This window comes from Spirosoma gilvum (assembly GCF_054776815.1).
The window spans coordinates 230686-288356 of record NZ_BAAHBH010000011.1 but is presented as its reverse complement, the minus strand read 5'-3'; the positions used below and the strand labels follow the sequence as shown (position 1 = coordinate 288356).

The window sequence follows — 57671 nt, the reverse complement described above, 5'->3', positions numbered from 1 at the left end:
CTACGCGAACAAATTGCCAACCTGCCTTTTTACCGGAATCTGGTTAGTGATAGCACCGGACGGGCGCATTTGATGGCTATCACCTTCGATCAAAAAGTCGTCAATACAAAGAACCGGATTGGGCTTGTTCGAAAAGTTGAAGCAGTAGCCGATTCGTTTGGTCGACGGCACACACTACTTGGTCCTGATGCTGCCGTACATATGTCGGGTATGCCGTACATTCGTACCGAGTTTACGGCTAAGATCAGTCATGAGTTATCCCTGTTTATGGGATTGGCTTTTCTGGTAACGGGATTGATTCTATTCTACTTTTTCCGATCAATAATCGTTACGTTGGTAGCGCTGATTGTCGTAGGAATTGGCGTAATCTGGGTAACGGGCTACATCGTTGTTTTTGGTTATGACATTACGCTGCTAACGGGTCTACTCCCCCCGCTTATCATCGTTATTGGGGTTCCGAACGCCATTTTTCTGCTCAACCGGTATCATGAAGAACTGAACCGACATCGCAGCAAACAGGAGGCTTTACAAATAGCCACTGAGAAAGTGGGAGAAACGACGTTTTTCGCCAACATCACTACCAGTATCGGCTTTTTTGTTTTCTACTTCACAGGGAGCCCATTGCTGCTTCAATTCGGATTGGTAGCCGCTTTTGGCATCATGACCACCTACGCGGTGTCGCTTATCCTGATTCCAATTCTATTCAGTTACCTGCCGGTTCCTTCCCAAAAGCAGCGCGGTCATCTGGACCGTCGGCAGGTGAGCAGCTTCCTGACCTGGGTGAATCATATTGTGCACCACCGACGAGCCGCTATTTATACGTTCATTGGCGTCGTGACAGTTGTTGCCGTTGTAGGTGCTTTACAGATCAACCCAATCGGCTATGTTGTCGATGACCTACCGAAAAATGATCCAATTTATACTGACCTGAAGTTTATCGAAAGTCGATTTAAAGGAGTTATGCCTTTCGAGGTTAGCATCGACACCAAACGACCAGGTCGAGTATTGACTCCGCAAACCTTGACGAAAATCAGGGTTTTGGAGAAGGAGTTCAGTAAGCACAATGAGTTTACACGCCCTCTTTCGCTGGTAGAAGCCGTCAAGTTCTTCTACCAGTCGTATCGGGGTGGCGATCCGAAATATTTTGCGATGCCTGGTGCTTTGGAACTAAGCAAGTTGGCCAGCTATGCACCCCAGTTGAAAGGCGCTAAAGGAGCGAGCGGTGGTGCTACCTTTAAGGCGTATATGGACACTACGTTCCGGTATACACGCATTAGTTTCCAGATGCCCGATGTCGGAACGGTTCGCATCACCCAACTGCTGAATGAATTACAACCCAAAGCCGATTCCATTTTCAACGTCGACCGTTCAACCGGTAAACGGGTAGCTGCGGATGAACAGTACGACGTGAATATTACTGGCAACAGTGTGGTGTTTACGCGCGGGAATGACTATCTGTTGAGAAACCTGGCCGAAAGCACCGTACTGGCAATCGTGCTGGTATCGTTAATTCTGATTATTCTGCTCCGCGATATCCGACTGAGCCTGATTGCTATTCTGCCCAGCGTAGTTCCTCTGATCGTTACGGCTGGCATCATGGGCTTCTTCGGCATTCACCTCAAACCTTCGACTATCCTTATTTTCAGCATTGCCTTTGGCATTTCGTCCGACGGCACCATTTATTTCATCACCAAATACCGGGATGAGCTTCGAAATCAGAAGCTGTCGTTAGAGCGTGCCGTTGCCGAAACAATCCGTTACACAGGTATCAGCATGTTTTACACGGCCATGATCCTGTTTGCGGGCTTTGCCATTTTTGCAGCTTCGACCTTTCAGGGCACTATTGCGCTTGGCATTCTGGTATCTATTACGTTGCTGATGGGCATGGCCTCTAACCTGATCCTTCTACCCGCCTTCCTACTAACCGTCGATAAGCGGAGAAAGCGAACAGCCGAGAAAAGTATTAGTCATTAAGTAGTCAAGGATAGTCAGGTATAGTCAAATTTTGTCAGTAGTAATCTACCGACCTTGACCACTTCTGACCACACTTGACCATTTTAATTACTCCTCCTGTAGAAGCGTATCGAATGACACAAACTGGCTACCAAATCGATGATGGATGCGCTGGCGCAGTGTATCGGCATGTTGTTCCAGATAGGTTTCATAATCCTCACGTGAGGAAAAATCAAGCTGGACTGAAAAAGTAGTCCCGCCGTTATCGAGTTCAGTCAACAAACGGAGAATTTTATGACCTACAGGTAATTCAGTGGCGATGGCGGCTGGCAAATAGAATCGCTTCATCCAGCGTACCCAATCGTCTGCTATTTCGCTAGCAACGCTGTAGGTAGTATTGTATAGAATCATAGGACAGAAACACCAATTGGTCGGTGTAAGTTGGTCTTTTGGTTGTTTATTTGCTCTCTGAAATCAATTTCTTCGCTAAACTGACACTTTATGTATTCTGGATTAGTACACGCTCACTCGGGGCTTCGCTGGATAGCCCTTGTTTTATTGGTTGCTGCCGTTGGGACCGGCATTAGCAAATGGCAGGGCCGCAGCACTTATACCGATGGCAATCGAAAGCTTTACCTGTTTACGCTCATTTCTATACATACTCAATTTATTATCGGCCTGCTCCTGTTATTTATCAGCCCAAAAGTCAATTTTGGTATGTTAAGCGAGAAACTGTACCGTTTTTATAGTGTTGAACATACTACAGGGATGATTATTGCTATTGCTCTGATTACGATTGGCTATTCCCGCTCTAAGCGAGCTACTGACGCAACGACCAAACATCGCCTGATCGGTATTTTCTATGGTTTGGGACTACTCCTGATTCTGGCTTCTATTCCCTGGCCATTCCGAATTGTCGGTGCAGGTTGGTTTTAACTAGCTATCAATAACAAGGCTCGTAAACTTCCAGAAACGTTGAAAGTTTCTGGAAGTTTTTTTTTCAACCATAACCATTCGCTAAAAACCCACAAGATTCCAACACTCAATTAGTTTACGGTCAGTTACTTAATAAATCTGGCACAAAAAATTTCAGTAAAACCGTAGAAAATATTCCTCATAGAATAGGTAGTTAGACCACAATGCCATACTTTTATATACGTAACCTGGCTTTAACCTATTTCTATGATGAAAAAAGTGCTCCTGGCAGTATTTTGTACTGTCTCGTTTAGCATCGTTCAAGCACAGAACGTACCCACTGTAACTACCGAATTACCCGCCGTAACTGACGTACCCACCGTATCTTCTGAAAAGGCAAGCTTTTACGAGCAAATCCCGCTCGTAAATGAGGTACTTAGCTTTGCCAAACGGCATCTCTCTATCCGGTATCGGTCGGGGGGCTCAAGCACGCATGGTTTCGACTGCTCAGGTTTTACTCGTTTTTGCTTCAATAAATTTGGGATTTCCCTCCCCCACTCCAGCTCAGCGCAGGGGTCTGTAGGAACGGCTGTCGATAAAGAAGCGGCTCAGCCGGGCGATCTGATTCTCTTTAAAGGTCACAGCTCCGGTGGCAATCGGATTGGGCATGTCGGCCTGATTACCGAAGTTATTGGCGATCAGATCAAATTCATTCACTCCGCCTGGAATGGTGGGGTTCGTTATGATTACCTGAACGCCAGCTATTACCAGCGCCGGTTTATGGGCGTTCGACGTGTCGCTCATTTATTGGCGGAGAAGTAGTTGGTTGATTAGTGAATTGGTTAACTAGCCACCAACGTAGTTCCCGCTCCCTGCTTCACAGCCGAAGCTAGCTCGTCGGCATGGCAGATAATCACTTTTGAAACGCCATTTTGCAACGCTTTAAAGGCATTGTCCAGCTTCGGAATCATTCCTTTGTTGATTGCGCCAGCACCTTTATACTCAGCGTATAGACTGGGCGTGAGTTTACTGATCACACTGGTATCGTCGTTAGGGTCTTTCAACACGCCTTTCTTTTCAAAGCAATAAATCAACGTTACCTGATTGTGTCGGACCATATCGACAGCAATGGCCGACGCCATCGTATCGGCATTCGTATTCAGCAAATCTCCAGCGGTGTTGTACGTAATCGGAGCAAAAACCGGCGTTAAATCCTGACGAAGGAAAAACTGAATCTGACCCGAATCAACTTCCTCAATATCACCGACCATGCCGTAATCGATATCTTTAACTGGTCGTTTTTTGGCCAGAACAGTCCCTCCATCGGCTCCCGTCAGACCAATGGCATTAACATCCAGTGCCTGAAGCTTTGCCACGACCTGCTTATTAACAAGACCACCATACACCATCGTTACCACATCGAGCATGGGCTGATCAGTAATGCGCCGACCCTCGACCATTGTGGTTTGAATGCCAAGTTTCTCGGCCACCTGAGTAGCCACTTTCCCCCCGCCGTGAATGAGTACCTTAGCACCCGATAAACCGGCAAATGATTTTAAAAAACGATGTAAAGCGGCAGAGTCATCAATAACATTCCCACCGATTTTAATTACAGTAAGTGTATTCATTTTTCATATCAACACAGAGTCGCAGAGAGCACAGAGAAATTTAATCAGAACCTATTTCTCTGTGCTCTCTGCGACTCTGTGTTTCAACTATTTTTTAAAATTTCTTTCAATACTGCCTGCGCCGACCACTCCCGGTTGGCGGCCTGCTCAATCACCAGCGAATGCGGACTATCCAGCACCGCATCGGCCACTTTCAGATTCCGTCGAACCGGCAGGCAGTGCATAAACTTACCATTGTTGGTCAGGCGAATGTCGTCCATTGTTACAGCCCACGATGGGTCCTGGTTAAGCACTTGCCCGTAGTGTGTATACGACGACCAGTTTTTACCATAGATAAAATCGGCTCCTTCGAATGCTTCATCCTGGTTGTAAATCACTCGAGCATTCCCTACAAACTCAGGCGCCAACTCATAGCCTTCAGGATGCGTTACAACAAACTCGACATCGCCTGATTTAGCTCGGGCGTTCATCCACTCGCAGAACGAATTGCCAACGGCCTGAGGCAGTGGTTTGAAATGGGGTAACCAGGTCAGAACAACCTTTGGTTTGGCCGGAAAAATGGGAGACTGACGCTTAACTTCTTCAATGGTGATACAGTCGGCCAGGGATTGTAAGGGGTGCCGGGTAGCCGATTCCAGGTTTACAATAGGAACGCCCGCATATTTGGCAAACTGGTGCATTACCTGTTCCTGATAGTCTTTGGCGCGGTCTTTCAGTTCGGCAAATGCACGAATACCGATAATGTTACAGTAACGACCAATTACAGCAGCAGCTTCCCGGACGTGTTCAGCCTTGTCGCTATTCATAATCACGCCCTCTTCCATTTCGAGACCCCAACTATCCTGCCCAACATTCATCGTTATAACGTTCATCCCCAGATTTTGAGCCGCTTTCTGCGTACTAATCCGGGTACGCAGGCTGGAGTTAAAGAAGATAAGGCCGATGGTTTTGTTTTTACCCAGGTGCTGATCGGCAAATGGATTCGCTTTGGCATCAATACCGGACTGGATGAGGGCATCGAGATCGGTAACGTCAGCCAGAGAAAGAAAATTGGTCATTCGTATTTAATTAGTGAAAGAGGTTAGTGAAGAATCCGCTTAGTGAATCCGACGTTGACGTATTTTATCATTTTCGACCACAGTGTGCATCGCTTCTAGCGGATACGCTTCCTTCAGCAGATTCATAACAATATAGGCGGGTTCATCGGGTGTAATAGTTGGTAATCGAAAATAAATAACTCCTGGAGGACGATAGCCAAACTTAAAGATTAGCGTACCATAGTCTCCATCGAACGTAAGAATAATTCGATTTTCGGAAATAGCCAAATTCGTCACATCAGTATCGGCTATACCAGATCTCTCTAGTGCAATATGCTTTATATCATACCCTGATTCAAGTAATATCCGAAAAGCTGTAAATGGGAAGTTTTCATCCGCCAAAAACTTCATGATGCCTGCCGAAAATTAGTCCCAGGAAAAATGACCAAATTATCTTTCATGGTCGCATGCACATAAGCGAAAACAGCTTGAAGAGCTTCTTTAGTCAATCGAGGATAATTAGCCAGTAGATCCTGCTCAGTCCAGCCATCAGCAAGACGCTCTAATAGAAATTCAACTGAAAGCCGCGTCCCTTTTACAACAGGCTTACCCAGTAAGATCTTTTCATCCGAATGAATATATTCCTGCCAGTTCATAATGGTATTTATTAAAATTGATTGCCTATCAATTTCCCGACAGGTTTAAACCTGTCGGGAAATCCCAGTGTTAAGCGCCAACTTTTTCCGTCTTCAAACACACCTGCAACGCTTCCAGAAATTGATCCGCTTCATCGACACCAATGGCCAATGAAGGCAACAGGCGAATGGTATTCTTTCCAGCTACTCCTGTAAATTGTTTATGATCAAATAACAGCGCTTTGCGTAGCGAATCGACCGGAAAATCATATTCGATACCAATCATTAAGCCACGTCCACGGAGGTCTTTGTAGCCGCCAATCTGTCGGATGCCGTCCATGAGGTAATTGCCCATGCGAATAGCATTTTCCATCAAGCCCTCCTCCTTCATAATATCCAGAACAGCAATAGCGGCTGCACAGGCCAGGTGATTTCCGCCGAAGGTAGTTCCCAGCATTCCATGACTGGCTTTGAATTTGGGCGAAATCAGAATCCCACCAATCGGGAAGCCGTTGCCCATACCTTTTGCCATGGAAATAATATCCGCTTCAATGCCGCTATGTTGGTGCGAAAAGAACTTACCAGAGCGTCCGTACCCGCATTGTACACCATCCAGAATCAGGATTGCGCCGGTTTCATCACAACGCTGACGGAGCGTTTGCAAAAACTCATCGGTAGCCACCTGAATACCGCCAACACCCTGAATTCCTTCCACAATAACAGCACACGTCTCTGAGGTAATACCCGCCCGAGCAGCTTCTGCATTGTTATACGGTAAGAAGGTAACATGTTCCTTATAATTGACAGGGGCCACAATGGATGGATTGTCCGTTACGGCCACAGCGCCTGCCGTACGTCCGTGAAAGGATTTGGTAAAGGCAACAACCTTAGTCCGGCCGTTATGAAACGACGCCAGTTTTAATGCATTTTCGTTGGCTTCAGCACCCGAATTGCACAAAAACAGCGCGTAATCCGAATGTCCCGAAAGGGCGCCTAACTTGTCGGCCAGTTCCTGCTGTTGAGGGATTTTAACCGAGTTGGAGTAGAATGCGATCTTATTTAACTGATCGGTCAGCGCTTTTACGTACCGTGGGTGCGTATGCCCTACCGAAATCACGGCATGACCACCATAAAGGTCCAGATATTTGGTGCCATTGACATCCCAAAGATAGCTACCCTGAGCGCGAACCGGCTCAATGTCATACAACGGGTAAACATTAAAAAGCTCAGCCATTCCTGTAAATAATAAGCTGACCGCCCCAGTCCGGGACTAGTTAGCAGGTTATCGAAAAAAAGAGGTGCAAGTTTACGGATAATCCGTTGAAAATGGGCTTAAAACAAAAAAGGAAGCCGCTCAGCTCCCCAATTTATTTTCACCATTCGGCTTATCCTAGCATAAAGACCCGAATGCCTTAATGATTTGAAACGACTCGCCGGGTTGCTCAACCATACTGAGGTGACCGGCATCTTCAATCGTTTCAATCCGAATGTAGTCGGACAGATTGGCTAATTCTGCTGCTTTGTCGTAGGCAATGATCTGGTCTTTCCGGCCCAGAACCAGCAAAACCGGGAATTGGGCATCCCGCAACACATGCGTCCGGTCAGGGCGAGCGGCCATCGCTGCCATACCGGCGATTAGTGCATCGGCTGGCAAATCGACAAACCGATCAATGAGCTGCTGCGTTTTTTCGGTGGGGTAATCGGGTGCCACCATTTTCGGCAATTGTTTCTGAATAAACGGAGCTGATCCGTTCGCTTTCAGCTCGTCAATGGCCTGTCTGCGTACCTCCCGTCGGCTTTCATCATCCGCCAGTGCCGTCGAATGATAGAGCGCCAATCCATGTACCATATCAGGATGTTGCTCAGCAAAAGCCAGTGCGATATAACCACCCATCGAATGACCTACCAAAACAACTTGCTCAACCTGCGCGGTCTGCAACTGGGCGTATAGATCTTCGGCATACGCTTCAATGGTAGGGTGATTCGTCTGATAGGCGAAATCAGGTTTCAATACGGAGGTCTCTATTGCCAAATCGGCGTAGATGCTATCCCAGATGGAAGCATCTACGCCGTGGCCGTGGATGAGACAAAGAACAGGTGACTGGCTCATGCCAACGTTGGGTTAGCCATTAGCCGTTAATAACACCGATCAGTACTAGTACTAAGCCGACAACAAACATGATCAGACCAATTACGGCCAGCACACTAGCTCCGCCCAGCAACCAAAGCAGCAAACCGATTAGACCGATGATCAGGCCAAGCCGGACATTACGATCCATTGCGTTCGTTTTGTCGGGTGCTACATGGTTTTTGATTTTCTTATCCAGCTTCTTCAGCATCGTCCGCTCCATGAACGTCATTTTTTTAGCAGAAGCAGTAGTTGTCGTTACGGCAGCTTTTTCGGTAGCCGTCGTCATCATTTCATTCAGCCGGGCCATACGTTTGGCCAGTTTCTTATTCGACGCCAGCTTGCTATCGTTACGAACGTAGGCTTCTACCTGGCTAACGGCTGCTTTAGCCTGAGTTAGCTGTTCGGCAGGTGCTGGAGTAGCTTCAGGAGTGGGGATGTTTGTTTCTACAGGAGCCGTAGCTTCTACAGGAACTGTGGCTTCGACGGGAGTAGCAGCTGCAGTCGATTTAGGTTGGATTGAGGTATAGTGCTCACGGGCGCTGGGTTGAAAATAGGCAACTGGACGACTGCAGGAAGCCAGAACTACAAGGCCAAAAAGCAGAAAAAACACAGACTTGGATAGTGCTTTCATAAATAGAGATTTAAAGTGAACGATTTAGTATAAACGATTGCAATATTATCCTCAAAACTACAACTCCATTGGTTTGTTGGGCTTAGGCAAAAAAAAATTTAGTACAGGTTCGGAAATAGCCTGAAAAACAATACAAAATGCTGTGAACGTCGACTAAAATTCAATTTTGCGGGCCATCGTCGTAAAGCCCCGATCGCCTACAACAATCCAACCAAAAGACAGACTAAACCCGCTGCCAATGCAATAACTCCTATAGCAAAGCCCGTTCCGGAGGTTAACAGGACCAACAGGACACCGCCTAGCAACAAAACCGCACCCAGCACCAGTATGCCTTCAACTAAGGCTGTTTTTACGGGTCTATCGGGAGTCAGCCGACGGCTGAGCCGTTTACTTATCTTTTTCAGCAAGAACCGCTGAATCCCTGTTTTCCGTTGGGGATTATTGGTTTTGGAAGGTTCTAATGATATATTATCCAAGGGCGTCACTAACAGCGTTCGACTATGGTGAAAACGTTGCTGAACGACTTTATCCCCGATTGGCTTGCTATCATTTCGTGCCAACGCGTCCATAGTATTCAGTGATTTAGTCGATGGAAAACGTAATCCCTCAGCCCAATTAGTTGACCCATCTGCTGGGCTATGGTTTACGCCTGGCGTAGGTTGTTTCTCGAAAAAACGCTCATGTTGATCAGATTGAAACGTAGCGACTAGGCGACTACACGACATCAGGCTGAGCAACCCGAGCGACAGAGCGAATGTTTTTTTGACGAGTACAGACATAGGTGGGAGCAACTTTACGATGTAGAGATTTCATCTCTGGCTGCAACTTAACTCATTTATACTCATCACAACTAAATTTTCAATTAAATCCAGAACGTTTACGTAGCCGCTTCAAAGCAAATCGCCATCAGCCAGCTTTTTACACGGACTAATGGCGATTATGATTGCCTTTTTTAATAGGCACTTATTTATTGATTAAGGCAGCATTTATAGTAATCCAACCAACAATAGTACTGCACCAACAATCAGGGCTATAACACCTACGGTTGCCCCTGTACCAGTTGTTAACAAAAGCAATAACAGACCAATAAGCACCAATACAGCACCTGTGGCCAATGTCCCCGAACTCATCATTGTTTTGTCGGGATTAGCAGGTGCTAATTGTTTACTAATCTTTTTATTCATTTTTTTCAACATCATCCGCTCCATCAGATTCATCTTTTTAGGAGCAGCGACGGCGGTGGTAGTCTGCCGATCCGTCGGTTGTGCAGCCAATACTGTCCGAATACGACTGAGTCGTTTCTGTACGGATTTATTGTCAGCTAATTTACTATCGTTGCGAACGAGGGCATCCACTTTGTCGAGGGCAGCGTTTGTTTGGGCCAGTTGTTCAGCGGGAGCCGTTGCAAGCTGTTGAGCGGGCGTTTCTGTCGATACGGGCGTCGTGATGGGGGCCGTTGTTTCAGTTGCCTTCGCTGTAACATGTTCCCGTTGGCTAGGCTGGAAATAAGCAACCGGGCGGCTACAGGCGGCAATGACAACAATCATTAATAAACTACTGAGCAGTGAATTAGATGTGTTTTTCATAACAAATACAGAGATTGTTAGTGTAACGAATACATTATCAAAGCGATAAACTAGACAAACGCACATTTGTTACTAACCAGTTACACAAATTTGATTTGAATAAAAAAATCCCCGACTATTTATGAACAGTCGGGGACGCTGGCCAAGTGTTTACAGGCCATAATGTATATCAGCGTACAAGGTTTAAACCGTACAATTCAGCATGGAATCATTAGGCTACAGAACGCATTTGAAATGTGCTTGATTTACCAAATTTCTCACGTGCATATTCCAGGCTGACCGTCAACTCGTTGATACCTGTTTGTGAGGGTAGCTCAAACATAGCATCCATGATAATGGATTCACAGATTGACCGTAGTCCCCGTGCGCCCAGGCTGTATTGAAGCGCCTGATCGACAATATAATTCAATGCGCTATCGTCCCAATGCAGGGTAATGCCTTCCATCCTGAAAAGCTTATCATACTGCTTCGTGATGGCATTTTTCGGCTCGGTCAGAATCTGCATGAGCGCTTTTCGATCCAGTGGCTCAAGGTGAGTCAGTACTGGCAAACGACCAATCAGTTCAGGAATCAGGCCGAACGACTTGAGATCGAGTGCTGAGATATAGCGCATCAGGTGCCCTTTTTCCAGCGTCTCATTTAAGCGTCTATCGCCAGAGAAGCCAATAGGGCGTGTGTTGATCCGCTTGGTAATGTGTCGTTCGATACCATCAAACGCTCCTCCGCAGATAAACAGAATATTTTCGGTATTCAGGGCGATGAGTCGCTGGTCAGGATGTTTTCGTCCGCCCTGAGGAGGTACATTCACCACTGACCCTTCCAGTAGTTTCAATAATGCCTGTTGAACGCCTTCACCACTTACATCGCGGGTAATGCTCGGGTTATCCGATTTACGGGCAATTTTATCGATCTCATCGATGTACACAATACCTCGCTCAGCCGTTTCTACATTATAATCAGCAGCCTGTAACAAACGCGTCAGAATCGTTTCGACATCCTCCCCTACATACCCAGCTTCGGTAATAACGGTCGCATCAGCAATGCAAAAAGGCACTTCCAGAATTTTAGCAATCGAGCGAGCCAGGTAGGTTTTGCCGGTTCCGGTTTCGCCTACCATGATGATATTCGACTTTTCGATCGTTACATCATCGTCGGTCTTAGGCTGCATTAATCGTTTATAATGATTGTAAACGGCTACCGTAATGGCTTTTTTGGCCTCATCCTGACCAATAACATACTGGTCGAGGTGCTTTTTCATCTCAACGGGTTTGATGAGATTGATATGCACTTCGGTTGGTTCGCTCCGGCGTGGACGCATCTCTTCCAGCACTACCTGATGGCCTTGTTCGATGCAATAGTTACAGATGTGTGCGTCGATGCCCGACAGCAGCACCATCACTTCATTTTTGCGCCGTCCACAGAACGAGCAGCTAATTTGTGGCATGAATGTTTGCAGGGTAAAAGAGCTGGGGTTTAGCGGATTGCAGATGGTTTCTCTTTCATCCGAATGCTTATAAACAGACTCATTATTGACCTAAATTTCGCTAAAAAAAAGACTCAGGCCGAACCTGAGTCTTTTTAGAATCAACAAAATTATTAAAAGGATTACCGAATTACGAATGATCGGGCATGATTTTATTCGTTATCGAACAACCATCGCCCTAATCATTTTAGAATCAGCTTACTTTTCCCGACGTAATACTTCATCGATTAGGCCGTATTCTTTGGCCTCTTCGGCCCGCATCCATTTGTCGCGATCCGAATCTTTCTCGATTTGCTCTACGCTCTTGCCGGAGTGGTTTGCCAGAATCTGATACAGCTCTTCGCGAAGTTTAACGATTTCGCGGGCCGTAATCTCGATATCGACCGACTGTCCCTGTGCACCACCCGAGGGCTGGTGAATCATGATGCGAGCATGTGGCAATGCCGACCGTTTGCCAGCAGCTCCACCGGCCAGCAACACAGCGCCCATCGAAGCCGCCAAGCTGGTACAAACCGTTGCCACATCAGGGCGAACGTATTGCATGGTATCGTAAATACCCAGACCGGCATACACCGAGCCACCGGGGCTATTCAGGTACATCAGAATATCTTTCTTAGGATCGGCCGACTCCAGGAACAGCAACTGAGCCACGATGATATTGGCAATGTTGTCGTCGACAGGTAAGCCCATAAAAATAATCCGGTCGGCCATCAGCCGCGAGAATACATCTACTTCGCGGAAATTCATCGGCCGTTCTTCAATAACCGAGCGGGTCATGTTTTCAACCGTAAGGTTATTGACGGTATGATTCATGTAGCCATCAACCGTCAGGCCATTGAGACCCATGTGGTGTACGGCGAATTTGCGGAACTCTTGTTCGTAATTCATACTGGGGTTTCTATTCGTTAATTTGAAAACCAAGAATACTTGGTGTAAGTTCGAGAATCGTTTCGTCACAAAATTGCGTTATCATCTCGAAAATCCCTGTCAGTTTAGGTTTAGATTTTATCGTCGTTACTTGATATGAAAGCCAATATAGCCGAAAAAATACGTTTACAACGGCTCCAGCGCGGTTTATCGCAGGAAAACATGGCCGACCTGCTCAATCTTTCCACTACTGCTTATGGCGACATTGAACGCGGCAAAACCGATCTGACCCTTTCTCGATTGACCCAGATTGCAACGGTTCTGGACATATCTCCCGTTAGCCTACTTTCCGACGAAGCCATTACTGCACAGGTTGTCGACGAAAAACCGGTGATTAACCACGAACTCGAAACCCTCCGGCTAATGGTCGAAAAGCAGCAGGTAGAAATCGATAAGCTTCGCCTGGAAGCCGATTACTGGAAGCGCAAATACGATGAGCGCATCGCCTTTGAACTCCTGCGCTCTATGGGCGTATCGCAGGAACGGGAACGCATTGGCTTCTGATTTCCATCAACTAGTTTCTAGTAACGTAGACAATTACTCTTCTAAAATAGAGGTTAGTTGTATGCTTGGACCAGGCAGCAGTCTGCACAATTCGCATCAACGAATTATATTGGAATAACGCTAATTTGCTCATCAAAATCAGCGTTATTCGCGCATTACAAGGACAATTATACGTTTGCTTACATGAACGAACAGAGTAAAGAATTCCTGTACAAATACCTCAACAATGCCTCTCCTACCGGCTTCGAGTCGTCGGGGCAGCAGATTTGGTTGGACTACCTCAAACCCTACACCGACGAATACATCGTTGATACCTATGGTACGGCCGTAGGTGTAATCGGGCCGGGCAAAGACTACAAAGTGGTAATTGAAGCGCACTCCGATGAGATTTCGTGGTTCGTCAATTACATCTCCGACGATGGCTACATTTTCGTCCGGCGAAATGGCGGTTCCGACGCGCTGATTGCCCCTTCGATGCGAGTCAATCTGCATACGAAGAAAGGCGTTGTCGAGGGCGTTTTCGGTTGGCCTGCCATCCATGTTCGCGATCTGGCTAAAGACACTGCTCCCAAAGTAACCGACCTGTTCATCGACGTGGGAGCTGCCACCAAACAGGAAGTACTGGATATGGGTATTCATGTTGGCACGGTCTGCACGTTTGTGGATGGACTAACGGAGATGAACAATCGGTATTACGTCGGTCGGGCGCTCGACAACCGTATGGGCGGGTTTATGATTGCTGAAGTAGCCCGATTACTCAAAGAAAACAATGTTACGCTGCCGTTTACGCTGTATGTGGTCAATGCCGTACAGGAAGAAATTGGCTTACGCGGTGCCGAGATGATCGCCCGCCGACTTCGGCCCGACCTCGCCATTTGTACTGACGTTACGCACGACACCCAATCGCCGAAGTATGACAAAAAAGAGCAGGGTGATCTTAAATGCGGGGCCGGTCCGGTGCTTTGTTATGGTCCGGCCGTTCAGAATAACGTACTCGATTTTATGATCGACGTTGCGGAACGGGCTGAGATTGCTTTCCAACGCCAGGCCGTTAGCCGCTCAACGGGCACCGATACCGATGCGTTTGCCTATGCTACCGAAGGCATTGCGTCTGCCCTGATTTCGCTGCCACTTAAGTACATGCACACCACCGTCGAAACGGTGCATATGGACGATGTCCAGAACGTAATCAAGCTTATGTACGAAACCTTACTGGCGTTGAAAGGCAACGAGGATTTTCGATATATCAAATAATACAGATAACGTCAAAAATCAAACGAGCGACACCAGAAGGTGTCGCTCGTTTGATTTTTGACAAATTAAGCCTACTGATTCCGACGGAAACCACCGCCACCGTTGCCTTGTCCGCGCTGGAAATTGCCCTGACCACGGGTGCGCTGCTGGAATGGATCGTTTGGAACTGAAGCCCCTGAATTGAAACGGCGTATGTTATATACGAAGCTGATCATGAAATAGCGATTCAACACCCGGCTCCGTACTTCTTCGGTGTACGTGTCGGTTACGTTCCGAACGATGCTCTGATTCTGATTCAGCAGGTCAAAGGCCTGAAACCGTAGCTCACCCTGATTTTGCTTGAACAATTGCCGCGACAACGTTGCATTCCAGAGGGTGTACGATTGATTGTAGCTGGCCGAACTACCTCCGTAATGGTTGTAATACACATCCGTTGAGAAGGTGAATCGGAGCGGTAGTTGATAGAATACATCCAGCGTTGCCGTCTGATTCAGATAGGTCGTATTTTGCTGGGGTTGCAACGAATATTTGGCTGATTGCAGGTTAATATTCCCTGCTATGTTCAGATCCAGTTTCTCCGAAAAGTTAGAACTCAACCGTACACCCTGTCCAACCAGGAAGTTTTTGGCTTCGTTGGGTTGGTTATTCACAAAACTCTGTCCTTTGTTATAGGTCAGGTTGGTCGTTAAGTTCAGGTTCGTTTTTTGCGTCCCAAATCGAACCGGCTGCCCCCACACCAGCGACCCATTGACCGTATAGTAGCCATCCGTATTGACTGGCCGGGTCGTTTGGGCACCGTTTGGCGCAAAGGTCGTTGAATTCACAATCTTATTATCCGTTCGGCTTCCACTGATAAACACGAATAAATTACGGAAGGTAGCAGCGTCGAAGCGATTGAAATTCAGGGTCAGATTATGGCTATATTCAGGTTGCAAACCAGCATTACCCAGTTGAATATTTAAGGGGTTTGTATTAATCGGCACCTCCTGTAACTGGCTCACCGAAGGGGCATTCATCCGGGTACGGTAATTAAATCGTAATGTTCGCTGCTTGCCGAAATTATAGGTAAATAAGGCGTTCGGCAGAAAATTCGAAAATGTCCGGTTTACACTTCTGTCCCGATTACTGAGGTTATCTGAATTCAGGCTGGCCTGCTGGGCATCAACCCCCAGGGCATAGGTGTATTTCAGGCGTTTGGTTTGCCAGGTTAGTCCACCCCGGTTCGTTACATAGTCGTTGATAAAATTATTGCTTAACAGGCTATTAGGCAGATCATACTGATTCGTCGTTCCGTTAAAATCATTGACGGCCCGATTTGAGGTGTTGTGATTATCCGATAGATTGTAGTGAAACTCCAGCGTTTGGCGAAGCGAAAGCGGCTCCGTATAACTCACATTGACAGTATTGGTCATCGAGCGGGTCTGCTGATTGTTACGCTGGTTAATAGTCTGAGTCGTAATTCCCGTTACGGAATCTTTTGTGATAATGCCCGTCGTCAGGCTCGTCGAGGCACCGTTAAACGCGCCGTTATACTGGTTCAGCGAGTTGTTGAAACCTTCATTTTCCTGATTGTTGGCCGATATGGTCCAGTTTACGGAAAATGTGCGGCCTTTTTTCTGGAATTTACGCATGAACAATACCTGATTACTCCCTGTAAGCCCACTACCTGTCGAGTTGTAATTGGTCCGGCTGGTGTTCGCCATCACCCCTTCGCTGGTCGTTGTCATCGCTTCGCTGTGGTTGTTGTATGAAGAACTCAGCCACGACAGGCTCGGAATTACGCGGATGGTCGTCAGCGTATCGAGTCGGTAATCGAACCGGAGATTGAACCGGTTGTTGGTGTTGGTATTGTCCGACCCATTGGTCTGATCGCGGATAAAACCGGCATCTGAGCGTGTAGGTGTCGTGCTGCCTGTACTGGGAATGACGTTGACCCGGTGACTGTTCTGATCAGTGATGGTGTTGGTATTACTAATGTTGTAGCTGCTGACCACGTCTATTTTCTTCCCCCAACCATCCCGGTAGTTTATACCGCCTGACCACGACGAGGTAATAGCACTGCTCCCTACCTGATTGCCTCCGCCAAAGCTGCCACCACCGGCACCACCCCGAACCACGTTGCTGCCACCCCCACCGCCCTGGCCCTGACCAGCGCCACCAAAGCTATTGCCAAGCCCCAGGTCCTGCGCGGTAAAACCCTGCTGGTTAATGTTGTTGGCCATACCTACCAGCGAAATCTGGCGACCATTGTTGAACTGGTTTAGATTGACACGTGCCGAATACCGCGCATCGTCGCCCGGCTTTGGTCCGGCGGCAATGGACTGCTGGCCGAAAGTCCCCTTGCGTTTGTCGCGCTTGGTCGTAATGTTGATTGTTTTTTCCCGGTCGCCATCATCTACCCCCGAAAAAGATGACTGTTCGGATGACTGGTCAAACAATTGCACCTTGTCGATAATGTCGGCCGGGAGGTTCCGGGTTGCCATTTTGGGGTCGTTCCCAAAAAACGGCTTTCCATCGACCAGTACTTTAGTTACCGTCTGCCCCTGCGCCTTAATGGCTCCATCGCGATCTACCTCAACACCGGGCAGTTTCTTCAGCAACTCTTCCACCTGTGCGTTCGGACGGGTTTTAAACGAACCGGCGTTGAACTCCAGCGTATCGCCCTTAACGGCAATGGGTGCCTTTTCGCCCTGTACAGACACCTCCATCAGGGTTTGCGATTGTGCGACAATGTCAATCGTACCGACATCAACCGTATGGTCATTAGGCGTAATGGCCACTCGTTTGGCACGACTGCGATAGCCCACATACGTAACCAGCACCCGATATTGGCCTTCGGCAATTTTAGAAAATATAAACTTCCCGTCACCGTCTGTAATTCCGAATGATACCAGCGACGAATCCTTAGCTGACAACAAGGATATGGAGGCCTCCATTAGTGGCTTACGGGTAACCGAATCAACAACAGCGCCACTAATGGTTCCGGTCGACTGGGCAAAGGCAGTGGTAATGAAAAATGTACAATGAAAAATGAATATGAAAGCAACCAGAAATCGCTTCAGCGGACGTTGAGAAGTGTTCATTTTACAGTCCAGGCCGCTAATACAGCCTATTATACATTGATCATTATCCATTATTCATTCTACCACTAGTTGTTATTCCGTTGAAACGGCATATTCTGCATCATCCGCTGACGGAAATCAGCCATTCCTTTCCGGCGAATCTGCTCCATCTCCTCCGCCGAAACCACTTTTGCATCTTTAGGTGGCTGGACCGATGCTTCTGGTACACTTTCCATGGCTACGCCAGTCGCTTTGTACGACTCCGTATCCGACTCGATCAACAAGACCACGCCTTGTGGAGGGGTAAGATCAGCTACGGGCGAGTAGGTAAACGGCAAATCGGTGGTGTACCAGATGGTATAGGGCATTTTGCGGTGAGTAGCCGTTGCTTTGTGGCAGACGTAGCCCGCTATTTTCTTTGTTTTGTCGCTGGCCTGCCAATCTGTTACCGCTGGCAGCGGTTTATCAGTTCGATAAGTGGTCGTAACCGAATCTTTCTTGACAGTCAGCACATCGATCCGCTGCTTGTTTGCCAGATCCATATAGGTCTGCTGTTCGAACGGGAAGTTCATCCGCATATCCCCACGCGGACGATTTGGCCGTTCACCACCAGCCCCTCCAGCTCCATCCGGAGCCCCATCGCCCATCTGTCGGCGAAACATCATGCCCCCCTGGTTCCGGTCGCGTTCTTCTTTAGCCATCGTACCCGAAAAAACCAGTTTCTGTGTAAACGATATGGTTTCGGGTAATCCTTCTGGTGCATCGGCACTGCCCGGACGAACCTCCTGTCCATTAATCACCATCCGCATTTGCGAACGATCGATCTGTCGCATGCCTTCGTAGGTAATTTTGCCCGACGTGGGGGCGGTAGTCTGCGACAACGCTGTTGTTGCGGTCAGACCAGTGACTAATAGGGTGAAAATGCCTTGTTTCATGGTGAAATGAGGGTTTCTGAGTATAAACGTTGCATAAATTTTCCAACTCGTGCCCAAAATCTCGTTAAAAGCGGTTAAATAGGCGCTGAGTCGGTAATTTTATCCGTCGAATGACTACGTTATGTATCCACAACGAATTATCTCTCTGGTACCTTCACAAACCGAGCTGCTCTTCGATCTTGGGCTGGACAGTGAGGTCGTGGGTATCACTAAATTTTGTATTTATCCGGCGGCTAAAGTTACACACAAGACGGTTGTAGGCGGCACTAAAACACTGAATCTTACCAAGATTCGGGAGTTAAACCCCGATCTGATCATTGCTAATAAAGAAGAAAATAGTCGTGAGCAGATTGAGGAATTACGACACGTATACCCGGTTCACATAACGGATGTGGCGACCTTTTCCGATGCCCTGACCATGATTCGGAAAGTAGGGGGATTGATTGGGAAACAACAGGAGGCTGAAGCGATGGCACAGCAGATTTCTGATTCGTTCGCTCCGATGCCCCCCTTACTGCCTGAACGGGTCGCTTACTTTATCTGGCGTAATCCCTACATGGTAGCAGCGAATCAGACGTTCATTCACGCCATGATGGATGTTGCCGGTTTCCAAAATGTATTCGCTCACCTTAATCGCTATCCGGAAATTACAACCGATGATCTCCAGGCTGCACGGCCCGATTTAATTTTTTTATCGTCCGAGCCGTATCCGTTTGCGGAAAAACATATGGATGAACTGCGGGCTATTTGTCCCTACGCCCGTGTCATACTGGTCGATGGTGAACTGTTTTCCTGGTACGGGAGTCGATTATTGCGGTCGTCTGACTATTTTAAGAACTTGCGTACCCAAATTACTTTGCATCAGTCATGATTACTGACATTTCGCAACTAGACCCAAACGGCACGTATACCTATGCTGATTACCTGAAGTGGCCTTTTCCCGAACTGATTATTTCACACGAACGTATTTTCCGATAAATGCCATCTACCAACGACACCCTTTCCATTGCATCCGTTAATCTAATTCTATTTGCGGCCCGGCAACAGGGCGTCAATACCGAATCGTTGGCTCATTCTGTCGGCATTACTCCCGAACAACTTCGTGACCCCGACGGACGGGTATTTATCCATCAGATTCAGTCACTCTGGCGCGAAATTGTGGCAGCCACCCACGATCCAACGATTGCCCTTAGGCTTGGTGAACTTGTCAACCCGGTGGCCATTGGTGTACTGGCTTATGTAATGATGCACAGCCCTACCCTAGGGAAAGCGTTTGAAAAACTCTGCCAGTATCAGGATATTGTTTGCGAGGGCATTGCCACAACGGGGGAAGTTACTGGTAATCAATTCACCCTGTCACTTCGGATCACGAGTGCCGACATTATTTACCCGGAATACACGCTAAATTCTGAACTATCCGTTTACCTATCTGCTGTTCGGGCACTGTCAGGGTTACCAATAACGGCTCAGGAAATTCGATTTTCCTACCCAAAGCCTGCTGATATTCAGGAGCATGAGCGTATCTTCTCCCCCGCCCGACTCACATTCGACGCTCCGCAAACAGCGATGGTCTTCGATGCTGCCCTGCTCGATGTGCCGATTTTAAATGCGAATCCCAGCTTATCGATGCTATTTGAAAAGCATGCGAATGATATTCTGGGCCGACTAAAAACGCCATCGCTCACCAGCCGGGTCAAAGCTGAAATCGTTGCTATTATGAAGGGCGAAGAACCGACCCTGGCTATGGTTGCCGACCGATTAGCGATGGGTATTCGCACCTTGCAGCTTCATTTGAAAGAAGCGGGCACGTCGTATCAGCAACTCCTCGATGAAACCCGAAAAGAATTAGCCGTTCGTCACCTGCGCGAACCGAATCTGAGCACCACCGACATTGCTTACCTACTCGGTTTTGCCGAGCCCAGCGTCTTTTTCCGGTCGTTTAAAAAATGGACAGGACAAACACCGGGGGCTTATAGACTAGCCTCGTAACGCGGACATCTTGTCCGCATGATTTCAAAGGGATTGATATAATTTAATTTTAAACTATGCGGACAGGATGTCGGAATGTCCCGGCGGGGAACCGCGCATCACCGCGTTACAGATTTTCCAGGCTGGTGTGCTTGAAACTATCGAAGTATTTCAGACCGTAGCCCATCATGCGGTCCATACTCGAATGGGCAAACAGAATAATGCCGGCTAGCATCAGATTCTGACTCCCCAGCATCAGACCCAATAGCCCTATTACGATACCCAGTCCTTTGTGGTGAGCCATGTTGTAGAGTACGGCTCCAATGGCGGGGTTGACCAGATAGCCAATCATGCTGATGTCGGGCAACAGAATAAGTGCCGGAAACCACCACCAGGCAAAATTCAGGCGGGAGAATAAGTAAATGACGCCCAGAAATTGAATCAATTCTTCAGATTTCAATAACGTTTTCATAAGAGTATCAGGCTGCTTTTAAGCGAATACAGGAGTTTGCGTCTGCGTAACGGGTGTGAAGGGCCGCTTGAGTTCATGTTCAGCAAACCAGGTTAAGGTCTCGGTTAAGGCCTGCTTCATAGGCGTGGGTTGGAAATCAGGGAAGAGTGCACGCACTTTTGAATCGTCGAGTATAATGGTGTTTTCGTAGAGGTACAACATTTCCTTTACTTCACGCAATACGGGCATAAATAGTCCCAGCAAACGAATAATCAGGCGGCTGTATAATTGAATTTTTAGGGGGTTTCCCGTAATAGCCGATAGCTGGCCAAACCAATCCCGGACCGTTGGAAACGTAACCCCGCCATAGTTCCAGACCTCATATGGTTTTGTGGTCGATTCGGTCCCCAACGTCCATTCCCGGATCATTAATCGAATAATAATCTCAGCCGCATCTTTCGTATAAACCGCCTGGTGTGGAATATCGGCTGTCAACAGCCAGGGTAATGCTTTCCCATTCAGCGCATTCTCGAAAATTGGTTTTACCCCTTCATTCAGCACATTTGGTCCCCAGAAGTCCGGTAGCCGAACATTCATCACACGGCATTTCCCGGCCTTAGTAGCCTGCTCCATCATAGCCTCAATTTCAACGCGTAACTGACCTTTGCGGGTACATGGGTGCGATTGACTATCTTCCCGAATAGGCGCTTTTGTATTGCCGAAATTGTATACGTTACCCGGAAACACGATGGTTGACTGGCTTTGGGTAGCAGCCTCAATCACCTTTTGGGTAACAGCATCCATGTTGCCAAACCATTTGTTGTAAGGGTAATTGATTCCGTGAAAAATAAACGCTTTACCTACCGAAAGCTGGTTGAGCAGGGTGGCATTCTGTGCATCACCCTCAACGATGGTCAACGTTGGGCTATTGGGGAATAAATCTTCGGCTTTAGCTCGATTTCGGACGAGGATTGTAACAGGAAGCTGATGAGCGAGTAAATTAGCTGTAACGGCATAACCGATGCTACCAGTTGCTCCCAGGACGAGTGTTTGAAAGGCAGTTTTCATTGAGTTCGTGTATCTGTTTGTACACGACAAAGGTCTGGCGAATGCCTAACTTGGTCACTGACGAACTGCGCAAATCGACTGACTTATCACGAAAAAATGAAGGTTTGTCGCGACTGTACCCTGATAAAATGGCTTTCGGGTACATGAACGCGCATAACTTACTAAATTTGGCAACACTTGCCGGGGAAGTTGCGTAATCGTGATAAGTATTACCTACCAGAACAAGCCTATATTGTGAAACACGTTGTACTTTTCTTGTTAGTGTTTTGTCAATCCATCCCGGCACTCGCTCAGATTATCGAGATTGACACTAGTGAAACGGCTCCTCCTCCCATTCGTCGACGCGTTTTGACGGATGATCCAGAGCAGCGGTCTGATGTACCCCGGTCAAGCACAACCCGAACATCCAGTGGTCGACAGTCCGATTATTTATTGCTTCATCAGCTTCGCGAAATACAAACCTGGTCGGTGACCCTCGAAGGGGGTTTCCGCAGCGACGGCAGCACATTATCCAATTCGTTCAATCGGCTCGTTAGCAATGCCACGCAGGTCAAAGGCGTCTGGAGCGTGCTGGCGAGTTATACCTATCGAAATGCCTGGACTATAGAAACGGGCTATGCACACGCGCCTATTCACCTGAACATCACGATTGCAAACGGCAGCCAGCCTCTCACGTACACCTATCAGAATAGCGGTACTGGTATTCCTCTGCGCATAAAACGACGGATCGGCTCGGGGAAGAACGCAGAAAATGGAACAGGTTTCTGGCTCACTGGCGGTGCCTGGCTGATTCCTAATGGTACCAAACAACTTGACGATTTTAAACTGATTGGCTATATTTATTCAGGCCGGAACCGTATCGATACGCTCAGACTCGACAACACAACTACGACTAACCAGATTACCGGACTAGCTGAAGCGGGTGTCGAGTATAACGCCCGCCTGTCGTCGTCAATTGAATTAGGCGGGTATCTACGGAAATATTGGGGATTTGGCGATGCCCTCCGCTCCGATCTGATTTACTCAGTCAATAAAGGATCAATTCAGTACGCAGCCGCTACGGCCAACGGTACCGGCTGGAGCTTTGGCATTTCGCTACGTTACATTTACGGCAGACAGCATGAATTGAAGCAGAACCGATCCCGATGATCGGTTACTCAACCAGTTTCTTCACATCCAGCACCCGAATTTTATTCGATTCGGCTTTCTTAAGCGTTTCCGTCGAATACGTGGATAAACGAACATTTTCCTGCATATCAGCCCGCTTCTGAATATGCTGCTCAAGGTACCGGTCGAGGTGTTTTCCTTCCAGACCATAACTAAAGAACAGCGATACCCGTTCGCCCTGTTGTTCGCGGAACAGAAAATCAGGCAATCGGTTTTCCAGTCCAACGTGCAACGGAAGATTATTGAGAACTTTCATTCGGCGGGCGTTTCCACTGTGGAGTGTCCGCATATTCCACACGACAATATCCCCTGCACGCGTATCAGCAAACACATCGGCACCATCGGCTGCATTATGGCTCCCGGCTTTAAAGCGAATACCTCCACTGTAGGTATCATGGTCCTGCAAATAAATACCAAACCGAATTAGCGGATAAGCCCCGTCCCAATCGGCTCCCTGCCCAAACTGATACCGGTCGATGTTGTCGCGGTGGAACCCACGAGTGCCGGTTCCAATCTGATAGGTACTGTCGGAGAAGTAAACGGGCGTATCGCCCAGGAGTTCGGTAGCGATAGCTACTATACGTGGATCATAGATTACCCAACCCAGCTTTTCTTTACTGAGCAGATCGCCTTTTACGGAGGCTGCCTGTTTTACCTGTTTAACAAGACCAAGTTTTTGCTGCTGGTCGCGGTACTCGTACGCTGCCTGCCGCAACTGGGTTACTTCTTCGGATGTAAAAACGGCTCGAACGATCAGGTATCCCTCTTGATCAAACTGCTCCCGGCGTGTCATTTTTTCTTCAAGTTTTAGTTTCCAGGTTTAAGGTTTCAAGTCATGAATGAACAACTTGAAACCTTAAACCTGAGACAAATTATCGGCAAACTCAACTGTGGCAACACGGGCCATATCGTCCCAGAAACTTGGGTATGATTTCGCCACTACGCCCGGTTCCTCAATGATGATTTCTTCACGCATGGCTACGGGCGCGAATGCCATGGCCATCCGGTGATCATCATACGTTTTAATAACAGCCGGAATGGTATGCGCTTTGCCCGTCCGCCGAACTTCATACCGATGGTTGGTTTCAATTTCTACCAGCTCAGCGCCTAGCTTCTGCAACTCGGCCTGTAGTGCGCCTACCCGATCGGTTTCTTTAATTTTAAGGCTTTCGATACCCGTCAGCCGAAGGGTTATTCCTTTTACGGCCGCACAAACAGCCACGGTCTGCGCCAGATCAGGACAGTCGGTAAAATCCCACGCCAGCGACTCAGCCGCCGAACATTTGGTAAGCCGAACACCCTGATCGGTAAACGTGCTTTCGACACCCAGCGACCGCATGATCGACACAATGGCACTGTCGCCCTGCAACGATTTCGACCTCAACCCTAACAGCGTAATTTCAGCCGTTTCATCGAGTGCCAAAGCCGCTACACTATACCAGTAGCTGGCTCCCGACCAATCCGATTCAATGGCATATGTTGTCGGTGTATACGGTTTTGGCGCCACGGTAATGGTTTTTGCGTCCCAATCGGTCTGAACGTCGGCCCCGAAACAGATCATTTGTTCGAGGGTCATTTCGATATACGGACGCGATCCAATAGCCCCCGTCAGTTCCAACGTCAACCCGTTGGGCAACGTAGGAGCAATCATCACGAGCGCCGAAATATACTGACTACTGACATCTCCCCGGATACTCACCTTATTGGTATTCGACGGGCTAAAGCCATTTAGCTGCAGAGGAGGGTAGCCATCTTTATTCAGATAGGTGATGTCGGCCCCTAAGGTTCGTAAGGCATCGACCAGAATACCAATCGGTCGTTCACACATACGTGGGGTACCCGTCATCGTTTTTGCCTGTCCTGTTGCCGCAAAATAAGCCGTCAGAAAACGCATCGTTGTGCCTGCGTCCAGCACATCCGCCGTACTATCCTCCGATTTCAGCAATCGAATCATGGTTTGCGTATCGCGGGCGGTCGAAAGGTTGTGCAGTTCGGACCGAAACCCAGTTAGGGCATCAATGATCAGGGCACGGTTACTTTCACTTTTCGACGAAGCCAATGGAATAGTAGCCTGGACAAGACCGGGCTTCGTTAAGCTGGCAGGAGGAGTTAAACGAACAGCGTTCAAGCGATTATACGTTAAATGGGTTTCAGGTTCTTGTTAGTCAGCGATATAGTTTACCTTCGATAGCCAGCCAACCTGAAACCAGAAACTTCTAAATAGAATTTGTTCGCAAAACAACGAAAAATCGGGTAGATTCCGGCCATCATTTGCCTGTATTACGTGGCAAAAGCTCCATCCTTCCATGAATCAGTTTATTAATGCCACGGTCTTTACCGGCGACGAATGGCTTACAAATGCGTATATTCGCGTTGAAAACGGTCGTATTCAGGAAATTGCAACAACTTCTGACAATCTTTCCGCCGATTCAGAATCCATTATCGATCTGGAAGGAGATTATCTTATCCCTGGCCTCGTCGATCTTCAACTGTACGGCGGATCGGATCGGTTTCTGAACGAGAATCCAACTCCCGATACGGTTCGGCACATTTATAACTCGCATGTCCAGAATGGTACCACTACCCTGCTGCCGACCATTCATTCGACCTCGCTAACGATTATGCAACAGGCAATGGCTGTGGTGGCCGTTGTACGGGACGAAGACCCTTTTGGTATACCGGGCATTCATATCGAAGGACCTTATTTCAATCCTGTCAAGCGTGGCGCCCATAGCATGGCCTATGTACGCACGCCAGCCGAAGGAGAACTAGAAGCCCTTTTCAGCACGAATGCCGACGTCATCCGGATATTGACACTGGCTCCTGAAATATTCCCTCCTGAGCAGTTTGAGACTATTAAGCAGTTGAAACATCCGAATACGTTGCTTTCACTGGGCCACAGCAATGCTACGTATCAACAGGCCACAGCAGCGTTCAACAACGGCGTACCCCTCTCTACGCATCTTTATAATGCCATGCGGGGCTTTGAAAGCCGTGAACCGGGTGTTGTTGGAGCCGTGTTTGACCATCCCTCGGTTCGGGCCAGCATTATTGCGGATAGCTATCATTGTAATCCTACAGCCATTCGTATTGCCTATCGATTACTTGGCGAGCGACTATTTCTGATTTCTGATGCGCTGTTCGCCAACCCACCCCGACCTGAATTTAGTTTGGGGCAGTTCGTAGTTCATTATGAGCCAGATAGCAACGGTCCCGGACGCTATGTCAACGACGAAGGTAACTTAGCAGGCTCGGCAATTACCCTGATCGATTGCGTTCGGGTTGCGGTTGAGCAAGCTGAAATTCCAATAACAAATGCCCTCCGAATGGCCTCCACAATTCCAGCAGAAATTATTGGCCTGGGTGATCAACTTGGAAAAATTCAACCGGGTTACATAGCCAATCTAGTCCGAACCGATCAATCGCTTCACACCAAAGGCGTTTGGACAAAGGGAGTTCCGATCACCTAAACGAACGCATCGTACGAAAAAACCGCAAGGGCGCAATAGACGCAAAGTAGGTTAAAACAACCCATACTCTTCGTGCCTATTGCGTCCTTGCAGTTTTATTATTTACGGCCTGAGAGACTGTCTACAATTTAATTTGATCTGTTCAACAGTTACACAAAAAATAAGTATAAATACGGATTCTATCAAAACAACGCCTATAAAATAGTAGCTATATAGTTTTCTGTTGTATTATTTAAATAATTCAGTATTATATTCTATATAAATACTTGACAACGTTATTATAGTTTGTAATTTCGACTAAGTACAACAAAATACACTCTCAATTCGCGCGGAAAAACAATCACTGAGAGGTAATCTATCCAATAAGCTAGTAGGCAGATTTATTTCATAGCTGCTGCGTTTAGCCTGATTTTAATAATACTTTCTGTCTCCTGCATGGACTCTAAAAGCCCTGTCAGGTCGTGTATTGTCTAGTAGTAAAAATACGTAACACTTACCGTTCAACTTAGTCAGATGATGAAACACCACGAATCAATCAGCGCGTACACCGTACGTCGGAGATATTCTCCTGGGATTCTACTTTACCAGTCGCCGGTCGGCCTGACCATGGGCAAGTCTGAAGTTCGCCGTTCAGTTGAGTCAACCATTGCCGATTTAAGACGTCAGTGTCGCCCTGAGCCAACTCGACAGCGAAGCTAACCTCTTCTTAATTATTCATCACCGATCAAGCTATAGTCTTTTCGTAACCAGGCAATTACATGCACAGATAACTGTGAAAATTGTCTGTGGGTGCTTCTTTTTTGCCTCTTCGCCGAGGTTGACCGTAGGTTATCCAATCTAACTTTTCGTCAATAATCATGAAACAAAAGAAACGTTTACTTCATGTAATTCCAGTGCTTATTACAGTATTGGCGTTAGTAACTCTGTTGCCAATGGCAGCACTGGCTCAGGCCCGAAAAATAACCGGAAAGATTATCGCTAGTGGCAATGCCGAAATTTTGCAGGGCGTCAACGTACTGGTGAAAGGTAACAGCCGTAAAGGAGCGATCACAGATGCTCAGGGTACATTTTCGCTGGAAGCCGCACCAACGGATGTATTGGTTGTTAGTTTTATCGGTTTCAGATCCAAAGAGATAAAAGTTGGCAGCGAAACCAATTTCACGGTTACACTGGACGAAGATGCTACCCAACTGACGGAGCTGGTCGTTACCGGAACACGGAATACCGGACGTACCGTGCTGGAAACGCCTGTACCTGTTGATGTTATCTCCATCAAAGACATCATGGGCGATCTGCCCCAGATCGATCTGGCTCAGATGCTTGCGTTCGTAGCGCCCAGTTTCAATGCGGTTCGAAATCAGGGGGGTGACCTCGATTCCCACGTCGACCCAATTCAGTTACGGAACATGGCTCCTAACCAGATTCTGGTGCTGGTAAATGGAAAACGTCGGCATACATCCTCTCTACTGATTGGAACGACGGCCGTCGGTAGCCCATCTACCTCGGTCGATATGATGACCATACCAGCGGCTTCGATTGACCGGGTCGAAATCCTACGCGACGGGGCAGCCGCTCAGTACGGTTCGGATGCCGTGGCTGGTGTGGTGAACATCATCCTGAAAAAGGGGACGAACAAACTGACGAGCAGCCTTACTGGTGGTGGTTATCTGAACTCGGGTGGCCAGGCTGGCGATCTGACCAAAGCGGGTAAGCCCGACGGGTTCAATTATCAGTTCGATGCAAACTACGGGTTCAAAATTGGCGACAAAGGATTTCTTAACCTGACAGGTCAGATCACCCAGCGTCGGCCTACTGTGCGTCAATTCGTTAACGACTGGGAAATCTATGACAACACCTATCTGAACAATCTGCGTACCGACAAATACGGTCGCCCCATTATTACCAACCCTGAACTAATCAATGCACAGGCGACTGGCAACACAAACGCAGCCACTAGTCTGAAAACAGAGTCTGGCTTGCTAAGTGCCCGTGGGCTCAGTCGTTCCGATTTTTCGGTCTACGCTGGTATGCCCGGTATTACGATGGGTTCGATGTTCTACAACGCTGGTTATGAGATCAATGCCAATACCACCCTGTACAGTTTCGGGGGGATGTCGTACAAATACCTGAAGGGATTCTCGTGCTACTACCGTCGCCCGGCCCAAACGGATCGTTTCAACTACCTGCTCTATCCCAATGGTTTCCGCCCACAGCTCATTACTAATACTGCCGATATTTCAAACACGGTTGGTATCCGCAGTAAACTAGGTGAGTTCAGCGTCGATTTCAGCAATACGTTCGGCCGGAATACGTCGCTGATCAGCATGACCAACACCTTCAACGCGTCGATTGGTGCCAACTCGCCCGTCGACATGAATATTGGTACCAATCAGTTCACTCAAAACTCCACGAACCTTGACTTCTCCCGGTACTTCAAGGGTGTGATGCATGGCCTGAACGTAGCATTCGGCGCAGAGATGCGGATTGAAAATTACAAGATCATCAAAGGTCAGGAAGAGAGCTACACCTACGGGGATGCGGGGATTCTGACGGCTACTCAGGCCGGTCTGCTGGTTGGCCCCAATGGGTTGCCTTTGCAGAATGAAGCCGCCCAGCCCATTGTAGGCGCCGATGGTAAACCCCTATCCGTTTTTGCCGGACAACAGATCACGGTCAAAAACTTTGCCGCCAACTGTCAGTGCTTTTCTGGGTTTGGGCCTAAAGATGAGCGTAATGCCTTCCGTACTACCATGGCGGCTTACCTGGATACGGAGCTTGAAATCACCCAGAAACTGCTGCTGGCGGCTGCCGTTCGGATCGAAAACTATTCTGACTTTGGTGGGGTAGCCATTGGGAAATTAGCCGCTCGCTACAACATTACCAACAACCTTACCCTCCGGGGGTCTATTGCCTCAGGCTTCCGGGCTCCTTCCTTACAGGAGTTGAACTTCACTCACACCACAACGGCCTTTATCCCCGATGCCAATGGGGTACCTCAGCCGCTGGACGTAACCACGTATGCAACCAACAGCACAGCCGCACGTGTACTGGGCATCAAAGGCCTGAGTCAGGAAAACTCACGGACCTATGGATTTGGACTGACTTACCAGCCCACACGGGGTTTTGAGGTAACCGTCGATGCATACCAGATTGATGTAGACAACCGTATTTTCCAGACCAGTTTCTTCAGCGCCGAAGAAGTAGGCAACCACTATGATGAGGTTATCGGCGGAGGTCAGGCTCAGTTCTTTGTCAATGGAGCTAATGTACGGTCCAAAGGTCTTGAACTGGTTGGCAACTACACCCAGAATTTAGCCCGTAATAAGAGCCTTACCTACAGCCTGGCCGCTATTTTCAGCAAGAACAGTATCATAAGCCGGAATCCACCTACCTTAAAAGTAGAGAACCTCACCTCCGATCAAGTGGTCGAGAAATACCTCAGCCGGGATATCATTGGTCAGTTCGAAACCGGAACGCCCCGCACGAAGCTCATTGGCTCGGTTATGTATCGCCAAAACAAATGGGATCTGATGTTGCGTGGCAGCTATTATGGTAAAATCACGGCTCTGTCTGTATCGGCCGACGACAAAGGGAACTACTACGATCAGACCTTTAAGCCGCAGACGATCCTTGACCTCAGTGTAGGGTACGCCGTTAATAGCAGTCTGAAGTTCTCCATCGGAGGCAGCAATATTCTGGACAAATACCCGGAGATGCTTCGTCCTGAAAACCGTGGCTTTTATCTGTATTCTAACTATCAGCAAGGGTCTAACGGTGCCTACTACTATGGCCGCGTGCTATTCAACCTCTAATCACTTCTGGCAATGAACAAACTCATGTCTATATTCCGCTCGATGCCTGCACTAGGCATTCTGCTTGCCCTGCTCGTTTTGTCGACTTCCTGTGAGCAGCAGGATTATGAGCCTGCCTACAATGCGGCTCCGGGTGGTGGTACACTCTCTACGTATAAGGCCTATACCCTGGCTTCAACGGATGGAAAAAACATCTATGGGCGGGTTGTCTTTTACAAATACAGCTCTTCGGTCACGCTAGTCGAAATTGGTTTGTATAACACCGCAACCGGCACATCCTATTCGTCATCAATCGTTCAGGGTAAACTTTCAGCCGCATCGACCACATCGCTCAAGACGCTTGACACCGTAAGTGGGACCACTGGCGCATTTTCCAGCAATAAGTACTTCACAATTAATGAAGCTGGCTTCTACGATAAGTTAAGTACGTACGATGCCAATGTGAAGGTCATGCAGGGAACAACGCTGGTTGCCAGTGGCAATATTGGCATCAACGCAACACCGGTTGCCCAATCGTAAGCCGACAAAATACCATAAGAACTACATCGCTAAACGAGTAGGTTAAGAATTTTCCGCAAAATGTGTTTTTTAATAGCTCTGGATTCTTTTCCGGGGCTATTTTCGTTTGTATTCGAGTCAATATTGGCTGTCCGCTGCCGTACAGTTTTTTGTCCGTTTGTGGACAGCCAATCTACTATCAATCAATAAAATACGGCTTAATCAGCCATTGAATGTATGTGCGTCGTCTGGCAGGCTATTTGCCCGAAACAAGGTAACCGTATTCCACTGCAAACTGACTTTACGAATGTTTCGAAATTTCCTGCTTACCGCCCTTCGTAATCTGGCGAAACAAAAAGTATTCGCAGGCTTCAATATCCTGGGCATCTCGATGGGGATAGCCTGCTGCATTGTCGTCTACCTGCTCATTCAATACCATTACAGCCAGGATGCTTTTCACCAGAAAGCGGCCACTATTTTCACCGTCAACCATGTGCGAACCGTTGATGGCTCGCCTGAATTGTGGGCAACTTCACCCGATGCCATTGGCTCTTCCCTCAAAGCCCATATACCGCAGGTGAAGCGGTTCGTGCGCTTCGATCACGAGGGAGTAGTGGTAAAATCCGGTGATCATGTTTTTCACGAATCCCTACACCTGGCCGATCCTGATTTCTTCCAGCTATTCAGTTTCCCACTCCAATCGGGCCGTACTGACGTGTTGCACGACCCCTCCAGCCTGGTCCTGTCTGAACCGATGGCCCGGAAGTATTTTGGCAATGAGGAACCCATTGGACAACAGCTCACGGTCATTTTTGATAATCAGATCAAACGGACGTTTACGGTTCGGGCAGTAGCGGCTCCTTTTCCAAATACAGCCAGTTTCAGCTTCGATTTTCTTTGCAATTATACCGTTGGCAAAGACCTTGACTGGCGTGAGAACGACTGGTCACGGCAACTCCAGGCCACCTTTATTGAACTGGATTCGCCCGCATCAGCCGACAAGGTTACAGCCGCCCTGGGTCGTTTCGCCAAACTTCACAATGCCATCAACCCGCAGTTGGCCATTACATCTTTCTATCTCGACAATCTGCTGCAAATGGCTCAACACTCACACAAAACGCGCCATTCACTCGCAGGTGGAACATCGCCCATTGGCTTGCTTGTATTGGGCATTCTGGCTATACTGGTTTTACTAATGGCCTGTTTCAATTTCATGAACTACACCATTGCTACCTCAACCAGCCGCTTTAAAGAAATTGGGGTTCGGAAAGCCCTGGGTAGTACCCGTCAACAATTAATCAGACAGTTCATCGGTGAAAACCTGCTGACGGGTTGTATAGCGCTGGGACTGGCTCTACTTATAACCGAGACGTTATTTCTGCCTACGTTTAGCCGCCTGATCGATTTCTACCAGCTTCGATTCAACCTGATCGAAAACTGGAAATTAATTGTGTTTCTGCTGGGGCTAATGGGCGGCATTGGACTAGTCTCGGGGCTTTATCCGTCGCTATATATCAGTAGTTTCAGCGCTGTCAGCGTACTTAAAGGCAAGCAACGACTGGCCGGAAACAACGGCTTCGTGCGCACGCTGTTGATAATTCAGTTCGGACTTTCGATGTTTACGGTTGCCGCTGCGATTGTTACGACCCAGAATGCGCAGTTTATCCGACGCATGGATGTGGGGTATGATCAGAATCAGTTAGTTGTGTTGCGCACCAACTCGGAGCAGAGTTTTAACTACCTTAGGGATGTTGCCGCTCGTTTACCGGAGGTTAAACAAATTGCCGGTTCTCAGGATCAAATTGGGCGAATCAACGACCATCCGGTTACGCTGGAAAACAATCAGATTAAATCGACAGCCGATGTATTCCGGGTCAGTGCCGAGTACCTGCAAACCTTAGGGCTCCGATTCATTGAAGGTCGAAATTTCCTACCCGATTCGCCCGTCGACACTGAACGTTCGATCTTAGTCAATCAGGCACTCGTCAAAGCGATGGGCTGGAAATCCGCTATTGGCAAACAGATTCGGGTCGCTGATCAGGTATATCAGGTTGCGGGTGTTGTGCATGATTTCAACTACCAGTTTTTCTTCGTCAAAATTGCGCCTTGTATTCTCAAACTGAATCGATCTTCGGAAAATCGCGTACTGACCCTAAAAATGGCCACCGCCGACCTAGACCATCTATCGGGTCAGTTAAAGGCAGCCTGGCAGAAAACCATGCCCGACATTCCCTTCGAATTGTCGCAACAGGAAGATGTGTATTCGACCAGTTACGACGAATCGCGTCGGGTTCGGGATGTATTTACCTACGTGGCTATGCTCACACTTATTATTTCGGTAATGGGTCTGTTTGCTCTGGTTTCGCTTACGATTGCCAAAAAGACCAAAGAAATTGGCATCCGAAAAGTATTGGGTGCATCAGCTTTTAACGTAGCAACTTTATTAAATCGGGAGTTTTTAGGGCTGATTGCCATTGCCGGAATTGTCTTTCTGCCGCTGGCCTTCGTCGCACTAAAGTCGTTGCTCGAAAGCGTTTACATATACCACATTCCCGTTACAGCCGGTGCGTTCATCGGTACTTTAGTGGTCATGCTGCTACTGGCTTCTTTAACGATTGGGTCTCAGGTGTACAAAATCGCCGTTTCTAATCCGGTCAAGGCGCTTCAATCTGAATAGAACGCGGATTTTTATGATGATTATGATCTTCACGGATAAAATCATAATCATCATAAAAATCCGCGTTCTATTCAGATGGTTGGTAAATACTCAGTTCATCCGCCCCTACCTGTTCGCGACTGACGAGCTTTCCCTGAACACCAGGAGCTTTTATCCCTTTCCCTAACATCCCCGGACTGCGAAATACGCGCATCTCATCCCAAAGTCCCTCGCTTATAAACGATTGAAGCAATTTAGCGCCACCTTCGACGAGAACAGATTGGATGCCCCGCTGGTGAAGGTCTTGCAAAGTATCCAAGAGTGAAAGAGTGAAAGAGTGAAAGAGTGAATGGCTGACGCAAGCTCGCTCTTTCACTCTTTCACTCTTTCGCTCTTGGATACTTTGGTGGTACACAATCGTTGGCTGGGAGCCGTCAAACAGGTGGAAGTTGGACGGGAGGGTTAGGTTACGGTCGAATACGATACGAACTGGATTTTTGCCCGGCCAAAGGCGGGTATTGAGTCGGGGATTATCGTTACGGGCGGTGTTGGTCCCGACCATAATGGCATCTTCTTCACTACGCCAGCGATGTACCAGTCGATGCGCCAGATCGCCACTGATCTTGACGGGTTGTCCACCTTCAGCCCCAATTAAGCCGTCGGTCGTTTCGGCCCATTTCAGAATAATGTATGGACGTTTTTTCTCAAAAAATGTAAAGAACCGAGCGTTTACTTGACGGCCCTGTTCTTCCATAACCCCTGTCTCGACCAGTATCCCGGCAGACCGGAGTTTGGCAAAACCCTGACCGGCCACCAACGGATTCGGATCATCGTTACAGCAAATGACCCGACCTATAGTACGCTCAATCAACAAATCGGCACAAGGAGGCTGTTTACCATAATGCGAACACGGCTCCAGCGTTACATAAGCCGTACTTTCGGGCAGCAAATGGGCATCTTCCGGGCGAACCGACAGAATGGCGTTCCGCTCGGCATGCGCTTCACCGTACCGTTGATGCCACCCTTCCCCAATAATTCGACCGAATGGTGGTTCAATCTGCCCTTTTTGATCATGAACAATCACACAACCAACCATCGGGTTAGGACTTACATGGCCACGACCAAGAGTTGCCAGTTCGAGCGCACGAAGCATAAAGGGGTTTTCCATAAGCGTTTACAGTTTTCGGCAATAAGTCATACGCAAATTTCCAGCCCATTACCGTAAACTGAAAACGAAAACCAAATCCTTAACCGAAAACTTCCCTATTTTTGGCAAAATTACCTGAAAGAACTCAATGGCCACCGCCAAACCTCTATACGACCGACTGAGTAAAAATATTACGGCCTACCCGCCCGAAGAAGCGCGGGAAATGGCTTTCATGCTCCTCGATCATTATTTTGGTCTGCGTAAGACCGATGTGCTGACCGATAAACCGTTACCACCCAATCGGACAGAACCCGACTGGTTTAAGATACTGGAACGACTGAACCGACAGGAGCCCATTCAGCACGTTATTGGCACGACAATTTTCTGCGGCCTTGAGTTTGAGGTATCGCCCGATGTGCTGATTCCAAGACCCGAAACCGAAGATCTGGTCAGGCTGATCATGCACGATTTTGCCGACCGAACCGACGATGTGCCCATTGTCGACATTGGTACTGGGAGCGGATGCATTGCCATTACGCTCGCCCGGTTTCTACCCCAATCGGTAGTAACGGGCTGGGATGTTTCGACCGAAGCGTTAACACTCGCCCAACGCAATGCCCATAACCTGAAAGCGGATGTTCAGTTCGACATTCAGGATATTTTGGCCGTTCCTTCCGATTTCACCCAGCGATTCGACTGCGTCGTCAGTAATCCACCGTATGTTACGCGCTCAGAAGCGGCCGTTATGGACCGTAACGTGCTCAACTACGAACCCGACCTGGCACTCTTCGTTGAAGACAGCGATCCACTGGTTTTCTACAAAGCCGTAGCGGATTTCTGCACACGACATCTCACGAAAGACGGGGCCTGTTACGTTGAAATTAATGAGCGTTTTGGCGAAGCTACCCGGCAGGTATTTATAGATCGGGGTTTCGCCAACATACAGGTATATAAAGATATTCATGGCAAGGATCGCAGCATCCGGGCCACGTTTTAGTTTATATGTTTACAGTTTACGGTTTATAGTTGGCTGGCAGATAATTTATAGGCGTGTCAGCCAACTATAAACCGTAAACTGTAAACTGAAAACAGTAAAAAATGCAATCAACCACTTCATTCAGCTACCACACAAAAATTCGCGAGGTATTCGGGGAGATGAGCAAGGTTGTGGTTGGGCAGGAACGACTGCTCAATCGCCTGCTGATCGGACTGTTTACGGGCGGGCATATCTTGCTGGAAGGCGTACCCGGCCTAGCCAAAACCCTGACTATCAACACACTGGCGAAAGTTCTTGAGCTCGATTTCCAGCGCATCCAGTTCACCCCTGACCTGCTCCCTGCCGACCTGATTGGCACCATGATCTTCAACCAGAAAACGGCTGAATTTGAGGTAAAACAGGGCCCTATCTTTGCCAATCTGATTCTAGCCGACGAGGTCAATCGCTCACCTGCTAAAGTACAGTCAGCCCTGCTCGAAGCCATGCAGGAAAAGCAGGTAACTATTGGTGAAGAAACATTTGTGCTCGACCGACCCTTTCTGGTGCTGGCTACCCAAAACCCAGTCGAGCAGGAAGGAACCTATCCGCTACCTGAAGCGCAGGTAGACCGCTTCATGATGAAAGTCTTCGTGGACTATCTGAACAAAGAAGACGAACTGGAAGTGATGCGCCGAATGTCGAACCTCAATTTCGATTATGAAGTACAACCGGTGCTGGGCAAAGAGGAATTGAGTGCAATCCGTAATGAAATCAACGGTATTACCATTTCAGAAACACTCGAGCGATACATTATCGAACTGGTTTTTGCCACACGACGACCTTTAGAGTATAATCTCCGCGACGAAGCCCGGTACATTCAGTTCGGTGTATCGCCACGAGCTACTATTTACCTCAATCTGGCTGCCAAAGCCCTCGCCTATTTCGACCGGCGCGATTACGTACTACCCGAAGATATTAAAGAGGTAGCTCCCGACGTTTTCAATCATCGTATCATGCTCAACTACGAAGCCGAAGCCGACGGCGTTACAACGTTGCAGGTCATTGATTCGATTTTGCGAAAAGTAGCTATTGGACGGTAAATTAAAGAGCGAAAGAGTGAAGCCAACGTATCTATTTCTACTCATAGCTTTACTGCTGATCGGTGGTCTTTGGCTTTATGGTACGTTTGTAGCGAAACCCCGACCTCCCCATCATCCTCCACCAGGCACCACTTCACCGGGGAATCGTCGGGTTGAGAAGACCGATGCAGAATGGAAGTCGCTATTGACGCGCGCCCAATACCACATAACGCGGGAACGAGGGACCGAATGGCCGAATAGTAGTGAACTAAACCATGAACAGCGGTCGGGTACGTATGTCTGCGTGTGCTGCCAAAATCCACTTTTTTCGTCAACTACCAAATTCGATTCGCATACGGGCTGGCCAAGTTTTTATCAGCCCATCGTCCCGAACGCCGTTTATACCGAACCCGACGGCAATCGAACTGAAGTTCGTTGTTCCGTATGTGACGCCCACCTGGGCCATGTCTTCAACGACGGCCCTGCCCCTACCGGGCTCCGGTATTGCATGAATGGCGTAGCGTTGACGTTTGACCACAAAAAATAATTTAATCCTCACGTTTTATTTTCTGTTTCCAGAATAGTAGATTTGGAAAAATTCGCAATTCGCGAATCGCGAATCATGAAAAAACACAATGGGATGCGTCCTCAGGATGTAGTAATCCTACTTAAGGTTACTGCTTTCTATAATAATGTCGTTCTTGATTCTGGTCGACTAGGTAAACTAATAGCTTTACCTAAAAATGGGCTATTAAAAAAAGAAATTGCCGCTCAACTAAATATCAGCGCTTCGGAAGTGACTGAATCGTTAGCTAGATCTACATTTGCTGGCTTATATGACCCTGAGCAAAAAAAAGTTTTGGCTCGTGCTTTTTTCGAGTTTTTACAGCATGGGCTAAAATATGTTTTTCCACAACAACCTGGTGCATTGGTAAGAGGGATCCCGACCGCCCATTCAGCTAAACCCTTAGTTGATATAATTCAGTCAAACGAGCCTTATGTATGGCCATGGGCTGACGGGACCGTTAGAGGTCAGGCTATCGAACCGCTTTATCCAAATGCCGTGCAGGCAGCTAAAGCAGATCCATTACTATATGAATTATTAGCTTTAGTCGACTCCATAAGGGTAGGCAAAGCCAGAGAAGTAAATCTGGCGGTAAACGAACTAAAAAAGCGCCTATTATTGAACGAATGACTTCTCTTATCTATCTGGCACGGCTACAACAAGTAGCGTCAACTCTGGCGGAACTAAATGAAAAAGTCGTTTTTGTAGGTGGAGCCGGTGTAGGTCTTTATTCGACCGAATCTACATCCAGTCAGCCACGACCCACTGATGATATCGATGTCGTTGTAGAAGTAGCAACGTATGCGGAGTTTAGCAACCAGATCGAAAGTAGATTACGTCAGTTAGGATTTACAAATGATATAGATTCGGGAATTATCTGCCGTTATCGAATCCATGGGCTGGTTGTCGACATCATGCCAACTGATTCTGACGTGTTAGGATTCAGTAATCGTTGGTATAAAGAAGGTTTTTCAAAAGCTATTAACTACCCAATCCCTGAACAGCAGTCCATTCGGATTCTCTCTGCCCCTTACTTTATTGCGACCAAATTTGAAGCCTTTAAATCATTCAGGCACGGGCGGGACCCAAGGATAAATTCCGATTTTGAAGATCTCATCTATGTTTTCGATAATCGAGAAGCGCTTAAAGATGAGATACTTGAAAGTCCTGAATCTATCCAGTCGTATCTAAAGACCTCAATAAAAGAACTACTTGCCGATTCAAATGTCTACGAAAATATTTATGCCCAATTAGAGCGTAGTTCTGCCAGTCAACGTACTAAGCGTATCCTTAACATGTGGAACGAGTTAGTTGCATAATCAGAACTGGAAATAGATAAACTGGTTGGATGAGAAAACGCCAAACAGATAGGTGGCGAAGGTGATCAGCGCGAACAGCAGCGCAAATCGAACGGTACTTCGCGTTGGAATGGTGAGAACGAAAGCTTCTTTAACGAGTAGAAAAACAATCAGACTTATACTGAACCACATTTCAACAGCATTCATGGGACTATGGATGGCATCATTAAACGACAGTGTGCCGATCCGCCCCAGAATCATGAACGCATCGCTGACACTTCGTGCCCGGAAAAAGACCCACGTCAACATGATCAGCACAAACGTTATGACCGTATTCACCACTATTCGAACGGGCGATTTTGGGGCTTCTCGATCATGAACCGGCGAGGTTATCAAACTGGGCTGCGTACGCGAAAAGCCCAGTTTGGATAATAATTTATCCCGAAGAACAGCCAGAATTTGATACACGCCATTCAGTCCGCCCCAAATCACATATGTCCAGTTGGGGCCATGCCAGAGTCCGCTGGCCAGGAAAACAATCAGCATATTCAGGTATTGCCGAAATTCGCCCTTCCGGTTGCCCCCCAGGGGGATATAGAGATAATCCCGGAACCAGGTTGACAGCGAAATATGCCAGCGTCGCCAGAATTCCGAAATCGACTGAGCGATATAGGGCGTTCGGAAGTTTTCCATGAGCGTAAAGCCCATGACTCGGGAAGCTCCGATGGCCACATCGGAATATCCCGAAAAATCACAGTAAATCTGGAACGTATAGAAAAAAGTAGCCGCCAGTAATGTCAGACCATTTTGCTCCGATGGGTTGCCATAAGCATAATCGACCAGCATCGCCAACCGATCAGCAATGACCAGCTTTTTAAACAGCCCAAAGGCCATTTGCATAAGGCCAGCCTTCACATTTTCAACGTCGTAGGCAAAGGTTTTATGGAATTGCCAGAGCACGTTCTGTGGGCGTTCGATGGGACCGGCCACCAGCTGCGGGTAGAACATGACGTAAAGCGCATAAATCCCGAAATGTCGCTCCGCCTTCTGATTACCACGATACACCTCAATGGTATAGCTCATCGCCTGAAACGTGTGAAACGACAGACCAATGGGCAGAATACTCATATTGTCTTTGTACGACGAAATACCGCTTTTACCGAATATATGGAGCACTTTGACAAAAATCCGATTGGCACCCGCCGTAACGGTTTCGGCAATATGCGGCATATCCAGAAAGTCGAAGAAACCGGCAATGTTCTCGGTAAAGAAGCCGAGGTATTTGAAAAAAGCCAGAATACCCAGGTTCGAGATCAGCGATAGAATAAGCAGCCAGCGACGCGATTTTCCGCTGGATTTTTCGATCCAGATTCCGGCAATATAATCGATGATAATAGTCAGAAACAGAATCAGGATATACGACGGTTGGAAAACCATGTAGAAATAACAACTGGCTACCAACAGCAATATCCATCGCCCCTGCCACTTCAGGCTGAAGTAACTCAGGGTGACAACAATAAAAAACAGTAAAAACTGTAGTGAATTAAAAAGCATCCGTTCTACCGTTACGGGTTAGGGTATTCGGCATCGCCAGCGCCTGGCATTAACCATAGGAATACCAGACTTGAACAAAACAAGCTATGCCTGTCAGGGCCTATTGGCTTGCTTCAGAGGCAGTAATGGTTGCCGTTGCTGATCTTTAATTACATCCCGAAGCACATATAGTGGCCGTCCTTTTGCCTGAAAAAAGATGCGAAGCACATATTCGCCGATCAATCCGAGGGCAATCAGTTGAACACCACTAAACAGGACAATGACAAACAGCAGCGCCGTAAAGCCCTGCGGTACATCGTGGTAAATAAAGCGTTTAATTAAGGTTTGAATCAAATAGATCAGCGCTACGCCAATGGTGATCATGCCCAGTCGGGTAATAATCTTGACCGGATATTCGCTGAAGTTGAAAATCCCGTTATAGGCCAACCGCTGTAGCATCTTGAACGAGTATTTCGGCTCACCAGCCTGACGGGCATCCCGTTCATACTCCACTCCGATCTGTTTAAAGCCGATCCAGCTACGCATCCCTCGAATGAACCGACTTTCTTCCGGCATCTGATTCAGTACATCGGCCACCCGGCGACTTATCAGCGAAAAATCACCACTGTCGAGCGGCATATCCACGTACGAAATCGCCTTCATAAACCGATAAAACATGGCGTATGCCGTCCGCTTAAAGATGTTTTCCTTCCGTTTTTTCCGAACGGCGTAAACCACATCGTAACCCTCCTGATACTTCGCATAAAAATCGGTCAGCAACTCGGGGGGGTCCTGTAAATCACCATCGATGATAAACAGCGCTTCAGTACCTCGTGCAGCCGCAATACCAGCCGTCAGGGCAATCTGATGGCCATAATTTCGGGAAAGGAATACACAGTGATAGCGAGCGTCGGTCAGGGCTACCTGTTGCATCAACAGGGCTGTATTGTCGCGGCTTCCGTCGTCAATCAACACAACTTCAAGCCGCAAGGGAGACGTCTCCATAACAGCATTCAGCCGGGAAATCAGGTACGGAAACGACTCGGTTTCGTTATAAAGTGGAGCAATAATCGAAATCTGGGGTTCTAACAAAGTTGTATGGCTTGAGTCGGTATCAGAATTGGCAAAAGTACGTTTTTTTGGTATTGAGGACATTTCTGAAACGCATTTGTTAAGGAACGGTAATCGTTTGTGGGCTAAATCGGATCGGATTAGTAGACTCGTCAGAGGGTGTAAGAATGCCCAGGCGGTATGTTCCGGGAGGTAACATCGGAATGATCACTTCAGCAAAAACGGTCCGAATCGGCCGGTTCAGGTAGAAATTCGCAGGCGAAAAATGAACCGACGACGGAAATAAATACGTCCTACGGTCTGACTGAACAATGACGGCCGACTGCCCCACCGGTTTCGGAAGCGCTCCATAATCCGTCTCGACCAGATAACTATAACCTCCTCCTGATATGCGCAGCGTCAGGCTTGAATCCGGCGTTATTGTCCGCCCATTCGTCAGTAGGGTTTGTTCGTAGGGCGAGTAATAGGCATCCGTTGGATAGTGGTAAAGGTCCCGTTGAAGCGCCTGATCGAGGCTCCGACGAGCCAGTTTCACAAACGGATGGCCCCAGCTTGGTCCCAGGCCTGTTTCATTGTGTTTCTGATTGAACGCACTGGTCAGCAGTTGTTCTTTTCGGAATGCAATTTTTGGTAGTCGGAATGCATACCATGCCCCCCAAACCAAAATTCCTGTAACTAAACCAATCCGAACCCATTTTTCCAGCACACGCGAATTTTTGTATTGCTCACTCAACACATTCAGATAGAGCAGCACAACCAATAGCGCCGGGTAGATCATGTAATTGCTGATGAGCATAACCGCATAGCCAAACCGGGGGCGTAGAAAAGCAATGATTACGGCATTGACCATCAGGAATGCGTAACAGCCTGTCAGAAAATAACGTCGTTTCCAGAGGGCAGCCGTTGCCCGGTCCATCCCAATGGATGACTTAATCGGTCTACGCAGAATCGGTTCATTCATCTGCCATAACAGCCATAGCATCGACGGAATCAGAATCAACCCGGCCAGCGTGGGCAGGATACTACGTAAGAGAATATTTGATTCGGGCAGGAAATCGAAAAGACCACCGTTAAACGTGAAAAAGCCCAGGAAAATCAGGTGTGGGTGTTCCAGAAAAAACGAAATGCTACTGTCATTCCCCTGGGCATTCGGAAAGTCATGAAAATAATAGAATATAGCCCCTATGCCAACTGCCAGCCAGATTCCCAGCCGAATCCATTGGCGCTGCATAACCAGAACAACAGCCCCTGCTACCCAGCCAAACAAGCCATTACTCATGGAGAAAGAAGTCAGCACTTGTAAGACAAGACCTATACTAAATCGGCCTTGACTGCCATCAGCCAGCAGGTATAAAACAGCCACCACCATTGCCACCACCACCTGGTGTTGCAGACTCGTAATAGCCCAGGTCGTGGTCAGGTAGTACTGCGGTTGCAGCAAAAGAAATGGCACCGGTACAAACGCCAGAATGGGTAGACCTGTTGATCGAAAGGCTCGGTAGAAAATCGCTAAGAGTCCCAGCAAAAACGCAAAAGCCGCAAAAATCAACCAGCGAAAATTGACGGCTCCTGTCAGGTTATAACAAAGTAGGGTCAGCAGCTTCCCGGTCAGGATGCGGTGTTCATTATTGGGACTAAGCAACCAGTAAAATTTCTTCCCAACGGTAGGCGCATCGAGGTAACCGATCATAAAGCTCAGAAACGCATCGATGTCGTCCATCCAGGGAACGTCGACAATATACGCAAACAGCAGCAGGCTAAAGCCTATAATTGGGATGCCAACCAGCACCCAGGCCAGCCTGTCGAACCGAGCGGAAACCAACGACCGATGACCAGATAGGTAGGTTAAATTCATTCGTTCTGACCAGTTTCTCCAGGTTCTACCCGAACCAAAGAATCCAGTGTAGTTAAAATGTCAGGCAATATGCCAAGTGTTATTTTAATCAATCACCGAACTGGCTGGCTGCCTTTGAGGGTAATTGTTTTTTTATGAAAATAATCGGCCCAGCAGCGATTCCAAAGGTGCTGCGGATTATCGTGTATATCTTCCAGAAACAACGAAACAGGGTATTGCTTTAACGGTAAAAGAACGCTAGCGTCATGGCCAGGTTGCGAGAGGTATGCATACCGCTTAAGCATTTCCTGATCATATTCTGCCGCGCGCCCACTGAGCCAATCGCCATACACAACAGGGAGCAATGTCCCCATCGACGCAGCAACCACAGCCCAGACTACCGCAATTAGCATGATCGGGCGCAGGTAAATGATCAACCGATCCGGGTCGAACCGATACCGAACCCGAATAATAACTAATGTCAGGTTATAGAGTAAGCTAAGCCAGAAAGCCAGATTAATCAAATTGATCAGGCGAGGAATCGGGGCAATACCAACACCGTAAAAATGTAATGAGATGAGTGCCAGCACGGTCGCCATCATGTATAGAATCCCCCATACCGGATGCAAACGCAGATAAGGAGGCAGATCGGATCGGTGTCGACGCGTTCCAGCCAGCTTCCAGGCTATGGGCAGGTATAAAATCGACAAGGGTAGCCAGGGGGTTGTAAATAGCTGCCGGGGCATGTAGCTGGCTGCAAATTTAAGCGATGATAGCAGGGTAAATGGGATGTCGCTCCCGTTCGGATTACCTCCCATTCGAATGGCATTTCCCGGCGCTTTAAACAAATAATAACAGGCAACAGCCGCAACAGCCAGCAAAATCACCATCGTTAGGGAAACCCGTTGCCGCTGAATTAATTCGCCAAAAACAATCAACGCTAAAACCGACAGCACCAGTACCATAGTCATCTCACTCGATCCAATAATCGCCGTAACGAGTAAGCTTTCCGTGATTACATAACCCGATTTCCAGCCAAAGCCCCGCCGTTGATGAGCCATCAGTACAGCCAGCAAAAACAGAAACAGCGCGCTGGAGAGTCCATAACTAGCCAGGCCCGTATACCAATACAGGTATTCTGGAATGCCTGCCAGTGTAGTAATAAAGCCCAAAAAAAGCCCTAACGCTAAGGCCAGTTTCGCTTCCAGATTAAAGAAACCAGCCAGCAACTGGTTAGCTATGGCAAAGCAACCACCCAATACCAACGCCAGCAAAATCATTGGATAAATTTTATAAGCGCCGTACCAGCCAATCACAACTGGATTTGTATGAACAATGAAGTTGTGAAAGAATCGACCCGTCCAGCCATCATAATAATATTGTTGAGCCTGCCAGAATCCGTAGTGAATCACCGTATTGGCGAAGCAATAATCGTCGGTCGGAGAAGGATGGTTATAGGTAGCTAACGCCAGTAAGGGCGTGACGACAACCAGTGTAAACAGGCCTAATAGAATGGTGATGATACGCAATAAAGATCCAGACATAGAATGCATTACGGTTTACGGCTTACGGCTTTCTGTAAACCGTTATACCCAGCCACTCACTTAGGTTGAGGTCGGCAACTGAGCTTGAGTTTTCGTAAATCGGCTATTGAGAAACGGATAAGCCAGTACAGCCGCCAGTATCACCAGCGTACCGCCATAAAAGCCAAACGTCATCCGCTCGGTATCGCCGAAAATCAAAACGGCCAGCAAGATACCATAAACTGGCTCCAAATTTACGGTCAAAACAGCCATGTAGGGCGAGAACTTTCGTAACAGGCTCACCCCTACCGAATAGGCATAGACGGTACAAACCAATGATAACACCAGCAACCAGAGCCATTGCCAGGGCGACTCAGGAACATATTGAACCGCTGTTGAAGCCTCAGCCGAAGCGGTCCATTGTACCAGCAGCCACAAGCCTAATGCCGCCATCGAAGCGCCAATCATTTCGTAGAATGAAATCACCAAGGCATTGTACCGGTGCGTAAATCGACTGTTGATAATGGTAAACAACGACGACAACATGGCCGAAAGTACGGCGACAGTCAACCCAACCACCTTGTCGAACTCGAACCGGAAAATCAAATAAAGACCTGCCATCACAACAGCACCCAGTACCACTTCAATCAGTCGAACCCGCCGACGAAGTACCATCGGCTCCAGTATACTCGCCCAGAGTGAGCTGGTTGCCATACCCGCCAGGCAGACCGATACATTGGCCAGTCGGGCCGCCAGAAAAAACAAGACCCAATGCAAGCCAATCAGCCCGCCAGTGGCCAGCAGTCGCCAATAGTCGGTAGAAGCTACCGTCAGATTTTGCTTACGAGCCAACAGTACAGTGCCCATCCCCAGCACCGCCAGCACCGTCCGAAACAAAACAACCCCCGATGCATCGAGTGGCGTCAGCAGTTTCCCCAAAATAGCCGTAAACCCCCAAATCACAACGATGAAATGGAGCTGTAAGTAATCAGTTAAGGAAGGTGAACTTTTCATCGTATTGAGGAGCGAGTAATGGAAGTGAGGAGCCATTCGGCTAAGATTTGTTCCCGAATGGCTCCTCACTTCCATTACTAACTACTATTACCTAGGTATTGTATTGTACAATAGCACGCCAATGGCGGTAAAAATAGCATTGGGAAGCCAAACGGCGATGATGGGGTTCAAATTACCTGATTCGGCTATACCCTTCGCCAGCATGAAAAACAACAGATAGGTGAAGGCCAGAATAAATCCTAATGCCACCTGCCAGCCAACGCCCCGGCGACTTTTACGAGCCGACATAATGACCCCAATAATCGTCAGAATAATGATGGCAAACGGACGGGTATCCCGACTGTATTTTTCGAGCAGGTACGTTTCTACACCATCGGAGCCACGGCTTGTCAGCAGGTCGATATATTTGTTCAGTTCCGGGCGGGTGAGCGTTTCGAATAGGTTAAAATTAGAGCTGAAATCATCCGGTTTGAGATTTAGCGTGGTATCGACCCGCGACCCGGGCGTCAGGGTTTCCTGAAGACCATTGATGTCCCGGATTTTATAATCGACAATTGTCCACTTCTTTTTCTTGGCATCCCATTCAATATGGTCGGCGGAGAGTTTTTGCTTTAACTGGTTGCCTTCTACTTTTTCCAGCGTGAATTTGTACCCGGTATTGCTCATGTTGTTATAACTCTCCAGGTAAGCGTAGGTGTTGGGAGCAATTTTTAAATGAACGTTCCGGCCCGAGTACGTAAAAGCATCGTTGATGTATTTGATCTCGAATCCAATCCGGGTTTTGTTCGCTTTCGGAATCACATAATTGACCATAAAATAGGTCAGTACGGCCAGCACGGTTGCCCCAAGTGTATAGGGAAACAATAGCCGGATGAAACTTACCCCACTACTCAGAATGGCAATAATTTCGGTCCGGGCGGCCAGTCGTGACGTTAGAAAGACGGTAGCAATGAACACCATCAGTGGGCTGATATAATTGGCCCAGTAGGGAATAAAATTGAGGTAATAGTCCCACAGTATCTCATTGCCGGGCGCATTGGTCTTATGAAAATTATCCACCTTTTCGGTGTAATCGATCATCACCACCACCAGCACAATCACCATCACTACAAAAATGTAGGTCTGTAAAAAGCGCTTCAGAATATACCAGTCTAATAATTTCATAGTCCGTTTGATAATTTACGGCATACCGTAAACACCACTAATTCACCAATAAATTTTTAGCCACTTCATGGCTCACAAAAACCGTTCGTCCCGCTTCAGTCTGAACCAGGATTGACTTATCGAATGTATTGACTTCCTGTACGGTAACGGTACTGCCAAGCGACAGATTCGAATGATCGAGGTGCTGTAAAAACTGCGTTGAATGCTCAAGCACAGCCATCAAACATACGCCTTCACCTGCCTCTGCATCCGATAACTTCCGATAGCCGGTTTCGGGCATTAACCCTGTCGACGTCGGAATAGGATCGCCGTGCGGATCAAACTGCGGATTCCCTAAATACGTATCTAACCGTGTCACCAGCTCTTCCGATCGAATATGTTCCAGTTCTTCTGCAATATCATGCACCTTATCCCAGCCAAATCCCAGTTTTTCAACCAGAAAAACTTCCCAGAGCCGGTGCCGCCGGATAATCTGTAAAGCCAGGCGCTCACCCTCTTCAGTTAGGCGGACACCTTGGTATTTTTTGTAATGAATCAACTGTTTATCAGCCAGTTTCCTCAGCATATCCGTAACCGAAGCCGCTTTGGTAGCGGTTACTTCTGCCAACGCATTCGTACTAACCTCACCCTGCTGTCGATTGGCAAGATTATAGATAGTCTTCAGGTAATTTTCTTCGGTGAACGATTGCATACTTTACGGCGCTCTTGCTCAGAACAGCGAACTAAATCAAAACAGTTTGCTTACAAAGGTAGTTTTTATGTTAAACTTTCTAAAAATTTAGGCTAGCCTAAATTTTTATTTCAACAATGCTTATATTTGTTACGTTATACTCCTATAACAATAATTGACTCAACTTAAGGAAGCTTAACCTGGATTAATGGAAGCAACAAATACATCAACAAAACACTGGTACGCTGAGGATACATTGTCCCCACTGACCGATGTTCAGGGGTCAGTACCTGTTCCGACTGGAGGGGGTTTCTTTCGAACCTTACGAGCGTACGCTGGCCCTGGCCTGATGGTAGCTGTTGGGTATATGGACCCCGGTAACTGGGCAACCGATATTGCCGGAGGAGCCCGGTTTGGCTACCAACTCTTATCTGTTGTCCTGATTTCCAACCTGTTTGCCATTTTACTGCAACATTTATCCCTTAAATTAGGCATTGCAACGGGTCGCGATCTGGCACAGGCCTGCCGCGATCACTTTAGCCGCCCAGTGGGTATTGGCCTGTGGCTGCTTGCCGAAATCGCAATTGCAGCCTGTGATCTGGCCGAAGTGATTGGATCAGCCATCGCCTTAAATCTGCTCTTTGGCCTCCCGCTTACTATTGGGGTACTTATCACAGCACTGGATGCCCTGCTTTTGCTATACCTGCAAAACAAAGGTTTTCAGATTCTGGAACGGATTGTAGGCGGGTTGATCTTTCTAATCGTTGCTTGTTTTGGGTATGAACTAATTGTCTCCCAACCCGTCATGGCCGATGTTGTAGCCGGACTGGTACCACATTCGGCCATAGTCACCGATCCGAGTATGCTCTATATTGCCATTGGGATACTGGGCGCTACCGTAATGCCGCATAACCTCTACCTGCACTCCAGTATTGTACAAACCCGCAACTTCGGTCGCAACGATGCCGGTCGGAAGTCAGCCATTAAGTTCGCGACAATCGATTCAACGGTTTCGCTCTTCCTGGCATTTTTTATCAACGCAGCCATTCTCATCTTGTCGGCGGCTGCCTTCCATTTTTCAGGGAATCAGCAGGTAGCCGATATAGCCGATGCGCATCGATTGCTCGATCCGGTCCTTGGCGTCAAATTAGCCGGTATTCTGTTTGCTGTGGCCCTGCTCGCTTCCGGCCAAAACTCGACATTGACGGGTACACTGGCCGGCCAAATTGTTATGGAAGGCTTTCTGAACTTACGGCTAAAACCCTGGGTCCGTCGGCTGGTCACTCGTCTGGTAGCCATTATCCCGGCTCTCATTGTGGCAATTCTGTATGGCGAGCGTGGAACCGCCGAATTATTAGTGCTGAGCCAGGTTATCCTTTCTCTGCAACTAAGCTTTGCCGTCGTTCCGTTAGTGCAGTTTACCAGCGACAAAACCAAAATGGGCCGGTTCGTAAATCCAGGCTGGCTTAAATTATTGTCATGGACAGTAGCGCTCATCATCATGGGGCTGAACGGCTATTTGCTTTGGGATACCCTAACTTAACTGTACTAGTATTACAACTGCACGACCCTGATGGGGATCGTACTCTATTTTTCGTACCTGCCTGTTTCTCCGCTCGTACAATGCCTGATCAACTTCCTGAACCTGGATAAACTTCTTTTTTTGTGGAAAATGTAAAACTCTTTTTGTCATTCCGACCGGAGGGAGGAACCTCAAGCTTGACTAATACGCGACTTTGAGGTTCCTCCCTCCGGTCGGAATGACAAAAAATCAATCCAGTTATATCGATAGTTAAAAAATCTAAACACGTTCAAGGTTAAACAGCCTCCCTGTTTTCTGTTTCGCACAAAATTTTTCAATTTTTTTCAAAAAATTCCTGAACTGCGCAAAAAGACTGCGCAGATGCATAAAACCTTTGTATCGTCAAGTTTAATAAAACACCGACGATCATGAAATTCAACATCTTCAACCGTGATGCTACGAAAACCGTCAACCATGAAGGGGCTCAGGCGTATGCGTTGACGCCCAAAATGGAACTGTACTCGGCCGTGGTCACCACCATGCTCAACGATTCGTATTACGAAAGCGCAGACCAACGGTTAGTGAGAATTCAGGAGCTGGTCGGGAACGTGGACCCGGTGTTTGTTGCTAAACTGGCGGTTTATGTTCGGGAGCAGATGTATCTCCGTTCGGCCCCGGTTGTGTTGCTGGGCGAGTTGGCCAAAGTGCATAATGGTGATGGGTTGGTTGGAAAGGCGGTTGGTCGGACTGTACAACGGCCTGATGAGATTACAGAATTGTTGTCGTATTACCAGTTGGCAAACGATCGAACGGGAGCTAAAAAACTTAACCGCCTGTCGAAACAGATGCAGAGAGGGCTGTCGATCGCCTTTAATAAGTTTGACGAATATCAGTTTGCCAAATACAATCGGGATACGGCTGTGAAGCTTCGGGACGCTTTATTTCTGGTCCACCCAAAAGCTAAAGACGAAACCCAGCAGGCCGTTTTCGACAAGCTGGTTAACGGTACACTCAACACGCCTTACACCTGGGAAACCGAGTTGAGTGCGTTAGGTCAGCAATCGTTCGACAATCCAACCGGTAAACAGTCGGCCGTACGGGCGAAATGGGAAGAGCTAATCGACAGTGGACGCTTAGGTTATATGGCAACGCTTCGGAATCTTCGCAATATGCTCGAAGCCGGTATCAGTGGAGCACATGTCGAAAAAGTCTGTGCGTTCCTAGCCGATGCGAAAGCGGTTCAGAGGGCTAAACAGTTGCCGTTCCGGTTTCTGGCCGCTTATCGCGAGTTGAAATCGTTATCGTATGGGCATGTCCCCATTCTACTCGAAGCGCTGGAAGATGCCGTTTATGCGAGCACCGCCAACCTACGCGGTTTCGGAGCCACTACCCGCGTGGTGGTTGCCTGCGATGTATCGGGTTCGATGCAGAAACCGATTTCACCAAAAAGCAAAGTACTGTTGTATGACATTGGGTTGCTGTTAGGGATGTTACTGCACACGAAATGTCGGAATGTGCTAAGCGGTATGTTTGGTGATACCTGGAAGACTATAGCCTTGCCTTCAGGGCAGGTTCTGGCCAACGTCGACGAGTTTTACCGTCGAGAAGGGGAAGTAGGGTATGCCACCAACGGCTATCTGGTAATTGACGACCTGATCCGGCAGCGCTATAAAGCTGATAAGATCATGCTGTTCACCGACACGCAGTTGTGGGACAATCGTACGGCAAACCAGAGTCAGGCAAACACATTGGCAGCTAAATGGCTACAGTACAAACGGCTGTTCCCCGATGCACGGCTCTATGTGTTCGACCTGGCGGGTTACGGAAATGCGCCTTTACGCGTAGAGCGTAACGACGTTTACCTGATTGCCGGTTGGTCCGACAAAGTGTTCGATGTATTACAGGCCCTTGAAGAAGGCCAGACAACGTTAAGCGCCATCGAACAGATTACGCTGTAAAGAATGTGCCACGGGCCAAAACTCGTGGCACTAAACAGGATGTCGTAGAAGTGAGTTACTTCGCGCCATAAGGGGAGGAATCATGTGGTTTCCACAGAGAAGCGAGATGGTCCGGTTCGACTCCGGCAAGCGATGCCCCGACCAACCAACTCACTCCGCTTGTTACTCCTGTTTTTAGCTTTAGTAATGTATGCAGGTGCCGTAGAATAGGGTTACTTCGTTCGATTGGTTGAAAACTCGGAAGAGTTGTCGGGGTTCGAATCCTCGCATGAACCCAGTTTGCCTGTTGCCCTGCAAATGTTTAGCAAGTGCCGTAGAAAAGAGATACTTCGACTGATAACCGGGTGGTCGCCGGTTCGAGTCCGGCTAGTGTAGCTCAGAGGTAGAGCGCCAACGTACTCTTTTCGCTTGTTGCCTTGCTTTCTTCTATCGCCAAAACCGGTGTCGAACAATCGTCTACGACACCGGTTTTAGTGTTTTTTACAGGTTTATCAGGACGATAATCAGTTTATTTTACTTGTCCGACTGTTTTTAGTCAGCTTGTATTTCCTTTTTGATAAATAATTTCATTTTTGGCCCAGCGAATAAGAACGAGCGGTATCACGTTATACCCGCTTTTCTGCTTCATCGACCACGCTGACCTAACTATGCGATTAATTCTACGGATTCTTGCGCTCTTCCTTGCGCTTCTTCTCATCGTACTGGTTGTCAATACCTTTCGTCTGACAACGCATCAACTGAGAGTCGTTCAGCCTGCCGCTCTAATCTCTATCCCTGATTCAGCCATTCAACGACTGGCCGGAGCCATCCGAATCCCAACGGTTTCGTATACTGACTATACACTGACCGATACCACCCAATTCGATAAATTTCTGGCTTATTGTCAAACAGCGTTTCCGCTTGTTCATCAACGACTGAAACGCGAAACGTTTAACCAATATGGTTTACTATTTGAATGGACAGGTCGCAACCCCAATCTGAAACCCATATTACTGATGGGTCATTACGATGTGGTGCCCGTAATCCAGGGAACGCAGAAAATGTGGAAGCGGCCGCCGTTTGGAGGTGTGATCGAGGGTGATTACCTCTACGGACGCGGTACGCTCGACGATAAAATGAGTGTTATAGCCCTACTGGAATCCGTCGAATACCTGCACCGGACCAATTTCCAACCCGAACGGACGTTGTATCTGGCATTTGGTCCCGATGAGGAAACGTCGGGACAGGGAGCACAAGCCATTGCGGCTGCGCTGAAGAACCGAAACGTGTCGCTGGAGTATATTCTGGATGAAGGCGGTGTCATTAAAACCGAAGGTGTAGCTGGGCTCAACAAACCGGTTGCCCTCATCGGCATTAGCGAAAAAGGGTATTTAAGTCTGGAAATCAGCGCCATTGGCAAAGGTGGCCATTCATCTATGCCACCGGCTCAAACCAGCATCGGAATGGTGGCCGAAGCGGTTAGCAAGCTGGAACATAATCCGTTTCCAGCTCGGCTGGATGGTGGAGTAGATCGACTGCTAGACTATCTGGCCTCTGAAGTGTCGTTTGGTCAACGCATCGTTTTAGCCAATCAGTGGCTGTTCAGTCCCCTGATCAAACAAATGCTCTCGCAGACAAAATCAGGTAATGCCTCCATCCGTACCACAACGGCTCCCACTATTTTTAGGGCGGGTGCAAAAGACAACGTCCTTCCTATCGACGCAACAGCGACCGTAAATTTTCGATTATTACCGGGTGACACCGTTGAGGGCGTGATTGAGCGTGTAAAGCAAGTGATTGATAACGATAGTCTTTCGGTAACGGTGTTGGGAAAAGGGAATAACCCAGCCGCTGTATCCGATCCTGAATCGCCGTCATTCTTAACCATTCACCGAACTATCCGAAGCCTTTTTCCAGACGTAGTCGTGGCCCCTTATGTGATGCTGGGTGCCACCGATTCTAAATACTATTCGGCGGTTTCTTCTGCTATCTACCGGTTTTCACCTCTCCCTTTGAATGAAGCTGAAACACAGAGTATTCATGGAACAAATGAACGTATCCGCCTAAAAGATTATCAGACTATGATTCGATTTTATGTGGCTTTAATCCGCACTAGTCAGTCTAACTAAACGAATTGTGGTTGGTGGCTACCAAAAGAGATGGTCTGTCAACAGAACAGACCATCTACCAACTACACCTAATTAAAACCCGAACTTACAATCGTATGGGCATTTGTATATACGAATTTTCTGAACAGACAGTTTTCTGGCACTCGCCAGCAACAATCCGCTCAATGGCGGGGTTTTTGCATTTTATCAGGCAAGGTAACTTTCGATTAAAGTGCGATTAACGAATCTAAACATCGGTTATCTTTGCGCCGTTTTGACCCGCCCGTAAGGCGAAAAGGCGTAAGCCTATTTTATGGAAGACAAAAAACATTTAGACACCGTTACCGCTGCCGGACTACTGGTAGCCATGGGTATTATCTACGGTGATATTGGTACATCCCCACTGTATACACTCCGGGCGATTGTTGGACCCAATAATATAATTCGGGCTGATGTGGTCCGTGGAGCGCTTTCCTGCGTACTCTGGACACTCACGCTGCAAACAACTGTAAAATATGTTATCCTGATTCTTAGGGCCGACAACCGGGGAGAAGGTGGTATTTTTGCACTCTATGCGCTAGTACGTCGACATGCTCGCTGGCTGACATTACCCGCTATTATTGGAGGAGCCGCATTGCTGGCCGATGGGATCATTACCCCGCCTATTTCGGTTTCATCGGCGGTTGAAGGTTTACGCTTGCTGTATCCGGCTATTACGCATATCCAGATTATTGAAATTGTAATAGCCATCCTCACCATTCTGTTTCTAATCCAGGCTTTTGGTACCAGCGTTGTTGGGACGGCTTTTGGCCCTATCATGTTTGTCTGGTTTGTGATGCTGGGTACACTTGGGGTTATCCAGATTGCACAGGCGCCCGGCATTCTGTCGGCCATCAACCCCTATTATGCCTATTGGCTACTGACTGAATATCCGGGTGGATTCTGGTTGTTGGGTTCTGTTTTTCTGTGCACCACAGGGGCCGAAGCACTCTACTCCGACATGGGCCACTGCGGCCGGGCCAATATTCGGGTTAGCTGGGTATTTGTTAAAACCTGCCTGATTCTCAACTATTTTGGCCAGGGTGCCTGGCTGATCGGTCAGGAGGGACAAATATTGAAAGAACGCATACCCTTCTATGAAGTGATGCCTCCCTGGTTCCTGACCATCGGCATTAGCATCGCCACAGCCGCCACGGTCATTGCCAGCCAGGCGCTTATTACGGGTTCGTTCACACTCATCAGCGAAGCCATCCGACTAAATTTCTGGCCTAAAGTTCGGTTACGTTACCCGAGCGTACAGAAAGGGCAGCTTTACGTTCCGAGCGTGAATATGTTACTCTGGGCAGGCTGCGTGGGTGTCGTTCTTTACTTCCGCGAATCGTCGAATATGGAAGCGGCTTATGGACTAGCCATTACCCTGACGATGCTGATGACCACGCTGCTCATGTCGTATTACCTCTACACCCACAAGTATCAGGCCTGGTGGGTTGTTTTGTTTTTAACGGTTTACCTGGGCATTGAAGGCTCGTTTCTGATCGCTAACCTTATCAAATTCCCGCATGGTGGCTGGGTATCGGTACTGATCGGCTCGACCATTGCCGGGGTCATGTACATTTGGTTGCAGGCCTTCCAGATCAAACTTCGCCTGACGGAGTACGTACGTATCGACCAATACATTCAGGCCATCAAAGAACTCAGCCGCGACATTAGTATTCCGAAATATGCGACCCACCTGGTGTTCATGAGTAATGCGGCTCGCCAGTCAGAAATTGAGTCAAAAATTATCTACTCCATTTTCCAGAAACGCCCCAAACGCGCTGACATCTACTGGTTCGTCCACGTCGATACGACCGATGATCCGTATACAATGGAGTATAAAGTGAATACCATTGCGCCCGACGATGCCTACAAAGTAACGTTTAAACTCGGGTTCCGGGTCGAACAGCGCATTAACCTGTTCTTCCGCAAGGTAATCGAAGACATGGTGAAAAATAAAGAGGTGGACATCACCAGCCGTTACGAATCCCTGAGTCGACAGAATGTGATTGGTGATTTCCGGTTTGTAGTGCTGGAGAAGTTCTTATCATTCGAGAATGAACTGCCTCCCCGCGAACGACTCATTATGAACATCTACTTTACCATCAAGAACTTCACAACACCCGAAGACCGCTGGTTCGGGCTGGATAGTAGTTCGGTTAAAGTCGAAAAAGTCCCACTGGTCATCCGCCCGGTCGAAAACGTCCAGCTCAAACGCATTACTTCTTAATTGTGAATGAGTGATTGAGTGATTGAGTGAATACTATGCGTCAGCGATTCACTCAATCACTCAATCACTCATTTGCTCAATGATCTTATGAAACTTCTCATCACCGGCGGGGCCGGATTTGTTGGCTCATCGCTGGCCATTTCACTCAAGCAGAATTATCCTCAGTATGAAATTTTTGCGCTCGACAACCTCAAACGCCGTGGTTCAGAGTTAAGTCTTTCGCGGTTGAAAGCTGCTGGAATTGAGTTTCTGCATGGCGATATTCGGAATAAAGAAGATTTTGATGCGCTGCCCGCTGTTGATACGGTTATCGAAGCGTCGGCCGAGCCTTCGGTATTAGCGGGTCTGGATGGAACACCCGACTACCTGATCAATACGAACCTGTTTGGTACGGTCAACTGCCTGAATTATGCGCTAAAGCACCGGGCCAATTTTATTTTCCTGTCGACCAGCCGCGTTTACCCGATCAAAACCATTGAAACGCTGAATTTCCAGGAAGCCGAAACACGCTTTGTGCTAACGGACAATCAACCGGTTCCGGGTGTGTCGTCAAAAGGGATTGCGGAGAATTTCCCGCTCGATGGTGCCCGGTCGCTATATGGTACTACGAAACTGGCGTCGGAACTGCTGATTCAGGAGTACAACGAATTCTATGGTCTAAAAACGGTCATCAATCGGTGTGGAGTTATTACTGGTCCCTGGCAAATGGGGAAAGTCGATCAGGGCGTAATGGTGCTCTGGATTGCCAAGCATTATTTCGAACAACAACTGGCGTATATCGGCTACGGCGGAACCGGTAAACAAACCCGCGACATGCTCCACATTGCTGATCTGTATCGCCTGATCGATTGGGAATTACACAATCTGGACACTGTCAATGGCGAAATTCTGAATGCGGGTGGTGGTGTCGAAAGCAGCGCTTCATTGCAGGAGTTGACCAAAATCTGTCAGGAAGTAACGGGCAAAACCATTCCGATCAAGCAGGTTACGGAGAATCGGGCCGCCGACATTCGACTGTATATTACTGATAATACCAACGTAACGAAGCTGACGGGCTGGAAACCTGAATTAGGCATCCGCGAGATTGTCACAGACATTCATGCCTGGCTCGATGCCAACCGGGCTGCGCTGGAGCCAATTTTGAAGTAAGTCCTTAATTTATTGCAAAATCTGGGATAAGTTTTCGGCGATTAGGCGATTGAAAAGCCAGAACGATATGGCTTTTTTCAATGCCTTTTTCTACTAAAAGCTCCGCTATTTTCAAATCGGTACCATCGTGCTGAATATACACTTTGGCATCAGCTCTAACATCGAGATGGACAAATGGGGCATACTCTCGACGATTACGACCCCATCCCACTGAAAAAAGAAGATAATGACCGCGCTCCTCATCGATGATCACTTGTGTTTCCGAGTGATCATCCGATGGAGTCATTGATGCTATATCTTCCAGAATACGTCGGACAATAGTCTTATGTTGAATCAATCTATCCATTGCACTATTGTTTGTTGTTCCTCATCAAAAATAAGCAATTGTACCATATACCGCTTCAGAATACCGGCAAAGAATGAATCGTCAAAAAAATCGGTATAAACACTAAAAGGTATAGCAAGATAGAGCTGACGGTCGGGCTCATCTGTCTCCAGAGCCACTTTATAAATCAAAAACTGGCCAAGTGCATCCTCAAATTCATCCAATGTTGATGCCCCTAAAAAACTTTTGATTTCAACCGCGATTTTTCTTGTTCCACGCTGAGCAGCCAGTAATTTTTCAGCAGCCAAGTCAACATACCCTTTTTTTCGACCCAGAACTACCCGTAAAGGATCATGCGTAATCTGCCATTGGTCTTTTTCAAGTGCAGTGCGGACAGTAGTATGGTAAGCGTCTTTAGCAGGCATAATTTTTTGCAAACTTAGCAGTTTTGCAATTTAACCATTCTAAGCTAGGTTAACCTACAGGCTTGGGCAAACCGGGCTGCGCTGGAACCTATTTTGAAGTAAGCTGGATATACCTGAGCTAAATAGACTGGTGATTGCTTAGCTAAGTCAAAATCAAAAAATCGTTTAATCCCGCCAGCCTTCGGGCTTGTAGGGGGTTTTCGTTTCACTGGGGCCACAGGGAGCCGTCGGTGGGCGGTCATTATTAGGCCAGATTCTAACGTTTGGCGGGTAGCGGTCGCCCTGATACGGGGG

At 47.9% G+C, this 57671-nt stretch carries 51 protein-coding genes (2 of these 51 only partly in view); 22 read left to right on the top strand and 29 right to left on the bottom strand.

The annotated features are described in order from the left end of the window. Positions 1-1974, top strand: the 3' portion of a protein-coding gene (locus ACYVFD_RS27020; protein ID WP_461093637.1) for an efflux RND transporter permease subunit. It extends 417 nt beyond the left edge of the window; 1974 of the gene's 2391 nt are visible here — the last part of the coding sequence; its start codon lies off the left edge, out of view; its stop codon occupies positions 1972-1974. 87 nt (positions 1975-2061) lie between these two features. Here ACYVFD_RS27020 and ACYVFD_RS27015 read toward each other — a convergent pair whose 3' ends face one another. Next, on the bottom strand, positions 2062-2364 hold the full coding sequence (locus tag ACYVFD_RS27015; RefSeq protein ID WP_461093636.1) for a DUF4286 family protein: 303 nt from the start codon (positions 2362-2364) through the stop codon (positions 2062-2064). A 90-nt stretch (positions 2365-2454) separates the two neighbouring features. Here ACYVFD_RS27015 and ACYVFD_RS27010 point away from each other — a divergent pair, with 90 nt between their 5' ends. Next, positions 2455-2889 (top strand): cytochrome B, encoded by a 435-nt coding sequence (locus ACYVFD_RS27010; protein WP_461093635.1) that lies wholly within the window; start codon positions 2455-2457, stop codon positions 2887-2889. 246 nt (positions 2890-3135) lie between these two features. Continuing rightward, positions 3136-3690 carry a C40 family peptidase gene (locus ACYVFD_RS27005; protein WP_461093634.1) on the top strand — a complete coding sequence of 185 codons (555 nt, stop codon included), beginning with the start codon at positions 3136-3138 and terminating at the stop codon, positions 3688-3690. A gap of 20 nt (positions 3691-3710) precedes the next feature. Here ACYVFD_RS27005 and argB read toward each other — a convergent pair whose 3' ends face one another. The 11 genes from argB to ACYVFD_RS26950 all read right to left on the bottom strand — a co-directional run bounded on the left by argB (position 3711) and on the right by ACYVFD_RS26950 (position 12887). After that, positions 3711-4496, bottom strand: coding sequence for an acetylglutamate kinase (argB, locus tag ACYVFD_RS27000; protein ID WP_461093633.1), 786 nt, complete (start codon positions 4494-4496; stop codon positions 3711-3713). A gap of 83 nt (positions 4497-4579) precedes the next feature. Continuing rightward, on the bottom strand, positions 4580-5554 hold the full coding sequence (locus tag ACYVFD_RS26995) for an N-acetylornithine carbamoyltransferase (RefSeq protein WP_461093631.1): 975 nt from the start codon (positions 5552-5554) through the stop codon (positions 4580-4582). A 39-nt stretch (positions 5555-5593) separates the two neighbouring features. Beyond that, entirely contained in the window at positions 5594-5944 is a 351-nt protein-coding gene (locus tag ACYVFD_RS26990) for a DUF5615 family PIN-like protein (protein WP_461093630.1), read from the bottom strand. Then, on the bottom strand, positions 5941-6189 hold the full coding sequence (locus ACYVFD_RS26985; RefSeq protein ID WP_461093629.1) for a DUF433 domain-containing protein: 249 nt from the start codon (positions 6187-6189) through the stop codon (positions 5941-5943). The genes ACYVFD_RS26990 and ACYVFD_RS26985 overlap by 4 nt, the downstream gene beginning before the upstream one ends. Before the next feature lie 70 nt (positions 6190-6259). Further along, on the bottom strand, positions 6260-7402 hold the full coding sequence (locus ACYVFD_RS26980; RefSeq protein ID WP_461093628.1) for an aspartate aminotransferase family protein: 1143 nt from the start codon (positions 7400-7402) through the stop codon (positions 6260-6262). A gap of 156 nt (positions 7403-7558) precedes the next feature. Further along, entirely contained in the window at positions 7559-8278 is a 720-nt protein-coding gene (locus ACYVFD_RS26975) for an alpha/beta fold hydrolase (RefSeq protein ID WP_461093627.1), read from the bottom strand. 19 nt (positions 8279-8297) lie between these two features. Further along, positions 8298-8930: a hypothetical protein gene (locus ACYVFD_RS26970; RefSeq protein ID WP_461093626.1), complete on the bottom strand. Its 633-nt coding sequence runs from the start codon at positions 8928-8930 to the stop codon at positions 8298-8300. 197 nt (positions 8931-9127) lie between these two features. After that, positions 9128-9709 (bottom strand): hypothetical protein, encoded by a 582-nt coding sequence (locus ACYVFD_RS26965; protein WP_461093625.1) that lies wholly within the window; start codon positions 9707-9709, stop codon positions 9128-9130. Positions 9710-9916: 207 nt separating this feature from the next. Continuing rightward, positions 9917-10516 (bottom strand): hypothetical protein, encoded by a 600-nt coding sequence (locus ACYVFD_RS26960; RefSeq protein WP_461093624.1) that lies wholly within the window; start codon positions 10514-10516, stop codon positions 9917-9919. 211 nt (positions 10517-10727) lie between these two features. Then, the gene (gene clpX, locus ACYVFD_RS26955; RefSeq protein ID WP_461093623.1) at positions 10728-11960 is read right to left on the bottom strand and encodes an ATP-dependent Clp protease ATP-binding subunit ClpX; all 1233 of its coding nucleotides are present in this window, start codon (positions 11958-11960) and stop codon (positions 10728-10730) included. A gap of 237 nt (positions 11961-12197) precedes the next feature. After that, positions 12198-12887, bottom strand: coding sequence for a ClpP family protease (locus tag ACYVFD_RS26950; RefSeq protein ID WP_080057022.1), 690 nt, complete (start codon positions 12885-12887; stop codon positions 12198-12200). Between the two features lie 135 nt (positions 12888-13022). Here ACYVFD_RS26950 and ACYVFD_RS26945 point away from each other — a divergent pair, with 135 nt between their 5' ends. After that, positions 13023-13430 carry a helix-turn-helix domain-containing protein gene (locus ACYVFD_RS26945; protein ID WP_461093622.1) on the top strand — a complete coding sequence of 136 codons (408 nt, stop codon included), beginning with the start codon at positions 13023-13025 and terminating at the stop codon, positions 13428-13430. Between the two features lie 183 nt (positions 13431-13613). Further along, a complete protein-coding gene (locus tag ACYVFD_RS26940) occupies positions 13614-14684 on the top strand; it encodes a M42 family metallopeptidase (protein ID WP_461093621.1) in 1071 nt (356 codons plus the stop codon). Between the two features lie 71 nt (positions 14685-14755). On the opposite strand, the gene ACYVFD_RS26935 is transcribed toward ACYVFD_RS26940, so the two are convergent. After that, entirely contained in the window at positions 14756-17767 is a 3012-nt protein-coding gene (locus ACYVFD_RS26935; protein ID WP_461093620.1) for an outer membrane beta-barrel protein, read from the bottom strand. A 65-nt stretch (positions 17768-17832) separates the two neighbouring features. Then, positions 17833-18681, bottom strand: a complete 849-nt coding sequence (locus ACYVFD_RS26930; RefSeq protein WP_461093619.1) for a GLPGLI family protein — start codon at positions 18679-18681, stop codon at positions 17833-17835. Between the two features lie 121 nt (positions 18682-18802). Between ACYVFD_RS26930 and ACYVFD_RS26925 the strand changes: the two genes are divergently transcribed. Further along, on the top strand, positions 18803-19552 hold the full coding sequence (locus tag ACYVFD_RS26925) for an ABC transporter substrate-binding protein (RefSeq protein WP_461093618.1): 750 nt from the start codon (positions 18803-18805) through the stop codon (positions 19550-19552). Between the two features lie 107 nt (positions 19553-19659). Beyond that, positions 19660-20670, top strand: a complete 1011-nt coding sequence (locus ACYVFD_RS26920; protein WP_461093617.1) for an AraC family transcriptional regulator — start codon at positions 19660-19662, stop codon at positions 20668-20670. A 106-nt stretch (positions 20671-20776) separates the two neighbouring features. Here the strand turns inward: ACYVFD_RS26920 and ACYVFD_RS26915 are convergent, their stop codons facing one another. Together ACYVFD_RS26915 and ACYVFD_RS26910 are read right to left on the bottom strand one after the other, a co-directional pair. Continuing rightward, positions 20777-21121 carry a DUF4260 domain-containing protein gene (locus ACYVFD_RS26915; protein WP_461093616.1) on the bottom strand — a complete coding sequence of 115 codons (345 nt, stop codon included), beginning with the start codon at positions 21119-21121 and terminating at the stop codon, positions 20777-20779. 18 nt (positions 21122-21139) lie between these two features. Next, positions 21140-22168, bottom strand: a complete 1029-nt coding sequence (locus ACYVFD_RS26910; protein ID WP_461093615.1) for an NAD(P)H-binding protein — start codon at positions 22166-22168, stop codon at positions 21140-21142. 234 nt (positions 22169-22402) lie between these two features. On the opposite strand from ACYVFD_RS26910, the gene ACYVFD_RS26905 reads away from it, so the two are divergent. Beyond that, positions 22403-23317 (top strand): hypothetical protein, encoded by a 915-nt coding sequence (locus ACYVFD_RS26905; protein ID WP_461093614.1) that lies wholly within the window; start codon positions 22403-22405, stop codon positions 23315-23317. A gap of 4 nt (positions 23318-23321) precedes the next feature. Here ACYVFD_RS26905 and ACYVFD_RS26900 read toward each other — a convergent pair whose 3' ends face one another. Beyond that, positions 23322-24128 (bottom strand): phytanoyl-CoA dioxygenase family protein, encoded by an 807-nt coding sequence (locus ACYVFD_RS26900; protein WP_461093613.1) that lies wholly within the window; start codon positions 24126-24128, stop codon positions 23322-23324. 63 nt (positions 24129-24191) lie between these two features. Continuing rightward, positions 24192-25463 (bottom strand): 3-phosphoshikimate 1-carboxyvinyltransferase, encoded by a 1272-nt coding sequence (locus tag ACYVFD_RS26895; protein ID WP_461093612.1) that lies wholly within the window; start codon positions 25461-25463, stop codon positions 24192-24194. Positions 25464-25641: 178 nt separating this feature from the next. Between ACYVFD_RS26895 and nagA the strand changes: the two genes are divergently transcribed. From nagA to ACYVFD_RS26875, 4 genes are all read left to right on the top strand, one after another. Further along, positions 25642-26805 carry an N-acetylglucosamine-6-phosphate deacetylase gene (nagA, locus tag ACYVFD_RS26890; protein ID WP_461093611.1) on the top strand — a complete coding sequence of 388 codons (1164 nt, stop codon included), beginning with the start codon at positions 25642-25644 and terminating at the stop codon, positions 26803-26805. Positions 26806-27662: 857 nt separating this feature from the next. Beyond that, a complete protein-coding gene (locus ACYVFD_RS26885; protein WP_461093610.1) occupies positions 27663-30617 on the top strand; it encodes a TonB-dependent receptor in 2955 nt (984 codons plus the stop codon). Between the two features lie 24 nt (positions 30618-30641). Then, positions 30642-31136 (top strand): hypothetical protein, encoded by a 495-nt coding sequence (locus ACYVFD_RS26880; RefSeq protein WP_461093609.1) that lies wholly within the window; start codon positions 30642-30644, stop codon positions 31134-31136. Between the two features lie 286 nt (positions 31137-31422). Beyond that, positions 31423-33792, top strand: coding sequence for an ABC transporter permease (locus ACYVFD_RS26875; RefSeq protein WP_461093608.1), 2370 nt, complete (start codon positions 31423-31425; stop codon positions 33790-33792). A 67-nt stretch (positions 33793-33859) separates the two neighbouring features. Here ACYVFD_RS26875 and ribD read toward each other — a convergent pair whose 3' ends face one another. Further along, complete coding sequence (gene ribD / locus ACYVFD_RS26870) at positions 33860-34939, bottom strand: bifunctional diaminohydroxyphosphoribosylaminopyrimidine deaminase/5-amino-6-(5-phosphoribosylamino)uracil reductase RibD (RefSeq protein ID WP_461093607.1); 1080 nt, start codon at positions 34937-34939, stop codon at positions 33860-33862. A gap of 127 nt (positions 34940-35066) precedes the next feature. Here ribD and prmC point away from each other — a divergent pair, with 127 nt between their 5' ends. From prmC to ACYVFD_RS26845, 5 genes are all read left to right on the top strand, one after another. Further along, positions 35067-35915 carry a peptide chain release factor N(5)-glutamine methyltransferase gene (gene prmC, locus ACYVFD_RS26865; RefSeq protein WP_461093606.1) on the top strand — a complete coding sequence of 283 codons (849 nt, stop codon included), beginning with the start codon at positions 35067-35069 and terminating at the stop codon, positions 35913-35915. A 101-nt stretch (positions 35916-36016) separates the two neighbouring features. Next, positions 36017-36994, top strand: a complete 978-nt coding sequence (locus tag ACYVFD_RS26860; RefSeq protein WP_461093605.1) for an AAA family ATPase — start codon at positions 36017-36019, stop codon at positions 36992-36994. Between the two features lie 16 nt (positions 36995-37010). Continuing rightward, a complete protein-coding gene (gene msrB, locus ACYVFD_RS26855) occupies positions 37011-37520 on the top strand; it encodes a peptide-methionine (R)-S-oxide reductase MsrB (RefSeq protein ID WP_461093604.1) in 510 nt (169 codons plus the stop codon). A 75-nt stretch (positions 37521-37595) separates the two neighbouring features. Next, on the top strand, positions 37596-38168 hold the full coding sequence (locus ACYVFD_RS26850) for a hypothetical protein (protein ID WP_461093603.1): 573 nt from the start codon (positions 37596-37598) through the stop codon (positions 38166-38168). Then, positions 38165-38857 carry a hypothetical protein gene (locus ACYVFD_RS26845; RefSeq protein WP_461093602.1) on the top strand — a complete coding sequence of 231 codons (693 nt, stop codon included), beginning with the start codon at positions 38165-38167 and terminating at the stop codon, positions 38855-38857. Before ACYVFD_RS26850 ends, ACYVFD_RS26845 begins: the two co-directional genes overlap by 4 nt. Here the strand turns inward: ACYVFD_RS26845 and ACYVFD_RS26840 are convergent, their stop codons facing one another. The 7 genes from ACYVFD_RS26840 to ACYVFD_RS26810 form a co-directional block, all read right to left on the bottom strand. After that, positions 38858-40390 carry an MBOAT family O-acyltransferase gene (locus ACYVFD_RS26840; protein WP_461093601.1) on the bottom strand — a complete coding sequence of 511 codons (1533 nt, stop codon included), beginning with the start codon at positions 40388-40390 and terminating at the stop codon, positions 38858-38860. Between the two features lie 93 nt (positions 40391-40483). Continuing rightward, positions 40484-41461, bottom strand: coding sequence for a glycosyltransferase family 2 protein (locus ACYVFD_RS26835; RefSeq protein ID WP_461093600.1), 978 nt, complete (start codon positions 41459-41461; stop codon positions 40484-40486). A gap of 79 nt (positions 41462-41540) precedes the next feature. Beyond that, the gene (locus tag ACYVFD_RS26830; protein ID WP_461093599.1) at positions 41541-43295 is read right to left on the bottom strand and encodes a hypothetical protein; all 1755 of its coding nucleotides are present in this window, start codon (positions 43293-43295) and stop codon (positions 41541-41543) included. A gap of 92 nt (positions 43296-43387) precedes the next feature. Then, entirely contained in the window at positions 43388-44818 is a 1431-nt protein-coding gene (locus ACYVFD_RS26825) for a DUF6056 family protein (protein ID WP_461093598.1), read from the bottom strand. A 60-nt stretch (positions 44819-44878) separates the two neighbouring features. Next, on the bottom strand, positions 44879-45847 hold the full coding sequence (locus tag ACYVFD_RS26820; RefSeq protein WP_461093597.1) for a DMT family transporter: 969 nt from the start codon (positions 45845-45847) through the stop codon (positions 44879-44881). A 51-nt stretch (positions 45848-45898) separates the two neighbouring features. Further along, complete coding sequence (locus tag ACYVFD_RS26815; protein ID WP_461093596.1) at positions 45899-46975, bottom strand: LptF/LptG family permease; 1077 nt, start codon at positions 46973-46975, stop codon at positions 45899-45901. Positions 46976-47012: 37 nt separating this feature from the next. Then, entirely contained in the window at positions 47013-47666 is a 654-nt protein-coding gene (locus tag ACYVFD_RS26810) for a metal-dependent transcriptional regulator (protein ID WP_461093595.1), read from the bottom strand. A 187-nt stretch (positions 47667-47853) separates the two neighbouring features. Here ACYVFD_RS26810 and ACYVFD_RS26805 point away from each other — a divergent pair, with 187 nt between their 5' ends. The 5 genes from ACYVFD_RS26805 to ACYVFD_RS26785 all read left to right on the top strand — a co-directional run bounded on the left by ACYVFD_RS26805 (position 47854) and on the right by ACYVFD_RS26785 (position 56627). Then, on the top strand, positions 47854-49188 hold the full coding sequence (locus ACYVFD_RS26805) for an Nramp family divalent metal transporter (protein ID WP_461093594.1): 1335 nt from the start codon (positions 47854-47856) through the stop codon (positions 49186-49188). Positions 49189-49595: 407 nt separating this feature from the next. Then, positions 49596-51125 carry a TROVE domain-containing protein gene (locus ACYVFD_RS26800; protein WP_461093593.1) on the top strand — a complete coding sequence of 510 codons (1530 nt, stop codon included), beginning with the start codon at positions 49596-49598 and terminating at the stop codon, positions 51123-51125. A gap of 647 nt (positions 51126-51772) precedes the next feature. After that, a complete protein-coding gene (locus ACYVFD_RS26795; RefSeq protein WP_461093592.1) occupies positions 51773-53233 on the top strand; it encodes a M20 family peptidase in 1461 nt (486 codons plus the stop codon). A gap of 292 nt (positions 53234-53525) precedes the next feature. Next, entirely contained in the window at positions 53526-55478 is a 1953-nt protein-coding gene (locus tag ACYVFD_RS26790) for a KUP/HAK/KT family potassium transporter (protein WP_461093591.1), read from the top strand. 87 nt (positions 55479-55565) lie between these two features. Then, positions 55566-56627, top strand: coding sequence for an NAD-dependent epimerase/dehydratase family protein (locus tag ACYVFD_RS26785; protein ID WP_461093590.1), 1062 nt, complete (start codon positions 55566-55568; stop codon positions 56625-56627). A 4-nt stretch (positions 56628-56631) separates the two neighbouring features. Here ACYVFD_RS26785 and ACYVFD_RS26780 read toward each other — a convergent pair whose 3' ends face one another. The 3 genes from ACYVFD_RS26780 to ACYVFD_RS26770 form a co-directional block, all read right to left on the bottom strand. Beyond that, positions 56632-56973 carry an element excision factor XisI family protein gene (locus ACYVFD_RS26780; RefSeq protein ID WP_461093589.1) on the bottom strand — a complete coding sequence of 114 codons (342 nt, stop codon included), beginning with the start codon at positions 56971-56973 and terminating at the stop codon, positions 56632-56634. Further along, on the bottom strand, positions 56961-57377 hold the full coding sequence (locus tag ACYVFD_RS26775; RefSeq protein ID WP_461093588.1) for an element excision factor XisH family protein: 417 nt from the start codon (positions 57375-57377) through the stop codon (positions 56961-56963). The genes ACYVFD_RS26780 and ACYVFD_RS26775 overlap by 13 nt, the downstream gene beginning before the upstream one ends. 165 nt (positions 57378-57542) lie before the next feature. Then, on the bottom strand, positions 57543-57671 hold the final stretch of the coding sequence (locus tag ACYVFD_RS26770) for a DUF4249 domain-containing protein (protein ID WP_461093587.1). Its footprint extends 1179 nt past the window's final position; 129 of the gene's 1308 nt are visible here — the last part of the coding sequence; its start codon lies off the right edge, out of view; its stop codon occupies positions 57543-57545.

Coding starts and splice junctions, on each gene's coding strand:
- ACYVFD_RS27015 (WP_461093636.1), bottom strand. CDS start 2,364: ATGATTCTATACAATACTACCTACAGCGTTGCTAGCGAAATAGCAGAC.
- ACYVFD_RS27010 (WP_461093635.1), top strand. CDS start 2,455: ATGTATTCTGGATTAGTACACGCTCACTCGGGGCTTCGCTGGATAGCC.
- ACYVFD_RS27005 (WP_461093634.1), top strand. CDS start 3,136: ATGATGAAAAAAGTGCTCCTGGCAGTATTTTGTACTGTCTCGTTTAGC.
- argB (WP_461093633.1), bottom strand. CDS start 4,496: ATGAATACACTTACTGTAATTAAAATCGGTGGGAATGTTATTGATGAC.
- ACYVFD_RS26995 (WP_461093631.1), bottom strand. CDS start 5,554: ATGACCAATTTTCTTTCTCTGGCTGACGTTACCGATCTCGATGCCCTC.
- ACYVFD_RS26990 (WP_461093630.1), bottom strand. CDS start 5,944: ATGAAGTTTTTGGCGGATGAAAACTTCCCATTTACAGCTTTTCGGATA.
- ACYVFD_RS26985 (WP_461093629.1), bottom strand. CDS start 6,189: ATGAACTGGCAGGAATATATTCATTCGGATGAAAAGATCTTACTGGGT.
- ACYVFD_RS26980 (WP_461093628.1), bottom strand. CDS start 7,402: ATGGCTGAGCTTTTTAATGTTTACCCGTTGTATGACATTGAGCCGGTT.
- ACYVFD_RS26975 (WP_461093627.1), bottom strand. CDS start 8,278: ATGAGCCAGTCACCTGTTCTTTGTCTCATCCACGGCCACGGCGTAGAT.
- ACYVFD_RS26970 (WP_461093626.1), bottom strand. CDS start 8,930: ATGAAAGCACTATCCAAGTCTGTGTTTTTTCTGCTTTTTGGCCTTGTA.
- ACYVFD_RS26965 (WP_461093625.1), bottom strand. CDS start 9,709: ATGTCTGTACTCGTCAAAAAAACATTCGCTCTGTCGCTCGGGTTGCTC.
- ACYVFD_RS26960 (WP_461093624.1), bottom strand. CDS start 10,516: ATGAAAAACACATCTAATTCACTGCTCAGTAGTTTATTAATGATTGTT.
- clpX (WP_461093623.1), bottom strand. CDS start 11,960: ATGCCACAAATTAGCTGCTCGTTCTGTGGACGGCGCAAAAATGAAGTG.
- ACYVFD_RS26950 (WP_080057022.1), bottom strand. CDS start 12,887: ATGAATTACGAACAAGAGTTCCGCAAATTCGCCGTACACCACATGGGT.
- ACYVFD_RS26945 (WP_461093622.1), top strand. CDS start 13,023: ATGAAAGCCAATATAGCCGAAAAAATACGTTTACAACGGCTCCAGCGC.
- ACYVFD_RS26940 (WP_461093621.1), top strand. CDS start 13,614: ATGAACGAACAGAGTAAAGAATTCCTGTACAAATACCTCAACAATGCC.
- ACYVFD_RS26935 (WP_461093620.1), bottom strand. CDS start 17,767: ATGAACACTTCTCAACGTCCGCTGAAGCGATTTCTGGTTGCTTTCATA.
- ACYVFD_RS26930 (WP_461093619.1), bottom strand. CDS start 18,681: ATGAAACAAGGCATTTTCACCCTATTAGTCACTGGTCTGACCGCAACA.
- ACYVFD_RS26925 (WP_461093618.1), top strand. CDS start 18,803: ATGTATCCACAACGAATTATCTCTCTGGTACCTTCACAAACCGAGCTG.
- ACYVFD_RS26920 (WP_461093617.1), top strand. CDS start 19,660: ATGCCATCTACCAACGACACCCTTTCCATTGCATCCGTTAATCTAATT.
- ACYVFD_RS26915 (WP_461093616.1), bottom strand. CDS start 21,121: ATGAAAACGTTATTGAAATCTGAAGAATTGATTCAATTTCTGGGCGTC.
- ACYVFD_RS26910 (WP_461093615.1), bottom strand. CDS start 22,168: ATGAAAACTGCCTTTCAAACACTCGTCCTGGGAGCAACTGGTAGCATC.
- ACYVFD_RS26900 (WP_461093613.1), bottom strand. CDS start 24,128: ATGACACGCCGGGAGCAGTTTGATCAAGAGGGATACCTGATCGTTCGA.
- nagA (WP_461093611.1), top strand. CDS start 25,642: ATGAATCAGTTTATTAATGCCACGGTCTTTACCGGCGACGAATGGCTT.
- ACYVFD_RS26885 (WP_461093610.1), top strand. CDS start 27,663: ATGAAACAAAAGAAACGTTTACTTCATGTAATTCCAGTGCTTATTACA.
- ACYVFD_RS26880 (WP_461093609.1), top strand. CDS start 30,642: ATGTCTATATTCCGCTCGATGCCTGCACTAGGCATTCTGCTTGCCCTG.
- ACYVFD_RS26875 (WP_461093608.1), top strand. CDS start 31,423: ATGTTTCGAAATTTCCTGCTTACCGCCCTTCGTAATCTGGCGAAACAA.
- ribD (WP_461093607.1), bottom strand. CDS start 34,939: ATGGAAAACCCCTTTATGCTTCGTGCGCTCGAACTGGCAACTCTTGGT.
- prmC (WP_461093606.1), top strand. CDS start 35,067: ATGGCCACCGCCAAACCTCTATACGACCGACTGAGTAAAAATATTACG.
- ACYVFD_RS26860 (WP_461093605.1), top strand. CDS start 36,017: ATGCAATCAACCACTTCATTCAGCTACCACACAAAAATTCGCGAGGTA.
- ACYVFD_RS26850 (WP_461093603.1), top strand. CDS start 37,596: ATGAAAAAACACAATGGGATGCGTCCTCAGGATGTAGTAATCCTACTT.
- ACYVFD_RS26845 (WP_461093602.1), top strand. CDS start 38,165: ATGACTTCTCTTATCTATCTGGCACGGCTACAACAAGTAGCGTCAACT.
- ACYVFD_RS26840 (WP_461093601.1), bottom strand. CDS start 40,390: ATGCTTTTTAATTCACTACAGTTTTTACTGTTTTTTATTGTTGTCACC.
- ACYVFD_RS26830 (WP_461093599.1), bottom strand. CDS start 43,295: ATGAATTTAACCTACCTATCTGGTCATCGGTCGTTGGTTTCCGCTCGG.
- ACYVFD_RS26825 (WP_461093598.1), bottom strand. CDS start 44,818: ATGTCTGGATCTTTATTGCGTATCATCACCATTCTATTAGGCCTGTTT.
- ACYVFD_RS26820 (WP_461093597.1), bottom strand. CDS start 45,847: ATGGCTCCTCACTTCCATTACTCGCTCCTCAATACGATGAAAAGTTCA.
- ACYVFD_RS26815 (WP_461093596.1), bottom strand. CDS start 46,975: ATGAAATTATTAGACTGGTATATTCTGAAGCGCTTTTTACAGACCTAC.
- ACYVFD_RS26810 (WP_461093595.1), bottom strand. CDS start 47,666: ATGCAATCGTTCACCGAAGAAAATTACCTGAAGACTATCTATAATCTT.
- ACYVFD_RS26805 (WP_461093594.1), top strand. CDS start 47,854: ATGGAAGCAACAAATACATCAACAAAACACTGGTACGCTGAGGATACA.
- ACYVFD_RS26800 (WP_461093593.1), top strand. CDS start 49,596: ATGAAATTCAACATCTTCAACCGTGATGCTACGAAAACCGTCAACCAT.
- ACYVFD_RS26795 (WP_461093592.1), top strand. CDS start 51,773: ATGCGATTAATTCTACGGATTCTTGCGCTCTTCCTTGCGCTTCTTCTC.
- ACYVFD_RS26790 (WP_461093591.1), top strand. CDS start 53,526: ATGGAAGACAAAAAACATTTAGACACCGTTACCGCTGCCGGACTACTG.
- ACYVFD_RS26785 (WP_461093590.1), top strand. CDS start 55,566: ATGAAACTTCTCATCACCGGCGGGGCCGGATTTGTTGGCTCATCGCTG.
- ACYVFD_RS26780 (WP_461093589.1), bottom strand. CDS start 56,973: ATGGATAGATTGATTCAACATAAGACTATTGTCCGACGTATTCTGGAA.
- ACYVFD_RS26775 (WP_461093588.1), bottom strand. CDS start 57,377: ATGCCTGCTAAAGACGCTTACCATACTACTGTCCGCACTGCACTTGAA.